This window comes from Bacillus sp. 2B09 (genome assembly GCF_003946835.1).
GTDB classification, from domain to species: Bacteria; Bacillota; Bacilli; order Bacillales; family Bacillaceae; genus Bacillus; species Bacillus altitudinis.
On record NZ_RPSG01000006.1, the window covers coordinates 115,012 to 172,682 of the forward strand.

The window sequence follows — 57,671 nt, forward strand, 5'->3', positions numbered from 1 at the left end:
TACTAAGAGCTTTATTTGTAGTAATTATTCCTTTAGTAGATTCTCTATGGTTAATTTATATTCTAGTTCTACTTATTAGCATGGCAAGTTCATTTTTTGAGCCAACATCTGCTACCTATATCACTAAATTTATTCCTCAAAATCAAAGAAAAAGGTTTAATTCGTTGAGAAGTCTAGTAAGTTCTGGAGCATTTGTTCTAGGGCCTGCACTGGCAGGTCTACTGTTTATCATTGGTAATCCAACATTTGCAATCTATACTAATTCCTTTACGTTTTTGTTCTCTGCTTTTATTATCTGTTTGCTTCCTAAACTTGAGAATGAAAAAGTTAAATCGGTAGAAGAAAAAATTTCATTTAAGATTCTTCAAAAAGATTGGAAATTAGTTATAGATTATGCTAGGAAAGAAAAATATGTCATGCTTGTTTATTTATTATTCCAAAGTGCTATGGTGGTGTGTATGGCTTTAGATTCTCAAGAGGTTGTATTTACTCGGGAAGTTCTACACTTATCTGAAAGCAGTTATGGTGTGTTAGTAAGTATTGCTGGGGTGGGCATTCTAGCTGGTTCATTAATTAATGCAGTTACAGTTAAATGGTTATCATCTCAATTTTTAATTGGAGCAGGAACGACGTTAGTAGCATGTGGTTATTTAATTTATTCTTTTTCAACAACATTTATAGGAGGAGCTGTAGGCTTCTTTGTATTAGCCTTTTTTTTAGGATTTGCAAATACCGGTTTTTGGACATTCTACCAAAACAATATTCCTGTAAATGTGATGGGAAGGGTAGGAAGTGTACTAGGCATGTTTCTAGCGATTTTACAAATTGGATTTACCTTCTTAATAGGATTTACAGGTGATTTTATATCTGTAAAGTATGTTGTTATATTTGGTTCTAGTACAATGCTAGTTATAGCGTTAGTTTTATTATTAATATCATTAATGCCGTCTAAAGTCAGCTACTATAATAGTGGAAATTCTGTTAAATCTGAGATAACATAATCAAACTAAATTTATAAATTTAGTTTGATTATGTGTGTTAACAAGATAGTTGATATTAAATTTAGTCAAGCGGAAAGGGTATTACTACATATGTTAAAAAAGTACACAAGCTGTTTTCTTTCGATATTGGTTAGCACCATACTTTTAGTAACACTTTCGAACTCTTATGGTACTTTACCAGCCCTAGGAAAGTTTCTGAATCCAGGATCTGGTGTTTGGATCAACGCAAGAGAAAATTCAACTTCTACGAAGAATCAAGATATTTCTAGTAAAATACTGAATGATGAAGTTAACGTTTTGTTTGACAAAAGTGATGTTCCCCAAATAGTAGCTAATAATGATGAGGATGGTTGGAAGACTATCGGCTATCTACATGCTAATAATCGATTATTTCAGATGGACCTTATGCGTAGACAAGGAAAAGGCTTACTTTCTGAAATTATGGGAGAATCTACTTTAGAAGTAGATAAATTTCAAAGACAATTAGATACCACACGTACGGCAGAAGCTGAATGGGCTGTATTGAAAAAAAACAAAGAAATTAAAAGGGTATTAGAGGCATATAGCGCGGGAGTTAATGAAGCGATAGAAGAAAAAGTAAGAAAAAATGACTTACCTTTATATTTTAAACTATTAGGCTATATTCCTTCAAAGTGGAGTCCTGTAGATACGTTAGTTGTTAAAATGATGTTAAATCAGATGATGTCCTTAAGCTCTACCTCTGTAGAACAGGAATTCTTAAAGGAACATTTGGGAGAAAAACTCTATTCTCAAATTTCACCTGTGAATCCAGTAATTAATTACAGGCCATATGACACGGGGGTATACAAAAGAAATAAATTAGAAAAGATGCCTATAAGTGCAGAAAGTCTTTTTAATAGCCCTAATGAATCTTTGAGAAATACAAATTCAAGTGTAAAAACTGAGCAATTAAATAATATTAAATACATAGAAAGCTCATATCAGGAAGGTCTTAAACAACTATTAGTCGGCTTTACCCATTTACCCACATTCTCTATAGATAATAATATGAATAGTAATGGTTGGGTAGTAGACGGTTCTAAAACATCTACGGGAAAGCCAATGATGGCTAATGATCCTCACCTTGGTTTAACTCTTCCTTCTACTTGGTACCAACTACAAGTGAAAACTCCAACTTCCAATATCTCGGGTGTAACTGTTCCAGGTATCCCCTTTATTCTAGTTGGTTTTAATGAAAATATTAGTTGGGGGTTAACAAATAGTCAAAGTTTACAAACTTTTTATTATAAAGAGACTACTGATAAAGAACATGATAATCAATATTATTGGAAAGGAAAGTGGTATCCATTCAATACTAGGACAGAACAAATACCTGTGAAAAATAAAAAAACAGTGCGATTTGAAATTAAATCGTCTGTTCATGGACCTATAGTTAATGAAGCAGGTTATAAATTATCAATGAATTGGATTGGTTCTATCCCAACAACTTCTCTAGAAGCATTATATAAAATAAATAAGGCAAGTAATCTTAACGAATTCTCAAATGCTTTGAAAACTTGGAAAACTCCCATAATGAATTTTTTATACTCTGATAAAGATGGAAATATAGCAATTTTCGGGGCAGGTAGCTACCCAGTTTTTAAAAAAAATTCAAAGCCATGGTTTGCCATGTCAGGTAATGGGGATAGCGATATTATTGGTTCTATACCGTTTGAAAACACTCCTAAGAGTATTAATCCAAAGAGTCATGTTTTAGTGACAGCTAATCAACGTCAAGTCAATAACAATTATCCTTATTTTATAGGGACAACCAATGATTTTGACCCTGGATATCGAGCGAATAGAATATATTCATTATTGTCGGAAAAAGAAAAATTGACAGTCGAGGATTTTAAAAAAATTCAGAGTGATTTTGAAGATAATATGGCTAGAATATTGGTGCCTGAATTAATAAAAAATCTTCAAGATAAAAAGCTCAATAAAAACGAAAAGAAAGCATATTTGATATTAAAATCTTGGAATTATCAAATGGATTCTAATTCAAAAGGTGCTACTTTATGGTGGATTCTTTTAGAAGAGTATATAAATGAAACGTTTGGATCTTTATGGAAGAAACATGGTATCACCAATTCAAAGAATGCCCTTGCAATTACGGATTTATTTGCAATTTATCCTAAGATTCAGTCATTAACTTTAGAAGATCCTAGTAATAGTATATTTGATAATGTATTAAATGGAAAAGAAAGAGAAGCTGAAGAGGTTATTTTAATTTCATTCAAGAAATCCATAAAAAAAATTGAGAATGAAATGGGAGATGATACAAATAATTGGAAATGGGGTAATATTCATAAGCGTTCTATACCCTCACTTTTACAGTTAAAAGCATTAAGTTATGATCCAATACCTTTTGGGGGAAATCTATTTAGTCCTAATGCTAGTGGATCAGAAATGGTTTCCAGTCATGGACCCTCTTGGAGAATGATTATTGATTGGGGAACCAACTCAAAGGTAGGCATTTATCCTGGCGGGCAGAGTGAAAATCCATTATCAAAATTTTATAATGATGGAATTAAATTATGGATAAATAATGAATATAAAGATATTAAAGATATAAATAAGAGTGAAAGTGGTATTGCATTATGGAAGATTAGACCTGATTGATAATTGGTAGGAGGTAAAAGAATGTTTAAAATTATATATCTCTTTCTAGTTATCTGTCTAGTAGCTTTAGTTAATATTATTGATTATTGGTTTTTAACGATTTTTGTTATAGGATTAATGTCTTTGAAATGGAAAAAGTATTCAGTGTTTCTTGGTGTAATATCTGGAATAACGGGATGGGCATTACCTATTCTTATAATTGGTATCAAAGGTAACATAATCAAATTAAGTGAACTATTAGCAGATATTCTTATAAATAATAAACAAGGAGCTTACCTTATTCTTGCAATTCCTCTTATAATAGGTGGTTTACAAGGAGGATGTGGAGTTTGGGTGTTCCACTCATTAAAAAATTTAGTAACTCATATTAATTATAATAAGAATAAAAATCCTAAAAAAAATATGAAGAAAATCATTTCAAAGGAAGTGTAGAAATGATAAACAAGTTCCATAAAAGTCAATGGTTTAATTTTAAAGAAAATACAGGTCATGAAAAAAAAATAAGATTATTCTGTTTTCCATACGCTGGGGGAGGTTCTTCTTTATATAAAAAATGGGAAAGTAGTGAAGTTGAAATAGTAAGTGTTCAATTACCTGGAAGAGAAAATAGATTTAAAGAATGTGCTTTCAGTGATTTAGAAACCCTTTTAGAATGTTTAATAGAAGAAATTTCTCCTTTTTTAGATAAGTCATTTGCTTTCTTTGGTCACAGTATGGGGGCTTTAGTGTCTTTTGAGTTAGCTAGAAAATTAAGAAAAAATAAAATGATGTTACCATCTTACTTATTTTTATCAGCTTTCAGTGCACCTAGTATTTATAAAGGCAAAGGCATCCATAATTTAGATGATGAAGCTTTAATAAATGAAATAATAAATTTAAATGGTACACCTAAAGAAATTGCGGCAAATACTGATTTGATGAGATTATTTTTACCGCTGTTAAGATCTGATTTTTCTATTATTGATAATTACAAATACGTTAGTGAACCAAAACTCTCGGTACCAATGATGATATTTGGAGGTTTAGAAGATAGTATTCCAAGATCTGATCTTATCCAATGGCAAGTTGAAACTAATGAATCCTTTAACCTAACTTTTTTACCAGGAGATCATTTCTATATCCACGATGAAAAAGATAATATTATCGACATCATAGATAAAGAACTTTCTATGAAGAATATGTTAAGTTAATCCAGTGGTTACTTTATATGCTGTAAAATTCTCCGATGAATGGCCAGATGAGTTTTTGAAGAGTCACATAATGAATCAACCACTAAGTGAAATTGAAATAATAAATTTAGAGACTATCTTTGAATAACAATACAAATTTTAAAATTTTGGAGGGAAAGATGAATAAGGAGTTTACAAATCTCATAGATTTAGTACGTGAAAGGGCTCATGCTCAACCAAATAAAACAATTTATACATTTTTATCTAAAGATGGGGAAGAAAATAATTCATTAACTTACGGTGAGTTGGATCAACAAGCAAAACTAGTAGCAGCATACTTACAGCAATTAAACTTAAAGGGAGAAAGAGCTCTTTTGCTTTATGATCCAGGGTTAGATTTTATTATATCATTCTTTGGGTGTATATATGCAGGAGTTATCGCGGTTCCTGCATATCCTCCGAAAAAAAATAGAAATACATTACGTATACAATCTATTGTAAAGGATTGTAATGCAAAAATTGCTATGACTACATCTTCTATCTATAACAGGCTTGATAAGTCACATGATTTAGCCTCAAACCTAAAGGTTCAATGGATTACAATGGATAACTTAAATTCTAAAAAATATTTAGGTTGGATAAATCCTAGAAAAGAACCGGATGATTTAGCATTTTTACAATATACGTCTGGCTCAACAGGTACGCCAAAAGGCGTAATGGTATCTCATGGGAATTTGATACACAATGAAAGAATGATTGCTAATGCATTCGAATTAAATCAAGATTCTATAATTTTTGGATGGTTGCCTTTATATCACGATATGGGGTTAATAGGTAATATTCTACAACCACTTTATTTGGGAGCAACATGTTATTTAATGTCACCAGTAGATTTTGTTCAGAATCCTTATAGATGGCTGAAAGGTATTGAGAAATATAAAGCAACTGTTAGTGGAGGGCCTAATTTTGCATATGATTTATGTGTGAAAATGATCACCCCTGAACAACGTGATAAATTAGATCTTAGTAATTGGAAGCTCGCCTTTAACGGAGCAGAGCCTATTCGTGAAAAAACTATTAAGAGATTTTCTAAATATTTTAAGTCTGCTGGTTTCGAAGAGAGTGTTTTTTATCCATGTTATGGTCTAGCCGAGTCTACTCTTCTTGTAACAGGAGGAGATAAGCTCAGTAATCCAACTTATTATAATCTAGATAAAGCCTTTTTAAAGGATAATATTGTAGAGGAAAGTGATAAAGACTTGGGCAAATCTATAGTAAGCAATGGACAAGTAAGACTTGGTCAAGATTTAAGAATCGTGGATCCGACTACGAAAATAGAACGTAAAGATGGAGAAGTCGGAGAAATATGGATTAGTGGTCCAAGTGTAGCCAAGGGCTATTGGAATAACCCAGAATTAAGTAAGGAAGTATTTGAGGCTAAAATATATAATAACAACAATCATACCTCTTTCCTTAGAACAGGTGATTTAGGATTTAAAAAAGAGAAAGAACTTTACGTGACGGGTCGGCTTAAGGATTTAATAATTATTCGTGGGAAAAACCATTATCCCCAAGATATTGAGATGACTGCAGAAAATAGTCACTATATGTTAAGTAAAGGTGCAAGTGCTGCTTTCACAGTAGAAGTAAACGGACGAGAAGAATTGATTATTGTTCAAGAGGTAGAAAGAGAGTATCGTAATAGCATTGATATTAATGAAGTATCTAAACTAATAAGAGCAGCGGTCTCTATGGAGCATAATCTTAAAGTTTATGAAGTAGTTATAATAAAGCCACTTAGTATACCTAAAACATCTAGTGGGAAAATTCAACGGTATATTTGTCGAGAATCTTACCTAAATGGAACCTTAAAAGCAATTGGTGTAGATGTATTAGGAAATCAGGATTTGGAAAAAGAATCAGTACAAGTTAATTTTAGTAAATCAGATATATTGTTAGAAAATGAAAGTAATCGCCAAAAGCTTATAGACTCATATTTGAAATTTCAAATCAAAAAAATATTAAGAATACCTTTACAAGATATCCAATTCAAAGAATCATTAAGCAGCTTAGGTGTGGACTCAATTCAGATAGTTGAAATTAAGCATAATATTGAAAAAGATTTTGGCGTTATTATTTCAGAAGTAGATTTACTAGAAGATATAACTTTAAACAATTTATCAAAAAAAATACTACAAAATATACATGAAGAAATACTTATATCGCAAATGGGAAAACTAAAGAAAGTAAGTTCAGTAGATGATGAACATCCCCTGTCGTATAATCAAAAAACAATGTGGTATTTACAGGAGTTATCACCTAATAATTCAGCTTATAATATATCTTTTGCATTAACCTTTAAATCATCAATAAATATAAATCGATTTAAGGAATCTATGCAAAGGTTATTAGAAAGACATGCTATTCTTAGAACCATATATCACCAGAGAGAAGATCGACCAGTCCAAAAAATTCTAAAATATTATGACTTTAGAGTTGAAACATTGAAATGTGCTAATTGGTCAGAAAGACAATTAAAAGAAGAGGTGAACAGAATTGCCCAATTACCGTTTGATATAAAAAAAGATATACCTATTAGGGTATTTTTGTTAGAGAAGAACAACAAAGAAACTGTTGCTTTGTTTACATTTCATCATATTGCTGTAGATTTGTGGTCAATAACCTTAATAATGAATGAGTTAGAAGAGCTTTATTTGACCGATACTAATGAAACAAGTTCAGGACAGAATTCTAATTTATATAATTATGTTGACTATGTCTATTTGCAAAAAGAAATGTTGGAAAATTCAAATGAAGAGAAATCAATTTCATATTGGGCAAAAAAGTTGGGCGGGGACTTACCAGTTCTAGAACTTCCAACTGATTACCATAGACCAAATATACAAACATATAATGGAAACAATTTTTCGTTTGAAATTAATCCTAATGTTACTGAAAAATTAAAGAAACTTGCAAAATTAAATGGGACTACACTTAATAATATACTAATGGCTGCCTATAAAGTTTGGTTACATCGATATACTGGGCAAGATGATTTGTTAGTTGGTATTCCTTCAGCTGGAAGAGGATTACAACAATTAAATAACATTGTTGGGTATTTTGTTAATCCTTTGGTTGTTAGAACGGATTTCTCTGGCAACCCGACATTCATAGAAGTCCTTAATAGAGTAAAACGAAATATGTTAGATGCCATTACTCATCAAGATTATCCATTTCCTTTATTAGTAGAGAAATTAAAAATTAGAAGGGATAACAGCCGCCATCCTATTTTTCAAACAATGTTTGTGATGCAGGCGCTGCATAAGAAAAGAGAATTATCGGATTTTATATTAGGAGAAAATAAACAACAGGAAAACTATCTTAATATTCCAGTAGAAAGTTTTCCAGTGGAAACTAATTCTTCACAGTTAGATTTAACTTTAAAGATGGTAGAGACACCTAAAGGTTTAAGAGCTTTATTTGAATATAATACGGATCTTTTTAAGCAATCTACTATTGAAAAAATGTCGAAATATTTAATTAATATATTAGAAAATGTATCCATTAAACCTGATGAAAAGATAGGGAATTACTCCTTGTTAACACAAGAAGAAGAAAAGACTATGTTAAAAAAATGCAATAACATAGCCGTTGATTATCCTAAAAATACTTCATTATCTAAGTTGTTTGAAGAGCAAGTCACTAAAACTCCAGATAACATTGCAGTTGTTTACAAGCAGCAAACTGTAACTTATCGTAAATTAAATAAACAAGCAAATCAACTTGCAAGGGTATTACGTGAAAAGGGGGTTCAGCCTGATGTTATTGTAGGAATTATGGCTGAACGCTCTGTTGAAATGATTATTGGAATACTCGCAGTTTTGAAAGCAGGGGGTACCTATCTTCCAATTGATCCAGAATACCCAGTTGAACGCATTGAATATATGATGGAGGATAGTCAGGCTTCTATTTTATTAACACAAGAACACTTGCTTGACCAAATTACGTTCAATCAAGAGGTATTGAATATAGAAGATGAAAGATTATACCAAGGAGATTGTTCGAACCTTGAACCTGTCAACTCTCCAAACGACTTGGCTTACATTATCTATACTTCTGGCACTACGGGAAATGCTAAGGGTGTTATGATTGAACATAAAAATGTTGTGCGTTTGCTGTTTAATGATCACGATTTATTTGATTTTAATGAAGGTGATGTATGGACTTTATTCCACTCTTTCTGCTTTGACTTCTCAGTATGGGAAATGTATGGAGCTCTTTTATACGGGGGAAGAGTTGTGGTAGTCCCAAAATCAATAACACAAGATCCGAAACAGTTTTTAGAACTCCTAAAAGCAGAAAAGGTAACAGTACTTAACCAAACACCTACAGCTTTCTATCATTTAATAGCTCAAGAAGCAAAGGTTCCGGATAGAGAACTTGACCTCCGATACGTTATTTTTGGAGGAGAGGCATTACAACCAATTCAATTGAGAGCGTGGTGGGGCAAGTATCCAAATACGAAATTAATCAATATGTACGGTATTACAGAGACAACTGTACACGTTACATTTAAAGAGCTAAAAAATGAGGACATTGAATCAAATATAAGTAATATTGGTAGGCCTCTTCCTACATTGTCAACCTATGTGATGGATAAAAACCTAAATCTTCTTCCATTAGGAGCTGCAGGGGAATTATGTATCGGGGGAGAAGGAGTAGCACGAGGTTATCTAAATCGTCCAAAGTTGACTAAAGAACGATTTGTAAAGAATCCATACAGAGAAGAAGAACGTCTCTATCGATCTGGTGATCTAGGAAGACTTCTACCTAACGGTGAAATTGAATACTTAGGACGAATTGATCACCAGGTTAAAATAAGAGGATACCGAATTGAATTAGGCGAGATTGAGTGTCACTTACTCAATCACGAAAAAATCAAAGAGGCTATAGTTATTGATCGCACTAATGAGGATGGAAGTAAATATCTTTGTGCGTACTTAGTACTGGAAAATGAAATGACTGTACCAGAATTACGAGAATATATAGCAACAAAGTTGCCAAATTATATGGTACCTTCTTACTTTGTTCAATTAGAAAAAATGCCCATTACGGTAAATGGCAAAATTAATCGAAATGCATTGCCTAAACCAAGTAATGTAGTTAACACAGGAGTAAAGTACGTCGCGCCACGGGATAAGGTTGAGAGAGTAATTTTGGATATTTGGAAAGAAGTTTTAAGTATCGAACAGATAGGGATGTATGATAACTTCTTTGAATTAGGTGGACATTCTTTACTGGCTGCTAATTGTATTTCTAGAATTAGGAATAAGTTTGAAATTGAGATTACATTAGAAGAATTTTTTAATTATCCAACTATAGCTCTTTTAAAATCACGTATTCAAAGTAAACAAAACATTGTCTTAAACCAAAGTAGGATTAAGAGACTAGATCGTGCTGTCCGTACTAGACGTTAATGAAGAGGGGAGATAGTAATAATGGATGAAACTTATACCCCTAAGCAGGAGGGTGAAAAATCTATCGAGGAGTATATCTTCTCGGCATCATATGCCCAAAAACGCTTATGGTTAACAGACCAACTGATAGAGAAGAATAAGGAAGTTTACAACATTGCTTCTGAGATTGATATAGACGGTATATTAAATATTGAATACCTTGAAAAAAGTTTAAATAAAATTATTGAAAGACATGAAACACTAAGAACTTTTTTTGAAATGAATAATGATGGACTTCAACAAATTGTTAGGAAAGAGTTTAGTATTGAATTAGATATTATAGACTTGCAAAATTTATCAGAAGAAGTAGTGAATAAGCAAATTTCCACAATATCAAAACGAGAAGCATCGTATCATTTTGAATTAGACAATCTCCCTTTATTAAAAGCGACTTTGATTAAGGTGAACGAAGAGAAATTTAAATTGTTTATTACGATGCACCATATTATTTCAGATGGTTGGTCCATAGGTGTATTTATTAAAGAATTATCTACGATTTACCAATCCTATTGTCTGAAAAAAGAATTAAATTTACCTGAAATTTCTATACAGTATGGGGATTATGCAGAATGGGAAAGGGATCAGCTTCAAGAAGAGAAAGTAAAGAAACAGGTTGACTATTGGAAGAATTATTTATCTGGTGATCTGCCAGTCTTAGAACTCCCGTCTGATTATCCAAGACCATCTAATCAGACGTTTGAGGGATCATTTTGTGAATTCAAAATTTCTCCACAGTTGACCAAATCTTTAAAAAAACTCAGCAATGAAGTAGGAGTTACATTATATGTAACTCTACTAGCTTCATTTAATGCATTATTAAATCGATTAACATCGAAAAAAGATATAGTTGTAGGCACACCAGTGGCAAATCGTAAACATCAAGAGCTCGAAAGCTTAATCGGATATTTTGTCAATACTTTACCTATCCGTGCAAATTTATCCGGTGATCTTACATTTAAACAACTTGTAGAACAAATTCATAACGGAGTGAAAAAGGCTTTTTCTAATCAAGATGTACCTTTTGAGAAGATAGTAGAGGATCTCAAAGTTGAGCGTAGTAAAAGCTTCTCTCCTTTATTTCAAGTAATGTTTGTTTTCCAAAATATGCCTATGCAAAAGTTAGAAATGCCTAATTTAAAATTAAACGTTAAAAGAAATCAAAATAATACTGCTAAATATGATTTAATTCTCGAAATGATGGAGAAAAATGAAGAAATAGTTGGTTCGTTTGAATATAATACTGATTTATTCAAACAAGAAACTATTCTAAGGATGATTGATCATATAAATAGGCTAATGGAAGAAGTGGTGAAAAATCCTGAAATAAGAATTAAAGATATTAATCTTATCACTGAAAAAGAAAAAAATCAGATTTTGTATGATTTTAATCAAACTAAAAAAGAGATGTCACAGTCTCAAACTCTTATTGACTTGTTTGAATTACAAGTTAAGAAGGAGCCCTATAAAATTGCTATTCAAACCGATGAGGATCATTTAACTTATCAAGAAGTTAATCAAAAAGCTAATCAGTTTGCAAATTTACTTCGGGAGAGAGGGATGAAGCCTAACCAAGTTGTAGGAATATTAATAGAGCGTTCTATGGATATGATCATAGGAATTTTAGGTATATTAAAAGCCGGCGGGGCTTACATGCCTATATCACCTGAATTTCCAGAAGATCGTATACAATATATGATTCAAAATAGTGATGCTCAAATATTATGTACAACTGTAAAATTTCAAGAAAAAATTAATCATTTAAATTCAAATATCTTATATCTTGATAATCCTGAATGGCATAGCAATAACTCAGAAAACTTATCTTCTGTTTGTACTGAAAATGATTTAGCTTATGTAATGTATACTTCAGGTTCTACAGGTAGACCTAAAGGTGTCATGGTTGAGCACCATAGTGTAATTAATCGAATTGACTGGATGATTAAAAAGTATAATTTTACGGAAAAAGACATTATGTTACAAAAAACGCCATTTATTTTTGATGTATCAGTACCAGAGATTTTTACATGGTTTTTTATTGGAGGGTGTGTCCATCTGTTATCTCACGATGGAGAAAAAGAGCCGGATAAAATAATAGAAAGTATTGAAAAACACAGAATTACAACTGTTCATTTCGTTCCTTCTATGTTTAATATTTTTCTCAAAAGCCTAGAGAACTCTAAGAATATTAATCGGTTATCTAGCTTAAAAAGAGTATTTACCAGTGGAGAAGCTCTCTTACCAAACCAAGTTGTTCAATTTAGAGATATAGTTTCTCGTACATGTGGTACAGAACTTTATAATTTATATGGTCCAACCGAAGCTACTGTGGAAGTTACATATTATGATTGTCCAATGAGTACTAATGACGTAAATATAGTTCCTATTGGCAAACCAATTCAGAATGTTCAATTACTAATCTTAGACCAGAATGGACAATTACAACCAATTGGCGTACCAGGAGAACTATGCATATCAGGAAGTTGTCTCGCTAGAGGTTATATTAACCAAAAAGTTTTAACCAATGAAAAATTTGTTCCTAATCCTTATTATAAAGACCAGCTGATGTATCGAACAGGAGACCTGGCTAGTTGGTTGCCGGATGGTAATATTAGGTACCTAGGGAGGCTCGACCAACAAGTTAAAATAAGGGGATACCGTATTGAATTGGGAGAAGTTGAGCAATTAATTGCAAAGCTTCCCCGAGTAAAAGAAGTTGCTATATCAGTACGAAAAGATAATTCCAGTACTGAAAGATTGGTAGCTTACGTAATCGGAGATTCGAAATTAGATTTAAAAGAATTACGAAGTGATTTAAAGAACAGTTTACCAGATTACATGGTTCCTTCTGCATTTATAATAATGGATGAGTTTCCTTTAACACCTACTGGAAAGTTAGATCGTAAAAAATTACCAGAGTTAAGTAGGGAACATTTCATTAAGGAAAGCTATATAGAACCTAAGACAAAAATGGAAAAAGATATATCTGATATTTGGAAAGAAACCTTAGGATTAAACAGTATCGGGGTTGCTGATAACTTTTTTGAACTTGGTGGAAACTCTTTGACAGCAACAAAACTAATGTGGCTATTAAATGAAAAATTAAAATTAAAAATATCTTTGCAAGATATTTTTAATTATCCAACAATTTCGAATTTTATAAAGCATATATCACAAAAGTCAAATTCTATAAATGAAAATCCTTTATTAGAATTACAACCACGAGAAAATAAATTTAGCTATCCAATGACTTATGCACAAAAGGGTATTTGGTTTCAAGACCAAATCAATCCACAGAATATTGCTTATAATATACCGGTTGTTTTAAAGCTAACAGGTAAATTAAATTTAGCTGTTTTGGAAGAAGGTTTTACTCAAGTAGTAAAAAGACATGAGACGCTGCGTTCTGCTTATATAAATAATCTAGGGCATCCGAAACAAGTTATTTGTGAACCATTTTCAATAAGCTTAAATAACGAAACAGTGGAAGCTGAGGAATTATTAGAACATATTAAAAATGAGGTGACTAAACCCTTTGTTCTTGAAGAAGGACCAATATTAAGAGTTAAAATTTTCGAATTAAACACTATAGAACATATCTTAACGTTAACTCTACATCATATTATTGGTGATGCAATATCTATTACAAACCTAATTCACGAGGTATTTACTATCTATACCAACATAATTAATTTGGAAGAAATAGAGTTACCAAAATTAGATATTCAATTTGCTGATTATGCTGCTTGGCAACAAAAGTGGATTGAGAGTGAAGAATGCTATAAACAATTGGATTATTGGAAAAAAAATCTAAAAAATGCACCGATAAAATTATCTTTACCATTGGATTATAGCAGGCCCAATATACAAGACTTTAGTGGTAAATCTATTGTTTTTGAAATCCCTGATGAAATTATAAAAGAGTTACACCAGTTATGTAAACAAGAGCGAGTTACTTTGTATATGTTATTCTTATCGGCTTGGAAGATATTACTTTATAGATATACGAAACAAACAGATATTATAGTTGGAACAAATGCTTCTGGACGAAACTCTCAAACAGAGCATTTAATAGGAGTATTTATTAACACGTTAGCAATTAGGACAAATTTAGATAGTAATCCTACTTTCCTTGAGTATGTGAACCAAGTCAAGGAAACTGTAATAAATGCTTTCAAACATCAAGAACTGCCATTTGAATATTTATTAAATGCCTTAAAAGTAGATAGAAATTCAAGTAATAGTCCATTAACTCAGGTGTTTCTTACGTATCATAAAATTCCAAAATTAAAACTACCTCTTGAACAGTTGGAAATAAATTATATGGAACTAGAATCGAAAACCGTTAAATCAGACATTATTTTAGAAATAATAGATAATGATGATACAGTTATGGGAAGATTTGAATATGCTACGTCTTTATTCACTAGTGAAACCATTAATAAATTTATCAATCATTATTTACAGTTGCTAAAAGATCTAATTAAAGATCCTGAAAAGCGCATTCTAGAAATCCCTTATTATAATGAAGAAATGAAGAGGGAGAGTTCGAGAGAATTAGATATTTTAAAAGAGAATAATAGAAAGAAATTTAAAGCAATTAAGCCTAAGTCAATTGCATTAAAGGAAAGAAGGTAAAGTAAATATGGAGAGTACAATTCAAGGATACAGATTATCTCACCAGCAAGAAAGGTTGTTAAATTTACACGGAAATAAAGAATCTTACATTTCACAATTTGCCGTTCATCTTGACGGTAATCTTAACGTAGGTGAAATTAAGAGCTTTATCGAAGCACTCATAAAAAAACATGAAATCTTTTCTACAACTTTTGAATATGTACCAGGAATGAAACTGCCTGTTCAAGTTATTGATAAACCTATTCCACTTAAGTGGAACAATATTGATTTAGATTCACAATTACAAGTAGGTAGTAATAAGAACAATAGAATTGATAAGATTCTAGAGCGTGAGAGAATTGCTTTAAAACAAAATTTGAATTTTCCCATTAGAGCTACTTTAGTCAAATTCTCTAATGAAGAGTATACACTTATAATTACTATGTCTTCCCTTTATTCAGATACCTGGACAATCAAGAATATGGTGTTGGATTTAACTTATATGTTAGAGAATAATGGTATTAAATACGTAGACAATAATGAAGAAGAACTTTTGCAATATCTTCAATTTTCTGAGTTTCAGCATTCCTTACTTGAAGAAAAAGAAAGTGAAGAAGGGTTAAATTTTTGGAAGGAAAATAAAGAGAAAAATAAATTAATAAGATTGCCTTTTCAAAGCAAGGTTAATGATCAGGAAACCTTTGAACCTAAAATAATAAGTGAAAAAGTAGATACTATATTATACAAACAACTAAAAGAAATTGCGTCCCTTTATTCTATGTCTATCTCAGACGTATTATATACGTGTTGTCAGTTATTAATAAGCAAATTAACAGGTGTAAATACTATTACGACCGGATATATTGATGACGGGAGACAATATGAGGAATTTCACAATATTTATGGCCCTTTTATTAAAACATTACCTATAGAAACGACAATTGGCTCAGGTGAATTAATTAGCACTGCGCTAAATAAAGTATCAGCATCGATACAACAAGCAAAGCAATGGCAAGAATATTTCTTTAATAATGAAAAAAACGAATGCTGCTCTGTTTTATATAAATTTGATGATTTTAGCCAACTCAATAGTCGAAAATTAAAGTTCTATAAACAGTACGTGTATCATGACAAATTTAATATCATGTTTAATTGTATTGAGTCTGCCCAAGGATTAGATGTTGAATTGTATTATGATCATAATAAGTTTGAAGAAAGTTCCATTTCAAGAATACTAGATCAATTTATAAATGTTGTAAATAATGTTGTAATGGATACTACTATAAAATTTAACAATCTCCAGCTCTTAAAAAGCAATGAGAAAAAGCAACTACTTTTTAACTGGAATAATACAGCGATGCCTTTATCCCAAAATAGTTGTATTCATCATATATTCGAACAAAAGGCTGAACTCTATCCTAATCAAATAGCTGTTTTTTATGAGGGGAAGAAATTAGATTATAAAGAACTTAATTATAAGGCAAACCAACTTGCCCATTATTTAATGAAACTAGGAGTTAATGAAGATACCAGAGTAGGAATATGTATCGATCGTTCTATTGATATGATTATTGGTATCTTAGGTATCATGAAAGCAGGAGGAGCTTATATTCCACTTGATCCAAAATTTCCTAATGAACGTCTGAAATTTATGATAGAGGATGCTAAAATCTCAGTTTTATTAACACAAGAAAAATATAATAACAAGTTTAGTTTTAGTAAAAACTCTGCTGTTCTACTTGATAAAGATTGGATAAGTATTCAGAAAGAAAGGTCAGAAAATCCGCAAGTAGTTAGAAATATTAATAGTCTTATATATGTAATTTATACTTCAGGTTCTACAGGTGTTCCAAAAGGTGTGGGCATAGAGCATAGACATCTACTAAATTATATTAATGATCGGATTAACAGATTTAATTTTAATGAAAGTCATAGCCACGCGACAGTTTCAACTTTGGCCGCTGATTTAGGCAATACACCAATATTCTTGTCCTTGTGTACTGGTGGTAAATTACACATCATTTCAGAGGAAAGGCTATTTAATCCTGCTCAGATGGTAGATTATTTTAAACATAATCAGATTGATTTGCTGAAAATCGTGCCCTCTCATTTAGAAGCATTGTTAAATATAGAAAATGCCGATTTGATTTTACCAAAAAAATGGTTAATAGTAGGGGGCGAAAGTTTCAGTTACGAGTTATTAAACAAAATTCAACAATTTACTCACGAATGTCTCATTGTGAATGAATATGGACCAACGGAAGCAACAATTGGAACAATTGATTATGTTGCTAAACAAGAGTGCAAAATTGATTATACAGGGTCAGTGTTAATAGGAAGACCAATTTCTAATACAAAAATTTATATACTTGATGAATATTTAAATCCTGTTCCAATTGGAGTTCCTGGAGAACTATATATTTCAGGAAAAAGTGTAGCTAGAGGATACTTAGGACGAAGTGAATTAACGTTTGAAAAATTCATTAAAAATCCATTTGAGGTAGATAATGAATATAAAGTGATGTATAAGACAGGGGACTATGCATTATACCTTCCTGATGGTAACGTTGAATTTTTAGGAAGAATGGATAATCAAGTTAAAATTCGAGGGTTTCGTGTTGAGTTAGGAGAAATAGAAAATTGTCTACGTCAACATGAAGATATAGATAATGTTTTTGTTAAGCTTTCTAAAGGAAGTAAAAATGATGATCAAATTGTTGCATATATACTTCTAAATAGTCCGAAAAAAGATTTTAATGAACAGTTATTGCGCCAATACGTAGAAAATAACTTACCAAGTCCGTTTGTTCCAAGGAGAATTATTAAACTTGATAAATTCCCTTTAAATCCAAATGGAAAAATTGATCATAAAGCACTCCCTTCACCAAACAGTGAATTTGCAGTTCATAAAGAAGCAGTATATGTATCTCCAAAGACAACAATGGAAAAAGAAATTTGTGGATTGTGGAGTGAAGTGTTGGGCATACACAAAGTAAGTATTAAGGATGTGTTCTTTGAAATTGGAGGAGATTCTTTAAAATGTGTCCAATTATTATATCTTTTGAATCAAAAATATGAAAAGCGTTTAGTTTTAGCTGATTTATTTAAATATAAGACAGTCGAATCTTTAAGTAGTTATATAGAAGAATTAACTAATAATAGTGACAGTAATAAAGGGGATATTGAAGGCTATACATTTTAGTCAATTGATAAAAGAAAAAGGAGTAATTATATGATGAATGAAGAGATCGCTATCATAGGTATGAGTGGCATATTTCCTGAAGCTGATAATATTGATCTATTTAAGGAAAATTTGGTGAATGGAAAAGATAGTGTTAGAGAACTTTCTGATTTTCGAAAGATGTTAGTTGGAATAAAACAAGGAGAAAATGTTAGAAAGTCTGGATATTTAGAGAAAATACACCAGTTTGACTATAAGTATTTTAATTTATCAAAAAAAGAAGCAGATTATTTAGATCCTCATCAACGTCTTTTATTGCAACTTATATGTAACGCCATAGAAAATTCAGGATACAGTATAGATGAACTTGAAGGTACCAATACTTCGGTTATTTTAGGCGGACCAGGTGGACCCAAACCTGAATATGTAAATCTTACTTCTCAATTCGATCCGACTATTTTAACAGGTAGTTTACATGCTATATATGCAGGAAGGGCTTCTCATTTTTTAGGTTTGACAGGCCCAGCTATGATGATTGATACAGCCTGCTCATCATCACTTGTAGCAGTTCATGAATCTTGCAATAAATTAATTACGGGGGAAGCGGATTTAGCTATTACCGGGGCAGTAAAAATAATTACAAACTTCGAACACCGGAATGAATTAAGATTTGGAATCGAATCTGATAGTAATAAGTGTAAAGCATTTGATAATTCAGCGGATGGAATTACCGATGGTGAAGGAGGAGGAATTTTAATTTTAAAGCGTCTTAATGATGCTCTTCGAGATGGTGATTTAGTCCATGCTGTGATAAAAGGGAGTGCTATAAATCAAGATGGAAATAGATCAAATGGTATTACGGCTCCATCTCCCGAAGCTCAAACTGAAGTTGTATTAAAAGCATGGGAAAAGGCTAATATTCATCCAGAGAAAATTAGCTATATTGAAGCGCACGGAACAGGTACGCGATTAGGAGATCCAATAGAAATTCAGGGATTAACAGATGCATTTAAACGCTATACAAATAAGAAAGGTTTTTGCTCAATTGGTTCTGTAAAAACAAACATAGGACATTTATCAGAAGCTTCAGGTATTGTGAGTATGATTAAGGTTATTCTTGGATTGAAAAATAAACAATTGTTTCCATCTTTGCATTTTAATGAGCCTAATGAATTTATAAATTTTGAAGATAGTGCTGTAAAGGTAAACACACATTTACATAATTGGGAAAAAATTGGCGATAAAAGGATAGCTGGTGTAAGTTCTTTTGGACTAAGTGGAACTAATGCACACTTTGTATTAGAAGAAGCCCCTAATCTCAATGATAGAGAGTTAAATTCTATGGAGGAAGATGTTAACGGTACAGATAAACATTATTTAGTTACTCTTTCTGCAAAAACTATTAATGCGTTATCTAATAGTAGAAAGAATTTAATTACTTATTTAAGAAAGAGTACAGATGATCTTCGGAATATTAGCTTTGTTCTAAACAGGGGGAGAAGCGATTTTTCATATCGTGAGGCTTTTGTTGTAAGGAATAGAAAAGATTTAATATGTCAACTAGAAAGTGAAAATCTTCCAGTTGATGAGATTGTGACTAATAGATCTATTGTTTGTTTGTTTTCGCATCATTTTAGTATTCCTGAATATCTCTATAAATATTTATCAGTAGATCATGCTACTTGTTCTAAGGTTTACGAAGATATCTTAAATATAGCCAAGAGTGTTGAAAGTATTAATGTGAAAAAATTTATCTTTCAATATCTGCTTTATCAGTATTGGCAATCCATTGGCATCAAGCCATCAAAAGTTATAGGAACAGGTATAGGCAATCTAGTGGTTCAAGTTGTAACAGGTCAAAAAGCTTTAGAAGTTGCTTTATCAGAAGTTATAGATATCAACGATTATAATTCATTAAATCATCAAAAGTTTAAAGAATTTATTTATAAATTAGTTGATGAAGAAAACCCTTTATTTCTTGCCTCAAGTCAAGACGGAGAGTTAGTTAGTGAAATGCAAAGTTTGAATAAGGAAAGAAAAATAATTCAATTTATGACAGCGTATGAAACGGATAATGCAAACAGTTTGTTACTTAGTCAAAGAAATCTTTATCAATTAGGGGCTAATTTTGATTGGCAATCTTATTATAAACATTCGAGTTACAGAAGGGTAGAGTTACCAACGTACCCATTTGAAGCATATGATTGTTGGATTAATGATATAAAACCACAAGAGGAATTAATTAATTCTCATGTGAAACAGAAAGAAAAAGAACAATTTTCTGTAGATATTGTTGGTGAAAATCTAACACCAATAGAAATAAATGTAGGGAATATTTGGGGGGAAGAACTCAAATTGGCTGAAGTTCATGTGAACGATAATTTTTTTGATATAGGTGGCACTTCATTAATTTCAATGACAATTATTGAAAAAATAGAACAGTATTTAAAAATTGAACTTGATTTTGACGTACTATTTGAATATGGAACGGTACGTGAATTAAGTGAATATATTAAAACTTTAATGAATGATGATGAACTTCAAGATAACATTAATTTAGAGCCTTCTAACAGTCTAAATATTAAAAATCACTTTAATAGAAATGTTCACCATGAGGAAACAGGTGTACCATTATCTTTTTCACAGGAGAGCATGTGGTACCTTGAACAATCAAATCCTGGAAGTTCCAATTATAATATTACTTTTGGTCTACGCCTTAAAGGACCGTTAAATGTCGAATGTTTGGAAGAAAGCATTAATACTATTATTGATCGGCATGAAAGTCTACGGACAACATTTTCATTCGAAGGTCGACAGCCTATTCAAGTTATTAATGAACGCTATCCTTTTAAATTACCACTAGAGGATTTACAGAATATTGTTGATGAGAATGAAAAAGAGAAGAAAATTTCGCGAATTAATGAGCAAGAGGCAGTGCGCCCATTTGATATTGAAACAGGGCCTTTGTTCATAGCAAAGTTACTTAAGTTATCCGATGATCATCATATTTTATTTGTCAACATGCATCATATTATTTCAGATAATTGGTCTGTTCAAATATTTTTAAATGAACTAGTTCTATTATATCAAGCTTATACTGAAAAAAAGCAGCCTATATTAAAACAGTTAACACAGCAATATAGTGATTTTGCAAAGTTGCAAAGAAATAATATTCAAAATCAAGAATTAGATAATCAATTAGAATATTGGGAGAAAAAACTAAAAGACGCTCCACAACAATTAAAAATTCCAACTTCTAAGGAAAGACCTGAAGAACAGAGTTTTAATGGTAAAGCATACTTCTTTAACATATCCCAAAAGTTAATTTCAGAATTAGAGCAACTAAGAAAAGACAAAAATGTTTCACTTTATATGACGTTCCTTTCAGCATGGAAGGCACTCCTCTATTGCTATACGGGCGAGAAGGATTTAGTAATAGGAATTCCTGTAGCTGGACGTAAAATAGATCAACATGAGATTATTGGAAACTTTGTAAATACCCTAGCCTTAAGAACAATTTTAAAAGAAAACCCAACATTTGAGGATGTATTAATTAAAGTAAAAAGTGAATTTTTAGAGTCATTTCAATATCAAGAAACACCATTTAATTTGGTAGTAAATAAACTAAAAGTTCCTCGAAATCTTAGTTTTACTCCATTATTTCAAGTAATGTTTGATTTTCATCATAATAGCTTGGTTAAAGGGCTAGAATTACCTGGATTTGATGTATCCTTTATTGATAATCATATTGAACAAGTAAAATGTGATTTAGAAATGGTTATTATGAATGGTGTTGAAGGAATGACAGGAGGGCTTACTTATAACACTGACATATTTGAGGAAACGGAAATGAAGAAAATAGTAGAAGATTATATTGCATTATTAAACATTGTGATAGAAAGGCCTAATATCAATCTAAAAGATATTTCTCTTTCATTCGGTTCAGAATTAAATGAAGATAGAATAATTGAACAATTTTCTGATCATAGTGCTAATTTTAGTTTCTAGATTACCTACCTATTAAGTCAAATATTTCATCCCCTAAAAGAAAGGAGAATTCTATTGTCTTTAATGATAAATGAGGAAAATAAAAATTATTGGATAAAAAGATTATCAAAGAGAAAACCTAGTCTACCAATAGACTTTGAGAGAAATGGTGAATTTAAACGTGACGAAGTTGTATTTTATATAAAGGACAATATGTTAGATTCAATGAATAAAGTTACAAATAACTTGCCTTTTCTAAATTATGTAACAGTGTTAACTGCTATAAAAATCTGTTTTCATCATTATTCTGAGAGCAAGTTAATTACAGTTGGAACACCTTTAAGACGAAAAGAAACAGAAAAGTCAAACGGTTCACAGATTATAGTTTTAGGCAATGAGTTGAATGATAAATTAACTAGTAAAGAGCTTATGATAAATATTCGACAGAATCTTTTAGATGCATACGGTGGAGATGACGCTCAATTAGACCAAATTTATAAAGTACTGGACCTTTGCGATCAAAAAGAATTTAAAGAACTATTTGATGCACTTGTGTCATACAAGACTATTCATGATGATATGCCTTCTACTAATATCGACTTGAACATTGTATTTGAAGATGAGATTAATCGTTTAAAAGGAACAATCTATTATAATTCCAAATTATATAAAGAAGATACTGTGACTATCTTTAAAAATGATGTTCTATATATACTTAATCAAATGTTAACTAATTTGGATTTACCATTAATAAATTTACAAATTAAAAGAGGGAATAAAATTGCTTTCTCCCAGGCTAATAGTAATCTAAAGTTTAGCGAAGATAATGAAAATTTAAGTAAGGTCGAAGAACTTTTAAAAGCACATCCAACAATACTTGATGCCGTGGTTATAAGACAGAATGATGATAATGAAAACAACAATGTTGTTGCATATGTTGCGGCAAAGCCAAATGTGCTACGTTCAAATAAACTAATACAAAAATTTCTATTAAATAAAATCGATGAAAATCTTATACCTGAGAAATTTATATGGCAGGATAATAAAAACGGAAAAGTAGATTTAAGTGAAATTCCTTTACACAAAATGACTCAGATAAGTAAACAAGAGCATATTGAACCTCGGAATAAACTTGAAGAAAGTATAGCAAAGATATGGAGCGAAATTCTTGGTATAGAAAAAATTAGTGTTTTTGATAATTTCTTTGAATGTGGTGGTGATTCTATGCTATCCATTCAAGTTTTTTACCGAATGAAACAAGAACGCCTAAACATTAGTCCAAAAGATTTAATCGCTTATCCTACTATCTCTGAATTAGCAGAAATAGTAGATAGTAATGTTAAAAGAAAAGTTGATCCAAGTATAACTACAGGTAAGTTTAGTTTAACTGCATCACAATTATCATTTTTTAATAAAAAGCTAAAAAATATTAATCATTATAATAACTCTTGGATTTTTGAAGTTAAAGCAGATTTAAAAGTCGATTTAATGAAAGAAGCGCTTGCTATTTTAGCGAATCATCATGATGCGATTCGACTTCGTTTTAAAAAAGAGAAAAATGAATGGATGCAATACTATGGAGAAGAAAATATCTGCATTCCAATGGATTATTATGACTTATCAAGCCAAGATGTAGATAATCAGCAAAAAGAGATTGAGAAGATATCTAGTGAGTATCAAGGAAAATTAAATATAGAAGATGGTCCTCTTATTAGAACTGTTTTCTTTGATTGTGGAAAGGCTTGTCCGGGTCGTCTATTGGTAATTAGTCATCGCTTATTAACAGATGCATTGACAATGAAAGTTATTTGGGAAGATTTTCAAAAAATATATCAACAACTTATTAGGGGAGAAAATCCACACTTAGCTGAAAAAACAACCTCATTTCAATATTGGGCAAAAAAATTAAACGAATTTGCGCAAGTAAGAGAGGTAGAGCAGGAGATGAATTACTGGGGATCAGAAATATTTTATAAAGACTATTCAGATTTGCCAGTTGATTTTGATAATGGTGGAAATACAGAAGAATTTACAGAATTATATTACGAAACGTTAACAAAAGATGAGACAACTAATTTATTAAGACATGCTGTTAATCATTATAAATGTAGTATAAACGATATCTTATTTACAGCTTTATCACACTCAATTAAAGAATGGACTGGAGAATACTCTCTTCTTATCGAAACTGGTGGTCATGGCCGGGAAATATTCTCTGATGAAATTGATTTATCTAGAACGGTTGGGTGGTTTACTACAACTTATCCAGTTTCATTGCAACTTAGTAAGAGCAACAATGTGAATTTACAAATAGGTTCAATTAAACAAATATTAGATAATATCCCTAATAATGGTTTTTGTTTTGGGTTATTGAAATATTTAAATCAAAATAACCAAATTCAATCAAAGCTTCATTCAATACCTCAGCCTAAAATAGCTTTTGAATATCAAGGTCAATTAGATTATGTAGATATTAGAGAAAATGAAAAGATATTTAAAGAAATTAATATACCTATTGGTGCATTAAGGGATAAGCAAAACGACAGAGATTATGAATTTGATATTAGTTGTTGGATAGTTGAAGGAAAGCTTGTTCTAAGATGGAAATATAACCACCAGCGATATAAGACCACTACTATTAAATTTTTAGTAGATTCATTTATGAATTATTTAAGAGAAGCAATAAGTTACTCAATAGATTAGTCTATTGGGTAACTTGATTAACCAATTATAATTTGGGAGGAATATTACTTTGAAAAATAACCTATTAAAAGATAAATTACTCAAAACTAAACCAAAGTCAATAAATTTGTCACAAGAGCAATTAATAACAACTGATTATCTTTCCAGTACAGGTAATTTACTTCTCAAGATTACACCTAATGTGGGAAAATTAGATCTTATTGATTGGGCAATTAATAATAAAGATTATATTAGCCAACAATTATTAAAGCATGGAGGAATTTTATTTAGAAACTTCAATGTGGGCTCTACTGAAAAATTCGAATCTTTTTCAAAAATTATTTCTAATGAATTAGAAGAATATACTGAACGCTCTACACCTCGTGAACAAGTCGAGGGAAAAGTGTATACCTCTACGGAGTATCCAAAAGAACAACATATATTAATGCATAATGAAAGTTCCTATGCTTCAAGTTGGCCAAGGAAAATTTGGTTCTACTGTGTTGAAGCAGCTGATCAAGGTGGAGAAACACCAATTGCGGATAGCAGAAAAGTGTACCAAATGTTGGACGATCATATTATTCAAAAGTTCACGGAAAAAAAAGTAATGTATGTAAGAAACTTTGGAACTGGTTTAGATTTATCTTGGCAAACAGCATTTCAGACTAATGATCACTTAAAAGTAGAAGAATATTGTAGAAAATCTGGAATAGAATTTGAATGGTTAGAATCTGATCGTTTAAGAACAAAAGTTGTACGGCCAGCAATTGCTAAACATCCTGAGACAAAAGAGTTGTTGTGGTTTAATCAAGCGCATCTATTTAATGTTAATAGCTTGCCACAAATGGTTAGGGATCAGTTGCTATCAATGGTTAAGTTGGAAGATTTGCCAAGGAACACCTTTTATGGGGATGGTACTCCAATTGAAGAAAGTACTATTCAAAAGATTAATCATGTTTTTAACAGAGCTTCACTATCATTCCCATGGCAGAAAGGCGATATTATGATGCTTGATAATATGCTAGTGGCTCATGGTAGAGCACCTTTTTCTGGAAGTAGAAAGGTAGTAGTAGCAATGGGGGATTTATGTAGTAGCTATGGACTTTAATTTCTAAGTTTAAAGAGAAGTTGAATGTTTTCAAAAAAAGGAGGAAGCAAATTGGATTTCAGTTTTACACAGCAACAAGAAAAATTTCGTCAGGAGATTAAAAATTTTTTTGAAAGTCAAGAAATACAAAAGATTTTAAGAGAGATTAAATCGCAAAATGTAGATTTTGATGCTCGGAGAATTTATCGATTATTAGGTGAACAAGGTTTATTAGCTCCTAATTGGTCAAAAGAATATGGAGGATTAGATAAATCTATTTATGAGGCAGCAATTGTTGGTGAAGAAATGTCTAATTATGGTGTGCCAGAAGCCCTTTATATCTTGTCTGTTTTTATTGTAGGCAATCTTTTAAATTTATCTGCAACTGACAAACAGAAACAAAGGTTTTTGAAAAAAATAGCAAAAGGAATAGAGTTTGTAACCATTCTTTATTCGGAACCTAAGTTTGGATCAGATTTAAGTTCAATAGAAACAAATGCAACTTTAAACAAAGATGGGCAATACTCTATTTCAGGGCGAAAAGTTTGGAGTATGAAAACTCATATAGCAGATTATGGCTTATGTGCAGCACGAACTTCAAACTTAAATTCAAAATACGATGGACTAACATTGTTTATGGTGCCCCTAAAAGATAAAGCAGTTAAACTTAATCGAATTGAAAGTTTAAGTGATGAAAGTTTATATGAAGTTATACTAAATGAAGTAATAGTTTCTGAGGAAGACATTATTGGAGAGTTAAACAAAGGCTGGTCAATTATGAATAAAGCCCTTTCCGTAGAGAGAACTGGACTTGACTATTATATAAGAGCCAAACGTTGGTTTAATTCTATACACCAACGAGAAATAGAATATGATTTAAATATAGATAATAATAAATTAATAGATTTAATGCGTTTAGATTGTAAGCTAGATGTCTCATCTTTATTAACTTATAAAGTTTTAGGTGAACTTCAAACAACCTCAGGAGTAGATGAATCATTAGCAGCAATCTCAAAATGGTATGCTAGTGAGTTGGCATGTGAAGTTGTCTGGAAAGGCCATGAGTTAGGAGGCATTATTTCATGCTTAAGAGAAGACCACGGATATAATCCATTATATGGTAGTTTGGAATCTGCGTATAGGGAAACACCGGGTTTAACGCTTTCAGCAGGTACATCAGAAATGCTACTTCAGTCTATATCTAAATTTAGATTGGAATTAGATAATAGGAGAGAGAAAATTGGAAATTAAATATTCACCTACTTTTAATATTTTACAAAAAACTATACTAGGAGCTATTTATAGGAGTAGTATTCCAAAATCAATAGGTGGGATGGAAACAATAAATAGTGTTAGTGATTTTAAAGAAGCGAAACCTGATTATCAGCAAATTTGGGATAATTTAAAGGAGTTAGGCGTTCCGGGTTTTTCAATTCCTTTAAATAAAGAAGGTTATGAATTAGGGGAAACTACAGTAATTATGATTGTAAAAGAGTTAGGCAAGATTCTTTTTGATAAACCCTATCTAGATACCTTAATTGCTAGTGATATTCTTTCTCTCGCCAATGATTCATTATCTGAGAATTCGCTATCCTCGATAATGAATGGTGAAAGTTTCATAGGGGTTTTAGGTCTAAGTAGTGAAATTTATTGCAATAATATTAGTAATCAACATAAAAATTTAAGTGTTAGTTCATATAATCAATATCTATCTAATGTTGAACAAATAAATCAATTCTTATTAGTAGTGAATAATAATGTTTACAGATTGCCAAAGAACGCAAGTGGTATTGAAATAAAAGAAGTAAAGAACATCTCTAATACTAGAATTAGTAAAGTTTCATTAAATAATGTTCAATTATTCTACGAAAATTTAGTTTCAATTGACGAAATAAACTTTAAGCAAATTCTTGGAAGAGCTAGATTAAGACAAGCAGCTTATTTAATTGGGCTTTCAGAAGGAGCATTAGTGGAAGGGATAAATTATACAAACAGAAGAAAACAATTTGATAAAAAATTAATTGAAAATCAAAGCATTAGTTCAGTATTTGCTTCATTATTGGCTCAACTAGAAGGGGCTCAATTAAAGTTAGAGCATACTGCCTGGTTAGATGAACAAAACAAGAATATTTTTGAAGAAGGAACAAAGATACTAGCGTTAGTAGCTGAGATTGCTTTAGATATCTCAAGAAAATCTCTTCATTTTCATGGTGCTTTTGGTATGACAAAACTATCTAAAATTGAAGAATATTATCGCTTTATTGCACTTGAAGCTGTTCGTTATGGAACACCAAAGGATCTTTGGTTAGAAGTTGGTAAATTCAAAATGAGTTCATTAAAAGAAAATTTTATTCATCAATGATTTAATTAGGAGGAAGCATTTCTATATGGATTTAAACATGCGATTAAAACGGTTACCAATCAATAAATGTTCTATGTTAGTAAATAAAATGCGTTCCAGTATGTTTGAAAAGGTAAACGTTAGCTCTAAGCAAAAATTCCTGACAACTAGTGATTCAGAAATTAATGTAGATTTAACTAAATCCTATATCTTAAAGAAAGAGGAATACAATCTACTAACTGAAACTTGGAGTAAAAGTACAAAAAATCAGATACCTAAACAACCCATACATAAATTTTTTGAGGGGGAGGTTGAGAAACACCCATCAAAGAAAGCAGTTATTATTAATGAGGAGAGTTATACTTATCGAGAGCTAAATGAAACAGCAAATCAACTTGCTGCATATTTGATTAAACAAGGTATAAAATTGGAAACGCCGGTTGCTATATATCTTGATAGATCTTTTGAAATGATTATTTCGATTTTAGCAGTTTTAAAAGCTGGTGGAGTGTATATTCCAATTGATCCATTGTATCCGCAACAACGTGTCAGTGAAATATTGGTAAATTCGCAATCCAAATTTGTAATAACTAATAAGGAAGTGGATTTAAATAATATAAATATAATTAACGTCAATATCAACTTGCAGAAAGAGTTATCAGCTTGTTCTATGAATAATTGTAATACTCTTGTGCCTTCTGATGCTTTAGCTTATATAATTTATACATCAGGAAGTACTGGGATTCCAAAAGGTGTAGAGATTGAACATCAATCATTAGTAAGCTTTATATTAGCAATAACTAAGAATTATGAAATTAGTGAAAAGGACATTATTATTCAGTTTGCCTCTATCGCTTTCGATGTTTCAGTCTTTGATATTTTTACGGCACTTTGTAACGGTGCAACCCTTTGTATTGCTAATGAAGAAGAAAGAAAATCACCTGTTTTACTAACAGAGTTAATGAAAAAAAATCAAGTTACAGTAGCAGAATTGCCACCAGCATTATTACCACTTTTAAGTCCAAAGGATTTCCCTATGCTAAGGCTAATATCCGTGGGGGGAGAAAAATTTTCTGGAGAGATTGTTAATCAGTGGGCTAATTCCAAACGTCGCTTTGTAAATGGTTATGGTCCTACTGAAACAACTGTTGCTGTAACGTTGTATGATTGTGTAGGGACTTGGGATAAAAATCCTCCTATAGGAAAGCCCATGGAAAATGTAGAAGCTTACGTACTGAATGAGCAACTGCAACCTGTACCAATTGGAATTCCAGGTGAACTATATATTGGTGGTTCTACTCTAGCTAGAGGTTATGTAAACAGACCGGACCTAACGGCAGAAAAATTTATCAAACACCCATTTAGTAATAATGAAAATGATAGATTGTATAAAACTGGAGACTTAGTAAAATGGTTGTCGGATGGGAATTTGGAAATTATAGGTAGAATAGATAGGCAAGTCAAAATCCGCGGTTTCAGAATTGAACTTAGTGAGATTGAATCTAAACTCGCTGAGCACACAGTTATTAAGCAGGTTACTGTTCAAACAATTGATTCAAATGAAAATGGAAAACAATTGGTAGCGTATTATGTGAGAGAAGAAAGTAATAGCCAAATTGACATTAATGATCTACAAGAAAGTTTAGCTACAAAATTACCTAACTATATGATTCCATCTTTATATGTTGAATTAGACAATTTACCATTAACATCAAATGGGAAAATTGATATTAAAGCTTTACCCGAACCAGGTAATTCTCGTGTTGAGGATGGTAATTATGTAGAACCAAGAGATGAAGTTGAGCAACAAATAGCTTATGAAATTTTTGCTCCAATACTTGGAATAAACAAAGTTAGTGCTTTTGATAATTTTTTCTATTTAGGCGGTAACTCTCTACAAGCAACACTTATTGTATCGCGTATTCGAAATATATTTGGAATTGAAGTTAATTTAATTGATTTCTTTCAATCCCCTACAGTGGAAAGCTTAGCACAGATAGTGAAAGAAAAAAAAGACTACAAAAAAAGCAAACAAAATACTTTACTTAAAGAGCTTAACCAAATTAGTGCATCGTGGCTCAAAATTTATGAAGCACCCGATGCTAAATTTAGGTTGGTTTGTTTTCCATATGCAGGTGCTAGTCCTTATTTATTTAAGGATTGGCCTGAAATGCTTGCTCCGGACTTTGAAGTAGTTACTATTGAACTGCCTGGTCATGGAATTAGAATAAAAGAAAAACCATTCGACGTGGCATTTGACGTAGCAAATCGTCTTGCTTCTGAACTAGAAAAGTTGTCTGATAAGCCTCTTATTTTTATGGGGCATAGTGGTGGTGCAATACTTGCCTTTGAAACCTCTAGGATTTTATTTAAAAAAGGTATATCTATTTATCATTTATTTGCTTTAGCAAGTAGAGCTCCACATCAGAAATTAATTGATCCACCTAGATATAATCTTCCTAAAGAGCAATTTTTATCAAGAGTTAACGAATTTGGAGGACTTTCAGATGAACTTTTAAATAATGAAGATGTTCTAGAAATGATGATTCCTGCTATGCGTGCAGATGAAAAACTAGCTGAAAATTATTTATATATTGATGAGTTAAATATATTTTCTTTTCCAATAACTGCTTATGGTGGAAAAGAGGATATCATTAAACAGAGTGAATTAGAAAAATGGAAAGAACTTTGTACAGTAAATTTTGAATGTGAGCTATTTGAAGGTGGTCACTTCTTTTTACAAGAACAAGAAGATGTTGTATTATCTCACCTCATTGAGAGTATTTCTAATTCAATGTTATCTGTTTAGATCATTTATATAATTTTTCAGTCTCAAGAAAAAAGGTAGTAGTTAGTAATAGTAAACTAAATTATATTATTAGGTAAACCCAGGGAGTTTAATGATTTCTTGGGTTTTTTATGTTTCTATAATTATGTCAATAGTACTATAATAAAGTGCCTTCTCAGTGTAAGCCAAATGAAGTAATAGGAAAATGCCCAGTTTGTGGCTATGCTGTAATTGAAGGCTAAAAAGGATATGGTTACGGAAATTAGAAAAACAACTGTGAATTTGTTCTTTGGAAAAAAGATGAATTTTTAGTAACTATGAAGAAAGAAATAACTAAAACGATGTTAAAAGCACTTTTAAAAAATAATATTGCGCGGGTTAAAGGTATGAACAGCAAAAAAGGAAATAAGTTGGATGTTAATCTACGATAAGAGAAAAACAGCTTAAGACTTAACTTTTTGTGTCCAAATTATTGACTCACATCTAATGATATGTAATAATCAAATATATTTTGATGAACCTATAAAAAGAGGTGGGAGATCAGTTGGACCAATATAATCAACATATTTTTGCTAGTGAAAATTTTCTAGGCGTGCCATTTAATATCGCTTCATATGCTCTTCTAACGATGATGATTGCTAAAGTCACAAATCTTGAGCCAGGCGAGTTTATTCATACACTTGGAGATGCTCATATTTACCAAAATCATCTTCCACAGGTGAAAATGCAGCTAGAGCGTGAGGAACGCACGCTTCCTAAGCTTCGCATCACAAGGGATGTAAAGAGCATTTTTGATTTTACGTTTGATGATTTTGTGCTTGAGAACTATGATCCACATCCGCATATTAAAGGAGAAGTCAGTGTATGATTTCCATGATTGTGGCGACAGGAGAAGACAGAGTCATTGGTCAAGATAATCAAATGCCTTGGCATTTACCAGCAGATTTAGCGTATTTTAAAAAAGTCACAGGCGGTCATACGATTGTCATGGGCAGAAAAACCTTTGAATCCATTGGACGAGCGCTGCCTAATCGCCGAAACATTGTGCTGACCACAAGTTCTTCTTTTAAAGCAGAAGGATGCGAGGTTGTTCATTCAATTGCTGACGTTTTGGCAATTGCGGAAAGCGAGACAGAGCTATTTATTCTTGGCGGGTCTAAGCTGTATGAAGAAATGATGCCATATGCGGATCGTCTCTATATCACGCACATTCACCATGCGTTTGAAGGAGACCGCTATTTCCCGTATTACAATGAAGACGAATGGACGATTGTATCACGCGAAAAAGGCCATCGTGACGAAAAGAACCCCTACAATTATGAATTTGTCGTCTATGACAAAAAAGGATAAGTGAGTAGGAGGAGTACGGTTGTTTCGTTATTGGTTTTTAACGATTTATGTTGTTGTATCCTTTTTAAAAAGTATGAGGCATTTGTACGATCATGAATTAACGGATCCACGCATTTCCTATACGAAACGAATGCATCTCATTCATGAGCATGCAAAAAGGTTTGCCCGGGGATGTATTGACCAATCAGGATCAGTCATGACCATTCATCAGCAAAAGAAACTGCCAGATGGGCCGGTTATTTATGTCACAAAAGAGCTGAATCCAGTCACGACGACATTATTGATCGGCCACCTTGAGCAGCCATTTGCTTTCATGGCAAAGCCGAAGCTCTTTCGGTGTCCGATTTTAAAACAATGGCTGAAAAAAATGGCGGTCATTCACCAGAATCAAACGGATGAGGTTTTATTAGAAGAAGCAAAGGAAAGAATCATGTCTGGGCAGAGTCTACTGCTTTCAGAAGAGTATCGTCATGTTGCAGAGGCGCTTGCTGAAGAATTCGATTGCCCGCTTGTACCGATTGAAACGAGCGGAACGGATCGTCTTTTAACGGGGAAGTTTGTGAAAAGAATGCGTCCTGTTAATGTCGATATTCATATTAAAGCTCCTGTCATGATCAGTGATTACGCACAAAAGCGCGCATAGAAAAAACCAGCATCCGAATAGTGGATGCTGGTTTTTTTATGCAGCAGGAATGTTTACGCAATAGAATAAAATACAGAAGAACATCGATGCACTGCCGCCGAGAACAAAGCTGTGCCAAATCGCATGATGATAGGGGATTTTCCGCCAAATATAAAAGATGGTTCCGACTGAATATAATATACCGCCTAACAGTAAGAGTCCAAATCCTGCACCTGTTAATTGGATATAAAGCGGTTTGATGGCAATGATAATCATCCAGCCCATTAATAAATAGACGAGGGTAGATACGATAATAAAGCGTTTGACGAAAAAGATTTTAAAGACAATCCCACCAGCAGCAAGCGCCCATACAATCGCAAGGAGAGTATAGCCGAGTGCACCTTTTAGTGGTCCAAGTAAAAAGGGTGTATATGTACCAGCAATCAATACATAAATAGCCGAGTGGTCGAGGATTTCAAAAATATCTTTTGTTTTTTTGTGCCGAATGCTATGAAGTAAGGTTGAACTTAAATAGAGCAGTAGCATGGATGCGCCAAATATCGAAAAGCTGATAATATCTGTGACTGTGCCGTATTGAACAGCGAATAAGACGAGAAACACAATAGCTGGTATGGATAAAATAACACCAATGCCATGTGTAATGGCGTTTGCAATTTCTTCTTTTACAGTAAACAATGGATGTCCTCCTTTTATTGAACCGGTATATAACCATCAAGCGACTTCAGGAATGAAAGACCTTCAAGTGTAATCTTCGTTCCGGCCCTGCCTTTTCCTTTCGTCACGTATGCTTTTTTCTCAAGATCATCTAAGCGGTTTCTCACCTGCTGAGGGGTGAGCGGAATGTCTCCTTGCTTGCTTAGTTCAGACAAGATGCGTCTACTGGCTGCTTCTCCTTTTTCATTGAGAGATTTAATGGCTTCCAGCAAGAAAACAAACTCTTGTTTTTCCATTAGTGTAAGCTGGTGTTCTTCCTTTTTACCTTTCACGGCTGATGGAAGAGGTGCTAACACAAAGGGAGGTAAATGATGTAAAAATACCGTTTGGCCCTCGAGTATGGATGCAGCGTAATGAACGATATTTTTGAGCTCTTGCACATTTCCTTCAAATGGATACTGCTGCAAGGCTTCCCAAACACTTGGATCAATGTCAGGAGCCATGTTCAGCTCTTGAAAGAAAGCATTTGTTAACACAGGAATGTCTATTTTTCGTTCAGCTAAAGCCGGAAGGGCCAAATGAAGAACATTCAAACGATAAAACAGCTCGGGTAAAAAGGTTGAAGAAACCCTGAGTGCCTCTATTGATAAAGACGAAGAAGCGATTACTTTTGTTGCAGGTGAGGTTTCTAGAAAGTGAATGACCTTGTGCTGCATAGGAATACTTAATGCGGCGACCTCATCTAAATAAAGAATTTGATTGTTTTTTTCTGTGAAGGCTTTCTGTAAGATTTCTTCATTCAAGATGGGGCAATACATGTGTGTCATTGCTGCGTTCGCCATTTCTTGGGCAAATAGTGTTTTGCCTGTGCCGGTGTCTCCTGTTATCAAGACTGGCTGTTCGTTTTTCGAAAATTGTTTTGCCAGATGAATTGCATGCTTGATGTCTTGATGATCTCCATATATAGACGTGATCGATTGTGTGGCCATGAGGTGGTTCCTTTCTTTGTGGTTCTAATTGGTTCAATTGTAACACCCAATTAAAACAAATGTACAGGAAAACGAAAAAGTTTATAAAATTTATGATGGATCCATGATCTATTGGTTTATTTTTTGAATATTCATGTTATAATGACAAATTAAATAAGGTTAAAGAGAAAGGATCTTGTACATGAAACCGTTGCTCAAAGAAAATACGCTAATTCAAGTGAAAGACATCTTAAAAGCCCATCAAAATTTGAAGGATGTAGTCATTCATACACCACTTCAAAAAAATGAGCGACTTTCTGAACGATATGAATGTAATGTCTACTTAAAAAGAGAGGATCTTCAAGTAGTTCGTTCCTTTAAATTAAGAGGCGCTTTTAATAAAATGAGCCAACTTCCAAAAGATAAACTAGAAAATGGCATTGTCTGTGCAAGTGCTGGAAATCACGCGCAGGGTGTTGCCTATTCTTGTAAATATTTAGGCATCCACGGGAAAATCTTTATGCCTGCTACGACGCCAAGGCAAAAAGTATCCCAAGTGGAGCTGTTCGGAAAAGAATATGTTGAAATTATTTTAACCGGAGATACGTTTGATGATTCATATCATGAAGCCGTAAAATGCGGAGATGAAGAAAAGCGCGAATTTATCCATCCGTTTGATGATTTGGATGTGATGGCAGGACAAGGAACGACTGCTGTCGAAATATTAAATGATATCGAAGTGGAGCCTCACTTTTTATTTGCAAGTGTCGGAGGTGGAGGTCTGTTATCTGGTGTTGGTACATATATCAAAAATATCTCACCAGAAACCGAAATCATTGCAGTCGAACCGCTTGGCGCAGCTTCACTGCATGCGTCACATGAGAAGGGCGAGGTTGTGACACTTGATTCGATTGATAAGTTTGTAGACGGAGCAGCGGTTCAGCGGATTGGCGAAAAGACGTTTACATCGCTTCAGTCTGTTGTCGATAAAATCAGTCTAGTACCAGAAGGGAAAGTATGTACAACAATTTTGGAGCTGTATAATCAATGTGCGATTGTAGCAGAACCGGCAGGCGCATTGCCGATCGCAGCATTAGATGCCCATCGCGAGGAGATTAAAGGCAAAAATGTTGTTTGTATTGTCAGTGGAGGAAATAATGACATCGGCAGAATGCAGGAAATCAAAGAACGCTCAATGATCTATGAAGGGCTTCAACATTACTTCATTGTCAATTTCCCGCAAAGAGCAGGAGCACTTCGAGAATTCTTAGATGAAGTGTTAGGACCAAATGACGATATCTCACGCTTTGAATATACGAAAAAGAATAACCGAAGCAAAGGCCCTGCGCTTGTCGGCATCGAATTGAAAGAAAGAGATGACTATGCCGCGCTGATTGAGCGGATGGATAAAAAAGGCTTCCACTATGTTGAAGTAAATAAAGATCAAGATTTATTCCACCTATTTATTTAGGCTTAACAGATAATTGGAAAAGAGGATTGATCGTTTGTGCTGCTCAAAACAATATGTTTTAGACGGATGGATGGAGCTCAGATCAAGGTAACAGAAGTCCCTGTTCTAAAGGGAGATGAGACGTATCGTTTTATGCTCACCTTTAGACTTGAAGCTTTCTTGAAAAAAGTCTATGTATCTAAAGGAAAGAGAGCTGTGTACTCTTTCAGAGAGGATGTGAAACGTAACGTCAAGTGGAGCACATATGAACAGATCTATCAGGAGCCTACACTGAAACACAATGCGTAAGCAGGAATCTTTGTCAAAAGGGGTAAGCAGCCATTTTGAAACGGCTGCTGCTCAGTTTGGCAAGGATTTTTTTCGTGACTAGAAGAAATTGTGACAATTTCAAAAACGTTAGGTCAGTTGTTTTCAAGTGTGCAGGAAATAAGGTAATATCATAAGTAAAGACTAAGACAGCAAGGATGAGACGATAGTGAAACAAATTAAAATTGTAACAGATTCAACTGTGGACCTTCCGCAAGACAAAATCAATGATCTTTCCATTCACGTGATTCCGCTCAATATCTCCATTTCTGGAGTTGATTATATTGACCGAGTGAATATACAGCCAGATGAATTTATTGAAAAAATGGAGGCCGCTGAGGAACTGCCGAAAACGTCTCAACCTGCGATCGGTCAATTCGTCGAATTATATGAAAAGCTGACGGCAGATGGAAGTGAAGTGATCAGTATCCATTTAACTGGCGGGATGAGTGGTACTGTTCAAACTGCTGAAAGCGCTTCGAAAATGGTAGATGGAAACATCACGGTGATTGATTCGAATTTTATTTCCTATGGATTAGGATTTCAAGTCATCAAAGCAGCAGAACTAGCCAAAAAGGGTGCAAGCCGTGAAGACATTATCACAGAATTAGATAAAATCCGTCTTCAAACAAAGCTATATGTCACAATCGATACATTAGAAAATCTCGTCAAAGGCGGCAGAATTGGAAGAGGAAAGGCGCTGATCGGCTCACTTCTTCACATCAAACCAATTGCCAGCTTAACAGACGGGGTATATACGCCAGAAGCGAATGTGAGAAGCTATTCTGCGCTTGTCCGGCATCTGACAAAACAGTATGTACAGGCGGTGAAGGGGAAAACAGTTCAAGCCATTGGGATTGCACATGCAGATGCATTAGAACTCGCTGAAAAGCTAAAACAAGCGCTGCTTGATCACACACCTGAAGCATTGATTGACATTGCCTACACAACACCGATTATTTCGTGTCATACCGGAAAGGGCGCAATAGGCTTTACTTTTTATACCGATTGATGGAAAAAGGGGATGGGCATATCATGGATAGAAAAAGGGGAGCCTTGCTTGGTGCGCTTATGATGATAAGCGTGCTTCTTTTAGTCTCATGTTCAAATGGACAAATCAAGGATGCGTTAAATTATCAAATAGAGCCGTTTGAGTTTGAAAACCAAGATAGTCAAAAGGTGTCATTGGATGATTTGAAGGGGAAAGTATGGGTAGCAGATTTTATTTTCACAAGCTGTGAAACGATCTGTCCGCCGATGACCGCTCATATGACAGAGCTGCAAAAACGGTTAAAAGAAGAAAAATTGGATGCGCATATCATTTCCTTTAGTGTGGACCCAGAGGTCGATTCACCGAAAAAGCTAAAAGAATTTGCAAAAGCCTATCCATTGTCCTTTAAAAATTGGGATTTTCTCACGGGATATTCACAGTCAGAAATCGAAAAATTCGCAATGAAAAGCTTTAAGACCATTGTCAAAAAACCTGAAGATGAAGACCAAGTGATTCATCAGTCCCTGTTTTTCCTTGTTAATCAAGAAGGGAAAGTGATGAAAAATTATGATGGCGTGCAAAACACACCTTATGATGACATCATCAAGGACATCAAAACGCTGAACCGAAGCTAGCATAAGGATGTTCAAATGGGCGAAAACATGATACACTTTTTTAATCAGAAAAAGGAGGGACATCATCGTTTGAAGGCTCGTTTGATTTTGATTGTGATGTCTCTAGCTTTTGTTCTTTCTGCATGTTCCGCGCAAGAGGCTGGCATAAAGGATAAACTAGAAGACACACAAAACGTAAAAGAACATATTACCATCGCAGCGGTTGGAGATTCCTTAACAGAAGGAATCGGAGATCAAGATAAAAAAGGCTATGCCGGCATCACCCGTGACAAGATAGAAGCGGTGGACGGCGTGCAATCTGTCACATTAAAAAACTATGCCATTAAAGGCAGTAGAACAGTAGATTTGTTAAAAAGATTAAAAGAAAAAAAGGTGCAGGACGGACTGAAAGACGCTGATTATATTTTCTTTACAATCGGCGGGAATGATCTCATGCATGTTGTCCGTCAAAATGTGCTTAATTTGACGTTTGCTCCTTTTCAAAAAGAGCAAGGTCCTTTTGAAGAGCGTTTTAAGACCATTCTTGCTCAATTAAGAGAGCATAATGACCATGCAAAGATCATGTATGTCAGTATGTACAATCCTTTTAAGTTCAGCTTGTCTGAGCTGAGAGACATTGATGAGGTCGTCAAAGACTGGAATGCTGCTGCCGAAAAAGAACTAAAAAAAGACGGCAATGCTGATATGATCGATGTAGCAGATTTATTTGAAGATGATCAAGATGAAAAATTACTGGCAGATGATGATTTCCACCCAAACCAAAAGGGGTACTCTCTTATGGCAAATCGTTTATTCTCAGAAGTGAAAAAAGAAGGACTGCCGAAGGAATAGGGTGAAAAGATGAAAAAATGGAAGAGTTTATTTTTTATTTTACTGTCAATTAATCTATTGATTGTTCTTGTATGCGGTATTTTTATGCTGCTGCCGAGCGATCAATCCGCTTCGAAAAAAGAAGTGAACAGCGAGTATGCTTTTAACATTTCTAGTTCAAAAGAATCACTCACCAGCTTTGTCAATGATTATTTGAAAAACCAAGGATCAAGCGATATGCCCGACTTTCATGTTGCGATTGACCAAGATGTGAAAGTAACAGGTGCAATCAAAGCTTTTTCTTCAACGATTAATGCAAATGTATCATTTACACCATCTGTTGAAGATAATGGGGATGTTCTGCTGAAAGTAGATGACTTTTCAATTGGACAATTAAGCATCCCAATCAGTTTTGTTTTAAGTTACATGGGTCAATTCTATGAACTGCCTGATTTCGTTCATGTGAAACCAGACCAAAAAACGGTGGAAGTGCGCCTTTCAGAAATGCCGCTGACGAATGATATGTATGTCAAAGCGAACAAAATTGATCTTGAGAATGATGAAATTGAATTCTCATATTATCATCCAAAGCAATAGAACGTGTAAGTCAGGAGTGAAACGATGAAGCGAGTCTATCAATATTTTAGTTTACTGTCGCTCTTATTTGCTGCATACTTTGGCATGACAGCTGCCTCTCATTTAAAAGCAGAAAATATCGACCAGTTTTACTTAAATATCGCCTATTGTGCATTATTTTTAGGTACCATGATTCTTGCTTTTGATTTTCAAAAACAAGAAAAAGCTGAAGATGTCTCGTAAATAGCCTTTTCCATTTGGAAAGGCTATTTGTCTTCTTTTCAGCGTGATTGAAAACCTTTGCATTCTAGGAAGCACGAGTACCGGCGCGGAGTGAATGTGACATTCGTGAGCACCGGCACGCAGGACTGACACCGAATGAGAGGGTTTGTCTACACACTGAGAGCCTTTTCCATTTGGAAAGGCTCTTTTTACATTTGGTGAGACAAGACGACTTTTGCCATTAGCTCTGGCTCTCCGTTTGCAAATCCATGAAGTAAAATAAGATAGGCCCGCTTTGTTTGCAGGTGAACTTTCGGAATATCTAGCAGTACACTTTGAGTACCGGCAGCTTTTAATTCAAAGTGATACTTATTCGGAGAGAAGTGGTGGGTTTGGGTGCCGTTTACATATCCGAGCTCCTTTGATAACATGCCTTGATCTCGTTCATATATATCAATGAAAGGGAGGTCTGGTGACAGCTGGATAAACGTGAGTGCTGATAGCTCATCTTGCTTAATCAGCGAGTCTTGCTTTTCTGTGAGCAGCGCAAAGCCGGTACGAGCTCCTGTGATACATAGCGTGTAAGTCTCGTTTCCATTAATCATCATACGAGAAGAAAGAATTCTTTCTTTTGTAGCCAGCTTGAATACTTCTATCTCATAAACACCCTCATCCCATTCCATATAAGCAGACAGCTGACCGTATGGTAGCTTTTTTTGGATTGGCTGCTGATTTACAAATACAGCAAGCTCACTTAAATCCGGTGCAGCGTGAAATAATCGAATAACAGCTTTGGAAATGGTGTGTCTCGGATGGTATGGGGGAAAGGTAGCTAATGGACGATATAGAAATTGATTCATCTCGTAGAGCTGCTGCACGTCTTTATCCCTTCTTTCTCTGCAATGTGTTTTTTGTAGCGTATGCAAGAAAGGGACGATCTGTATAGGCAAAAGAAACATAGAAAAAAGCCTGACACTTTTTGTCAGGCTCTCGTATTAAGAAGGAGATGAATATTGATGATATTCAGCCAACTTAATGAACGTTTTTTCATCCTCAATTAATCCGCAAACGCCGCACTGGACTTTGATTTTCGGTCCTTGATAGTTCATGTGAAAAGGAGAAAGCTGATCTCCTTCATATGTTTCGACAATCGCTCCAGTTGCTGGATCAAGTTTCACAGGTTCTGAATGCTGCTCGATGAGATTAAAACGCGTTCTGTTGGTTTTGCAGTTCGGACAAAGATATGGACTTGTCATGGTTCATTCCACCTTTTTATCCGTAGCATGTCCTCCACGCTAAAATCTATGCTTAATCCTTTTGACTTTTATCCAGCTTTTTAAATAATTTGATCATCGTTTTCAGTTCTTCATCATCAAATGATTCAAATCGTTCCATGAAGTATTCTGTTTTCTTTTTCTCAAAATGCTCAGTAATTTCCTTACCCTTATCGGTTAAGTGGATTTTGATGATGCGTCGATCCTCTTTTGAACGGATACGAGTGATCCAGCCTTTTTCTACAAGTGTGTCGGTTACAGCTGTAATATGGCTTGCTGATACACCGAGAATTGAGGCGAATTCCGTTACTTTTTTTGCGCCTTGTTCACGCAGCAGATTTAAAATGAGAAATTCATTCCGAGATAATTCGTTTTCAAGCAGGCTGTTAATTTCATAACGTATTTGCTTAAATACGGTTCTCAGTAAAGTATCCATTTCATACATCATTTGTTTTCTTTGTTCCAATCATTAAACCCCCATTATATTTTAAGATACGACAGAAAGCTTTCTTTTGTTTTTAGGTATACAAGTCGTATCATTTTCATTATTTTTTATCATGTTATAATATGATGATACCATTTTTTAAATGAAGGGGGCACTAATATGTCTGAAAAACAAGAATTAGCCACATTTGCTGGAGGCTGTTTCTGGTGTATGGTTAAACCTTTTGATGAACAGCCAGGCATTATCAAAGTTGAATCAGGGTATACTGGCGGACATACAGTGAATCCAACCTATGAAGAAGTATGTACAAATACGACAGGCCATAGAGAAGCCGTTCAAATTACCTTTGATCCAGACGTTTTTCCGTATGAGAAGCTATTAGAACTATATTGGCAGCAAATAGACCCAACAGATGATGGAGGACAATTTGGTGATAGAGGAGAGTCCTACCGTACAGGGATTTATGTCCACAATGAAAAACAAAGGCAACTTGCAGAAACATCAAAAGAGCAGCTGAGCCAAAGCGGAATTTTCCAAAAGCCAATCGTGACAGAAATTTTAGAGGCTGGTCCTTTTTATCCTGCTGAGGAATATCATCAGCATTATTATAAAAAGAACAAAATGCACTACGAACGATACCATGTCGGTTCGGGCAGAGCAGGTTTTATTCAATCTCATTGGAGTGATAAATAATGGCTAACGAAAAAGAGCAGCGCATCAAAGAATTAAACCGAATGCAGTACGAAGTGACGCAAAATAATGGCACTGAGCCGCCATTTCAAAATGAATTTTGGGATCATAAGGAAGAGGGCATTTATGTAGATATCATTTCAGGCAAGCCATTGTTTTCTTCTTTAGATAAATTTGATGCCCATTGCGGCTGGCCAAGTTTTACAAAGCCGATTGAAGATCAAGAGGTAGAAGAGAAAGTAGATACGAGCCATGGCATGGTGCGGACTGAAGTTCGCAGTAAGACGGCCGACTCTCACCTTGGTCATGTATTCCCTGACGGCCCAGGGCCAAACGGTCTTCGATATTGTATTAATTCTGCCGCTTTAAAGTTTATCCCGAAGGATGATCTTGAAAAAGAAGGCTATGGTCATTTGAAACACATCTTTCAATAATTGATTTTAAAAATCGTCACATGGAAGTCAGCTGCTTCCGTGTGACGATTTTTTTATTTTTTATGGTGGGTATGATGTAATTGTTCAATGATGTGAAACAGCTTCTCTTTTGTAATGAGCGGTGCTTCGTTTGATGTGTAATGGGTCAAATGAACTTTTTGAAAATGAGGGTGAAGATGTGGTCTTGGTAAAATGGCGTAAAATTGTTCATGTTCAAACAGTGCATCTGCCTCGTGAGGGAATGTGAGCTCCTCGTGAAGTTTTTCTCCAGGTCTTTTGCCGACAACGAGAATATCAGGAGAAGGAACGTTGATCTGACCGGCATATTCATGAAATGCTTTCAATAGATCAGCCAGCTGTAATGACTCCATCTTGAGAATAAACGTTTCGCCGCCTTTCATCATGATAGCTGCTTCAAGCGTGAGAGATACAGCTTCTTCGATAGACATAAAAAAGCGTGTCATCTTAGGATCAGTTACAGTTAGAGGTTGTTCATTTAACAACTGTTGAAGCATGATGGGGATGACGGAACCTCTTGATCCAAGCACATTGCCAAACCGGACAGAGCAAAACCTCGTTTTCTGATTTGAAATACTTTCATTCGCTTGAAAAAACAATTTTTCTGAAATTAATTTTGTAGCTCCCATGGCATTTGTCGGAGAAACCGCTTTGTCGGTTGAAATGTTGACAACATGACTGACTTCATGTTCAAGTGCTGCTTCGATGACATGCTGTCCGCCGATGATGTTGGTTTGGACAGCTTCAAACGGATTATCTTCGCAGGTGGGTACTTGTTTGAGTGCAGCTGCATGGAAGATGATATCTACCCCTTTGACAAGCTGCCTGACGCGGCTTGCATCCCTCACATCTCCAAGTGCAAATACAACCTCTGGATGCGCCGCATATTCATTTTTCATCATGTATTGTTTACTGTCATCTTTACTGAAGACAATGACCTTTTTAGGAGAGCAGGCTGTTAATTTTTTCACAATCTGCCGGCCGATCGAACCTGTACCGCCTGTGACCAAGATGATTTTGTCACGAAAAAAGGTCTTCAAACTCGTTTCTATTTGTTTGGACATATCTAATCCCCCAACTCTCATTTCTCTACTTTGCATCATATGTGAAAGAGAGGAAGACGTTTGAGGAAAAGAACCACTTCATGCATAAATTAGGTGAACCAATTATAACCATCTGCTTGACGACTTAATAGAATATGTAGAGATAGAAGATTAAGTAGAATAGCGAGGCACCTGAAGACTTCAGTACGGCGATCAGTTCAGCTCTCAGAATGTATTCACTGATACTGAGCTGCGCGAGGGGAGAAGATCATACATGTATAGGGGAAATCGTATTTTAGCCATGATCCCAGCTTTTAGCAGCAAGCAGGGGCATCATGCTGAACACATTCGCGTATTGGCGGAGCGGCCGCTAATCTATTGGACCATTCAGCCATTATTACAAATGATTGAATTAGATGAAGTCATCGTATCTTCAGAGGATGTGAATACTCAAATCATTTCGGCCCACTATGGAGCAAATGTGATTGAACTGCCAAGCACACATGTGACGGAACAAACACCTTCTTTAGTAGCTGTGAAGCATGCACTTGCTTATTTAGAACGAGAGGGAAAGACGTTTGATATTGTTTTGTATTTACATCCAGCATCACCACTAAGGCAGACGGCAGATATTGAGAACTGCTTGCAGCTTCTAGTAGAGGGGGGATATGATTGTGCGGCTTCTTTTACAGAGGCGTTAGAAAATCCAAATGAAACTTGGACACTTCATGACACCAATGAAGCCAGCCTGTATAAGGACAATCATTATTTTTTTGTACCAACTCAGGAGCACCCTTATACGTATGGACGTTTAAATGGAGCTGTCTATGCGTTTCATGTTCCATATGCAAAAGAATGCATTCATTCCTTTTTAGAAGGATCTGTTGGTGCATATATGATGGATCATGCGCAATCGCTTGTTGTGAAAAGTGAGGAAGATCGGAAAAAGGCAGAGAAGATTTTATTGGCTCGACAAGATGCAGAAGGAACGGCATAAGATGATGGCAATTAGAAAAAGCGCCCGGTCATAGGGCGCTTTTGACTATTTCATAAAGTCTGTAAGGCAGCGTATCAAATGTGTTCCAGCGAATGACTTGCTCGTAATTGTTCTCTGCAACCGATTGTCTTTGTTGAGGGTTTTTTACATAGTGCTCGACCTGCTTAATCAAATCGTTTTCATGTGTGTAAAAAGCGAAGCTTGAAAATGCCTGTGACGGTTGTAGATCTGTCAACTGAAAGCCTCCGCTTGCAGCGATATCAAATGCTCTGTTGTTAAGACTCATATTTTGAACATTGGCTTTGTTTTGATTATAGGCAAATTGCGCGGGCCTGTGCGGATTCAGAACAATGGCTGATGTTTGATAGATGTCTGCCATCTGCTCGGGACTCAGCCAGTGGGTCATCAGTGAGAGATCACGATATCGTCTGCGTGATTTATTCAACACGCGATGCCACTCTTTTCCTGCTACGAGAATGCGCCATTTGTTTTGATGTAAGAGTGTATTGATGGCTTTGATGCGGTTTGGATAAGGGTAGCCAATGAGTGCAATGTCATAAATGCACGACTCATGTGGTGATTCTTTTTTCTGAAATACGTGTGTATTGGTTGGAATGGGAAAGTAGTGCGTGTGATCAGCGCCCATTTGTTTGTAAAATGACAAAGCACCTTCGTCAATCGTTAAGATCAGCTGTGCATCACTTACGCATGCAGCTGACACATCTATATAAAAAGGGTCTTCTGTCATCCACAGTACAACGGGGATCTTTTCTTGTTTGAATTGATGAAGCAGTTCTGTTGGAATATGGTCACCGATCATCATGAAAACAAAATCCGGAGAAAATGTCCGGATTTTGTGCATATGAGCGGGTAGAGTTTCCCTTTCCACCTTGATGCATGAAAAGGGGGAATCAATGAAGCTATCTTCTATCCATTGATCGAACATCCGATAGATTCCACCGTAGCCAGAGCTGATATAAAGAAGCTTCATGATGGCCCTCTCACATTAAGATGTGAACGTAACACTTTCTACTTTATCTACATCTAATAGAGTCGTTGCAGAGCCTGTAGGTGTCACAGAGCTTTCTTGTGTGACGAAAACAACACCTGTTGAAGCATCGAATGATACGAATTGAACGGGTCCGATTAAGTCACCTGAGTCCATGACAATGCTAATGACTGTTCCAGGTGCAAGTCTTGCAAAAATCCATCTTGCTGGTTGAGATACGTCGAGTGTTGTAGCAGAATCTGAAGGTGATGCTTCAGCTGCTACCTCACTAAATAAATCGTTCAATTTTTCTTCCACTTGAACTCCTCCTTCTTCGAGATTAACTGTTAACGCATGACTAAGCGGTTTGAAAAACAGCTTTAACAGCTCTTTTTTTAATTCGGCACGCTTTTCGCTCATGTTTTCCCCATCCTTTCTTCATCCATTCAAACACACCACTATGTATATGCCGTTCTCTTTTTTTGGTATAAGCAGAATGCTCATTCCTTGTTCTTTTTTCATTTAATGACTTCACACATTTTTGAAAAATGTTTTCAAATGCTGATGCTAAATGAAGTGATCCTCATACTCTAGTAAAGATCAAACGAGAAGAAAGAGGGAATCTGAATGGAATTTGAACAACTATTAAATGGCTGGAACGAAGAATTACTAGAAACAGAAGGAATACTTGAAGTTGTGTTGATTATACTTCTTCTTCATCTTTTAGAAGAAAGTGAGGAAGGGAGTGCGTCAGAGATTAAAGAATTGCTACGCCCATGGCTTGAGCTCGGCATTCCGCTGCCGCGTGTTCATTTAGTCAATGGAGATGTGCTGCAAAACGTGGTTGTCGTACAATTGTTTGACTCAGTAGCAGTCTTTAAAAATGCGACAAATCAGCTAAGAGTAAGTGTTCCTTATGTGAACATTGTCAGCTGGGGGGCTTTTTAATCTATTTAAAAAAGGATAATGGTCATGAAAGTATCAGTGATATTAACAAGCTACAACAAACCTGATTTCATTGAACGTGTGCTAAAGAGTGTGGTAGAACAAACGTATCAGCATTGGGAGCTTTTGATCATGGATGATGGCTCTGAACAAGAAACGATCCAAAAGATGCAGCCTTATTTAGTGGATAAGCGCATTCAATTGTATTCTCATCAAATTCATCCTGCAAACCGGCTGAAGACTGTACGTTATGCAACGCTAATTAATGAAGCATTAACACGTATAACAGGTGAGCTGGTTTGTTATGTAACTGATGATACAGTCTACAGAAAAGATCGTTTAGAGAAAATGGTCGAGGTTTTTCAATCGAAGCCTCACATAGATATCGTCTATTCCTCGCAACGTGTCGTGCATGTGAATCAGCATTTGGTGGAAACGGCGAGCTTCGTTCGAGAAGCAGATCAAGTGTTGGAGCATGCATCCTTTCAAGTCGACCATTGCTCTGTTATGCATAGAAGCCGGCTGCTTTCGTTTATTCATGAAAAATACGGACAATACTGGGCCGACGAACCAAAACATTGGCATCATGCTGACTCTGTGTTTTGGATGAGACTGAATCATTTTGCTGCGTTCTTTCCATTACAAGAAGTACTAGATACCACATATAAAACGCCACAATCATTCCATCATATGTTTTCGAGTATGCCCTACGATTTAATTGACGGAACTGTGATTGAAAGAGATGGCGATTATTATCAAATCGCTCACGGATGTCTTCATCAAATTGACAAGCGCTGGGTGAATGAAAAGAACAGGCGTGCGATTCGTGTTCCTTCCTTATGTACGATGAAATATGAAATGAACGAGCCGCTGACAGTCCCAAATTATACAGTCGTCACCGCAGATAACGGCAGAACATTTTATTATATTGAACATCAAACAAAAAGACGGTTTGCTTCAAAACGTGATGTGCAATATTTTCAGTTTCACCAAAAGGAGATATACACGGTCACAAAACACCAGCTGGAGACGTTTAAGGATGGCAAGATCATTCAATTATCTCCTATATTCAGCCCGCCAAATAGACGGCTGTTTAAATGGAAACAAGATGTCTATTTATTTGTGCATGATACCTTTTGCCGAATTGTCCCTGAGGTAGTGAAAATATTTGCGTTTTACCATCAGCCAATCAAACTACAACCTTCTCAATTTGCATTTTTTCAAGAAGGAAAGCCAATTGTGCCGCTGTATATGGAGTCACTTCAGGAATTTGACTTGTCTCTTTATCAGATGTCAGGACGAAAGCACTCCTCCTAAGAGGGGTGCTTTTTTTCGAATTGACGAAAAAAGCAGGAGATCGACAGGAAAAAGCGAAACGTGAAAAGGATAGGGGAACACGTTGAACATCATCAAGCCGCTGAAAATTGGGCAATACGTGCCAGATTTTCGGCATAGAAAGTGAGGGGGAAATAGTGGGGAAGGTTGTCGAAAGAGCGGATTGGTTTGAATTAATTTTAGAAGCCATCGATGAAGCGATTCACGTTGTAGACGATCAAGGGGTTACCATCTTTTATAATCATAATGCAGCGAAGTTCGACTGTTTAGCGAAAGAAGAGGTGATTGGCAAGTACATACTGGATGTGTATCCTTCATTAACTGAAAAGACAAGTACACTCATGCATGTACTTAGAACAGGAAAACCCATTTATCATTCGTTGCAAACCTATTTGAATAAAAATGGAGAAAAAATTGAGACCGTCAACACCACACTGCCGATTATAGAAGGCAGCAAGTTAATTGGGGCGGTAGAAGTAGCGAAGGATGTGTCGAAGCTGTCGGCGCTTTCGAATCGTTTAGATCAAAAAAAACGAACGGATGGTGCCGCGGAGACCACTCAAATGCTCGATTTTTCTTCATTTTTAACAAATGACCCACAATTAAAAGAGATGCTGGAGAAAGCGAAAAAAGCTGCTGCATATCCTTCATCGGTTATGGTCTTCGGGGAAACTGGGACAGGAAAAGAGGTACTCGTACAAGCGATTGTTCATGCATCTGATCGGAAAGATCAAGTCTTTATCCCGCAAAACTGTGCTGCTCTTCCAGAATCGCTGCTTGAAAGTCTTTTATTCGGGTCTGTCAAAGGAAGTTATACGGGCGCAATAGATCGCAAGGGGCTGTTTGAATTAGCAGATGGTGGTACGCTTTTTCTTGATGAGCTGCAAGCGATGCCGCTTACGCTTCAAACAAAATTACTGCGTGTGTTAGAGGATGGTGTTGTCCGCCGGATAGGTGATGCAAAGGCGGTTCAAGTAAATGTCAGAGTGATTACTGCCCTCAATATCGACCCATTTGAAGCCGTTAAAAAACAAATGTTAAGAGAAGACTTATTTTATAGACTGCATGTGTCATCATTTCATATCCCGCCGCTTCGCACAAGGAAGCATGATATCCAGCTGTTATCCAGCCACTTTATTCAAACGTATCATCAGCAATTTTCAAAAAACGTCAACCGCCTTTCTGAAGAAACTGTCCAAGTATTTATGGCCCATCAGTGGCCAGGGAATGTGAGAGAATTAAAACATACGATCGAGCATGCCGTCTTGATGATGCCAAAGGAAGCAGAAGAAATCACCACAGCATATCTCCCTGTCCATTTGCGGACGCATCAGATAGAAAGTCATCCGCCAGAGTCCTCATTAAAAAGTCAAGTGACGTCATTTGAACAAACGCTGATTCAAGAAGCTTTAAGACAGCACGCAGGGAATATTAAGCAAACGGCAGCCGCTTTAAAAATTCCTCGACAAACATTGCAGTATAAGCTAAAAAAATATACAGATGCCGAAAAGTAGGCACTTCAAACAGGTGAATGTGACGGAAAAGCTCCTTTTCTAAAGAATAGGGGCATTTTCCCATGTTGGCACATAACTTGCATAGTATAAAGTGAATGCTGATAGGGGGAATGGATATGAATCAAAAACTGTATCAACCTGCGCGACATTGGAAGGACATTGAACTTTGGAAGGACGTACCCGAGGAAAAGTGGAACGACTGGATTTGGCAGCTGACGCATACGGTCAAAACGCTTGAAGATTTAGAAAAAGTCGTGAACTTAACAGAAGAGGAAAAAGAAGGGGTGAAGATTTCCACGAAAACCATTCCACTCAACATAACACCCTACTATGCCTCACTGATGAATCCAGACGATCCAAGATGCCCAATCCGTATGCAGTCTGTACCGATTGCAGAAGAGCTTCATAAAACAAAATATGACCTCGAAGATCCGCTCCATGAAGATGAGGATTCACCTGTTCCAGGTTTAACGCACCGTTACCCAGATCGTGTGCTGTTTCTTGTCACAAATCAGTGCTCCATGTACTGCCGCTATTGTACGAGAAGACGTTTTTCCGGTCAGATCGGGATGGGCGTGCCGAAAAAGCAATTAGATGCCGCCATTGGATATATTAGAGAAACCCCTGAAGTGCGGGATGTGTTAATTTCAGGCGGTGACGGGCTGTTAATTAATGATCAAGTGCTTGAATACATTTTGAAAAACTTACGAGACATTCCTCACGTTGAAATCATTCGAATTGGAACACGTGCACCGGTCGTGTTTCCGCAGCGAATTACAGATGAATTGTGTGAGATTTTAAAAAAATATCATCCAGTTTGGCTGAACACTCACTTTAATACAAGCATTGAAATCACAAAAGAAGCGAAAGAAGCGTGTGAGCGCCTTGTCAATGCTGGCGTCCCTGTTGGCAATCAGGCGGTGATCCTAGCAGGAATTAACGACAGTGTGCCAATTATGAAGAAGCTGATGCATGATCTCGTCATGATTCGCGTCAGACCTTATTATATTTATCAATGTGATTTATCTGAGGGGATCGGCCACTTTAGAACACCGGTTTCAAAAGGCCTTGAAATCATTGAAGGCTTAAGAGGACATACGAGTGGTTATGCCGTGCCAAGCTTTGTTGTAGATGCACCAGGCGGAGGGGGGAAGATCGCCTTACAGCCAAATTATTTATTATCTCAAAGCCCAGAGAAAGTGGTCCTGCGTAACTTTGAAGGTGTGATCACCTCTTATCCGGAGCCAGAACATTACGTCGCCGGCCAAGCGGATGCGTATTTTAATGAAATCTACGAAGAAAAGAAAGAACCGGCCATTGGCGTGACAGCTCTATTTGAGGATGAAGCAAAATCCTTTACGCCTGAAAATTTAAGCCGAATGAAACGAAGAGAGTCTTATGAAACGAATCCTGAACATGATACGCTCAAAAACAAACGTGAAAAACGAGATGAATTAAAAGAAAAGAAATATCAAGCCCAGCTCAAAAAAGAACAAACCGTAAAGGAGGAGAAATAACGTTGCTGACATGTGATTGGTGTGAGGAGAAGAAAGCGAACGCAGGACAGACCACAGTCTATTGGGAACTCATCACGGGCACACAATCGATTGAGATTTTGGAAACGCCTTCGATTTCTTGCACGCATTGCGGGATGACGTATCAGAAGGATGAGACAGTAAAAGAGATAGAAGATCAATTAATTTTAGTCGATCAAACAAAACTTCCAGAAAAAATCTTATATGAAGAATTAATGAGCATGGAGCGGTTATTAAAGCGTAATTACTTTGATTTTTCTTCATAAGTTGTACCTCCGCCTATACAAGTCATCAAATTCCTGTATAATATAACAACAAAATAGAGTGTCGCGGAGGGAAAAACAGGTGAAGTCGTTTTACCATTATTTAATGAAGTACAGACATCCAAAACCGAAGGATGAAATCAGTCATTTTGCAAATGCTGCTTATGAAGATCACAGCTTTCCTAAAGCATCCACTGATTATCATGAGCTATGTGCCTATTTAGAGTTAAATGGGGACTATTTAAGCTCCATGACGACATTTGACGAGGCTTTTGAGCAATACGAAGTAGAAGTCAAAAAAAAATAACACACACAACCGCTTGTTCCGTATGGAAGAAGCGGTTTTTTCATGAAGAAATAAAATGGCGTTTTGCATGGTGTGGTTGCCCATGCAGAATTCCTTGCGCCGGCATACGATACGTTAAGACCAAAAGTCGGGCAAGGGGGAGACAGAATGAAGGCGAAAGCACCAAAATATAAAGTAGGGGATATTGTCGTCGTTGTCATGTACGGCACAGTTGGAACGATAACAAAAGTCCATCAAATTGACCAACATTATCTATATGAGGTCAATCATAATGAGGTGCTTTATTTTGAAACATCACTCCAGCTTTACGATGAATACGACGGGGTGATTGTAGATACAGAAAAGCTGGACATTGAATATGAGTTCCTCATTGGCGATGTTGTATATGTAAAGGATTACGGGAAAGAGCTATTTAAAATCATTGGCCATCGGACTGAGATATGGCGCTACCTTGAAGATGGCTGGGAAGATGTCATTTATGAACTGACAAGGTTAAAAGACGGAGAATGGCTGGAAACAGAAGAAGAAGACTTGACGCTTGTCCTAAGAAAATATGAGATGGATCAGTTTGTTCATCAGCTTCTTTTTGTGCATTACGTTGGAGAAACCTCAAAAGAAATAGAGGAAGATATGGTGCAAACCGCTCTATTACAGTTAGAAGAGAAACAAGAAAGCGAAGCATCACTAGAATTTCTCGCTGTATCTATAGTGGATGAGCTTCTTGATATTTACAATGATTATAAAATTCTCTATGAATTTTTCAATGATCCAGAATATAAGGATATGATGGACTTTATTTTGGAAAGTTTAAACGAGCATTTTGGTTAAAAGAAGACTTGTCCTAACACGAATAAAAAGTAAGGAACACAGAAAAAAGCAATCACATAAAACCATCCCCTCAAGATACGGCCCATCACCTGATCAAAAGTATGACCATCTAATATGCTTAACCATTTCATTGCCTCATGCCCCTTTTCTTTTCGTTTACTGCATTTATATGTATGGAATGAGCCATTATGACAAATTGTAATAAAAATAAGGCGACGTTCATACATCATAAAAAAGGAGGCGGAAAGCAATGAAAGAAGCAGATTTGGTGATTGATACAGAGGAAATTGCAGAATTCTTCTACATGGAGCTGGTCAAAAGAGGGTACATACCATCTGAGCTGGAAACGTTTGAGCTTGCCGATATTACATTTGAATATATGCTGAGGAAAGCAATGATAGTTGAAGAAGAGGCACGGTAGGCACTATACTTTGAAGAGATTCTGAGTAGAAAGGGAGGGGAATTGTTTCGCGTGTATGTGATCATTTTTTTCCTTTTGTTTGGCGCCATCGCTGCGCTTATGGTATCTGGTAAGTTTCAGGAATTGGACAACCAGATCATCTTATCGTTTGAGAACATTAGACTTCCTTTTTTAAATGATGTCATGCTGACTTTGACTGACTTTGGTATCAGTGCGCTGCTTGTCCCAATCATGCTCATCTTTAGCGTGATGCTGTTTATGTATAAACGCTACCACTCTATTATGCTGCTTTTTCTACTATATATAGCAGAAAAAACGGTCAATCATGAACTGAAAGGACTGTTTGCTAGAGAGCGTCCGGCCTTTGATCATCTAGTGAATGAGACCTATTACAGCTTTCCGAGCGGACATTCTATGAATGCAGCAACGATCTATCCATTTATCGCCTATCTATTCATTGAAATGATTCCGTGGCTGAAAAAGAGACAAAAAGCAGTCTATATGGTGACAGGATGTTGTGTGCTGATGATCGGCATCAGCAGGATGTATATCGGTGTTCATTATGTCACTGATGTAGCAGGAGGCTTTGCGATAGGACTAGCTTTATTTCTCATATGTAAAAAGATTGACGAAAAATTGTCCGTCATTCGACAAAAATAGAAGAAGGAAATTCATAGATCCCAGCCAATTTTATATAAAAGGGGAGGGATTTGAATGCAATTGACGTTGAGATTTTTTCAAAAGAAACCTTCAGCTTATCACTTAACCATCTACCAAACACCTGAATATGGTGCTGCAAGCGGACATCAGCCTGTGTACCGGACAAAGATTGGCGGCAGGACACACCATGATGTACTGGAAAAAGCATTCTCGACATTTAATGTACAAGATACAGTCCCTAATGATTACAATGCACGGTTTATCACAACAGGGGATATCGTTGTGATCGATGACCAGAAAAAAGGGAAGTGCTACTACCAGCTCTTTCCGGCAGGATGGAAACGCAGTGAACGCCTAATGACGATGAGTTAAATATAAACGACGATGCCAGCTTTACTTTCAGCTGGTATTTTCTTTTTTGATCTCAATCGTTTATAATAAATGGGACTAAACACATGTTAAACGTAAGTGGAGGCTAAAAAATGAGTGTACATATTGGAGCAGAAAAAGGACAAATTGCAGAAACGGTATTGCTTCCAGGCGATCCGCTTCGTGCGAAATATATTGCAGATACATATTTAGAAGATGTAGTGTGCTATAACGAAGTGCGCGGCATGTATGGTTATACTGGAACATATAAAGGAAAACGCATTTCTGTACAAGGTACTGGAATGGGCGTACCGTCTATTTCGATCTATGTGAATGAGCTGATCCAAAGCTATGATGTTCAAAACTTAATCCGTGTTGGTTCTTGCGGAGCGATCAAAAAAGATGTCAATGTACGTGACGTCATCTTAGCTCAAACATCATCAACAGATTCTCAAATGAACCGTGTGGCATTTGGACCGATTGATTACGCACCATGTGCTGATTTTGGTTTACTGAAAAAAGCCTACGACACAGCAGAAGCGAAAAATGTAGCTGTGCGTGTTGGGAATGTATTTACAGCAGACCAGTTTTATAATGAAAAACCACTTGAGCTGATGGACCAATATGGAATTCTAGCGATCGAAATGGAGACAACGGCTCTTTATACGCTTGCTGCAAAATTTGGCAGAAAAGCGTTGTCGATTCTGACAGTGAGCGATCATGTGCTAACAGGAGAAGAAACAACTGCTGAAGAGCGTCAAACGACATTTGACGAAATGATCTTAATTGCACTAGATTCTGTTTTATAATAGTATAAAGGGTGTGCTACGATGTAGCGCATCTTTATTTTTTTAGTAGAGCAAAAGGAAGGTATGTCATGAAGAAAAGCTATAAAATACTCTCAATCGCATCGATTCTTGGTTTGACGGCCGCATTATCAGGCTGCCAGTTGCTGGATCAGAAAAGCGGTACCACTGAATCTAACAAAACAAACGAACAAAAGAACGCAGCAAGTTCATCACCCCAGCAAAACTCAAACGATACGGCAGATTCATCTAATCAAGAGCTGACGTTAAAGAGTGAATATTTCAATGACATCAAGGTAGTGAGCGGACTGAAGACCATTCAAAACCCTGAAAATGTGCTTGCTTTAGTGAACAAAGAATATGCACTGCCAGGAACCTATAAACCTTCTGATCTCGTTGTACCAAAAGTGGAATTCTCTTTTTCAGAGGATATTGAAAAACGATATATTCGAAAAGAAGCAGCGGAGGCACTTGCAAAGTTATTCAAAGGTGCTAAAAAGGAAAACTTTGAGCTTGCTGCAGTATCTGGCTATCGTTCCTATGATCGTCAAAAAGTCATTTTTGATAGTGAAGTGAAACTAAAAGGGAAAGAAAAAGCCCAAGAAGCCGTAGCCTTACCAGGCGAAAGTGAGCATCAAACAGGTCTTGCCATGGATATTTCCTCAAAAAGTGCCGGCTTTGAAATCTCTGAAAAATTTGGTGAAACACCTGATGGTAAATGGGTAGCCAAAAACGCTTATAAATATGGCTTTATCATCCGTTATCCAAAAGGGAAAGAAGACATCACGAAATATGAATATGAGCCGTGGCACTTGCGCTATGTAGGGAAAGAAGCTGCAAAAGCGATGCATGATCATGATTTAACTTTCGAAGAGTATATGAATAAAGTGAAGAAAATATAAACAAATAAAAGGCTTCCCGAAGCTGGGAGGCCTTCTTTTATACGCCGTTTTAAAAAAAGAACAAACCTGCTAAAGCGAAGCCGGTAATAAAACCGAGACCGATGCCATAAGCTGCACCCCAGCCATAATAACCTCCGTAATATCCATAACCAAAGCCCCCACGGGACCCGCCGACTGGCCGGATATAAACTTTGCGGTTTGACACCCGCTCAATACGTCCAACATGTACTCTGCCATTTCGATCAGTAATTCTAGCTACTTTCCCCATATGCTGCTGACAAAGTTTATAGTAGCGCTCCATGTTTTTCCTCCTTATGACAAACTCTTTTCACTCTTATCCTATGCGAAAGACTTCATAGAGTTTGGACAAAACATATAGGAGATTCGCTCATTTTATACTGTACATTCAAATACAAGGTGACTCAGATGTTCTCGGTGTGTTTGAATCAGGTCATAGTGTGTCTGTAATGTATCATAATGAGAAGATGGTATTTGATCTGATAATTCCATTTCGGTCGGCTCTTCCTGCACCATGTGTTCATCAAATGAGAGAATCTGAATGTCACGGAATCCTGCGGACGCTAACTGTTTTTTCCATTCAGGAAATGAAAAGAGGGAGTGAAACCCATAAAACTCCCGAATGGTTGCCTGTTCTTTTGAGGGGAGCGGCACTTTTAACACAGCCTCATTTGCGATCAATTGCTTTCCAGGAGCAAGCACCCGTTTGATCTCAGCAAGCGCAGCAGGTAAATGGGTGAAACTTAAAACAGATTCACTGATCAGTAGAGAGAACGAGTCATCTGAAAATGGCAGGTGTTCGATCGATGCTTGCTGTGCACGGAAAGGTAGTTGTTCCCGCTCGAATCGCAGATTGGCTTTTTCAATCATCAAAGGGTGTGTATCAATCGCCTCTACTTCATAACCTAAATGTCCTAGATAGGCGGCTGTTTGTCCTGTGCCGCATCCAACATCCAGTATACGATCGTCAGACGCCAAGTGAAGATGCTCAATCATCGTTTTTGTTAGCTCAATTCCGCCAGGATGGGCACCTGATACACCAAAATAGGCAAGCATTTCTACATAGTCACTCATGGAATCCCTTCTTTCTTTATCATGTTTCTCTCTAAAGATTATGCATTGCAAGGCTAAATGGCTTATCTTTTCAAATAGAAGTTTGATCCTTTGGTTGACGGATGAAGAATCGTCCTTGATAATAATGAAAGGAGATAAAGGTGGTGTTTTTTTGAAAAAACAATTCAAGTTCGTGATAGCCATTCTGGTGACAGCAGCGCTTTCCTCAGCGATTACATTTGTGATCACAAAACAAGGTGCTGTCAGCGTTTCAGGAGATGAGAAGTTTAGTAAACTCATGGCTGCATATACGAAGGTAAAAAACGAGTATTACGAAAAAACGGATGATCAAAAACTAGTAGACGGTGCGATTCAAGGAATGATTGCATCACTTGATGATCCATACTCTACATATATGGATCAGGAGGAAGCTGAAGGGTTTAACAACACCATTTCATCTTCATTTGAAGGAATTGGTGCACAAGTAGAAGAGAAGGATGGACAAATTTTAATTGTCGCACCGATTAAAGGCTCTCCTGCTGAAAAAGCTGGGTTGAAACCTCATGATCGTATTTTAAAAGTGGGTAGTAAAAGTACAAAAGGTATGTCAGTGAATAAAGCCGTTTCTCTTATCAGAGGGAAAAAAGGAACGGATGTCAAACTGCATTTGAACCGACAAGGTGTTGGAAATGTGGATGTCACGATCACAAGAGATACGATTCCACTTGAAACGGTGTATGCAAAACTAACAAAAGATAAAATAGGCGAAATCCAAATCACGTCTTTTGCTGAAACCACGTCTAAAGAGTTAGATAAAGCGATTGATGACCTCGAGAAAAAAGGGGCAAAAGGTTTTGTCATTGATCTGAGAGATAATCCAGGCGGCATTATGACAGAAGCAATTGAAATGAGCAATGACTTTATCGATAAAGGAAAAGTCATTATGCAGGTTGAGGAAAAAGGAAAGAAACAAGTGTACAAAGCGGAAAAAGAACGCAAAGTTCATCAGCCGACAGTTGTTCTTGTAAACGGTGGTTCAGCGAGTGCTGCTGAAATCATGGCGGCAGCTCTGCACCAATCCTCTAGCATTCAACTTGTTGGAGAAAAGACATTTGGTAAAGGGACTGTTCAAAATGCGCAAAGCTACAATGATGGTTCTAGTGTGAAATTAACCATTGCCAAGTGGTTGAC

The 57,671-nt window shown here is 35.5% G+C and carries 49 protein-coding genes and 1 pseudogene (2 of these 50 only partly in view); 39 read left to right on the top strand and 11 right to left on the bottom strand.

Features of this window, described 5'->3' with window-relative positions:
- From EBQ12_RS13395 to EBQ12_RS13475, 16 genes and pseudogenes are all read left to right on the top strand, one after another.
- Positions 1-1,001, top strand: the 3' portion of a protein-coding gene (locus EBQ12_RS13395) for an MFS transporter (RefSeq protein ID WP_125590325.1). It extends 256 nt beyond the left edge of the window; the window shows 1,001 of its 1,257 coding nt (coding positions 257-1,257); its start codon lies beyond the left edge, outside the window; it ends in the stop codon at positions 999-1,001.
- A gap of 90 nt (positions 1,002-1,091) precedes the next feature.
- A complete protein-coding gene (locus EBQ12_RS13400; protein ID WP_164511653.1) occupies positions 1,092-3,644 on the top strand; it encodes a penicillin acylase family protein in 2,553 nt (850 codons plus the stop codon).
- A gap of 21 nt (positions 3,645-3,665) precedes the next feature.
- Complete coding sequence (locus tag EBQ12_RS13405; protein ID WP_125590329.1) at positions 3,666-4,076, top strand: hypothetical protein; 411 nt, start codon at positions 3,666-3,668, stop codon at positions 4,074-4,076.
- 2 nt (positions 4,077-4,078) lie between these two features.
- Positions 4,079-4,834 (top strand): thioesterase II family protein, encoded by a 756-nt coding sequence (locus EBQ12_RS13410; protein ID WP_125590331.1) that lies wholly within the window; start codon positions 4,079-4,081, stop codon positions 4,832-4,834.
- Positions 4,835-4,992: 158 nt separating this feature from the next.
- Positions 4,993-10,290, top strand: a complete 5,298-nt coding sequence (locus tag EBQ12_RS13415; protein WP_125590333.1) for a non-ribosomal peptide synthetase — start codon at positions 4,993-4,995, stop codon at positions 10,288-10,290.
- Positions 10,291-10,311: 21 nt separating this feature from the next.
- Positions 10,312-14,964, top strand: a complete 4,653-nt coding sequence (locus EBQ12_RS13420; protein ID WP_125590335.1) for a non-ribosomal peptide synthetase — start codon at positions 10,312-10,314, stop codon at positions 14,962-14,964.
- Between the two features lie 7 nt (positions 14,965-14,971).
- The gene (locus EBQ12_RS13425) at positions 14,972-18,145 is read left to right on the top strand and encodes a non-ribosomal peptide synthetase (protein ID WP_125590337.1); all 3,174 of its coding nucleotides are present in this window, start codon (positions 14,972-14,974) and stop codon (positions 18,143-18,145) included.
- 33 nt (positions 18,146-18,178) lie between these two features.
- A complete protein-coding gene (locus EBQ12_RS13430) occupies positions 18,179-22,132 on the top strand; it encodes a condensation domain-containing protein (RefSeq protein WP_164511654.1) in 3,954 nt (1,317 codons plus the stop codon).
- Positions 22,133-22,195: 63 nt separating this feature from the next.
- Positions 22,196-24,814, top strand: a complete 2,619-nt coding sequence (locus EBQ12_RS13435; RefSeq protein WP_241215648.1) for a condensation domain-containing protein — start codon at positions 22,196-22,198, stop codon at positions 24,812-24,814.
- Positions 24,815-24,863: 49 nt separating this feature from the next.
- Positions 24,864-25,901: a TauD/TfdA family dioxygenase gene (locus EBQ12_RS13440; RefSeq protein ID WP_241215646.1), complete on the top strand. Its 1,038-nt coding sequence runs from the start codon at positions 24,864-24,866 to the stop codon at positions 25,899-25,901.
- Positions 25,902-25,952: 51 nt separating this feature from the next.
- A complete protein-coding gene (locus EBQ12_RS13445; RefSeq protein ID WP_164511655.1) occupies positions 25,953-27,131 on the top strand; it encodes an acyl-CoA dehydrogenase family protein in 1,179 nt (392 codons plus the stop codon).
- Entirely contained in the window at positions 27,121-28,242 is a 1,122-nt protein-coding gene (locus EBQ12_RS13450) for an acyl-CoA dehydrogenase family protein (RefSeq protein WP_125590346.1), read from the top strand. Before EBQ12_RS13445 ends, EBQ12_RS13450 begins: the two co-directional genes overlap by 11 nt.
- A gap of 25 nt (positions 28,243-28,267) precedes the next feature.
- Positions 28,268-31,030, top strand: coding sequence for an amino acid adenylation domain-containing protein (locus EBQ12_RS13455; protein ID WP_125590348.1), 2,763 nt, complete (start codon positions 28,268-28,270; stop codon positions 31,028-31,030).
- 550 nt (positions 31,031-31,580) lie between these two features.
- A pseudogene (thyA, locus tag EBQ12_RS13465) lies at positions 31,581-31,877 on the top strand (thymidylate synthase); the annotation flags it as partial.
- Positions 31,874-32,359 carry a dihydrofolate reductase gene (locus EBQ12_RS13470; RefSeq protein ID WP_125590350.1) on the top strand — a complete coding sequence of 162 codons (486 nt, stop codon included), beginning with the start codon at positions 31,874-31,876 and terminating at the stop codon, positions 32,357-32,359. The pseudogene thyA and the gene EBQ12_RS13470, both read left to right, overlap by 4 nt.
- A 19-nt stretch (positions 32,360-32,378) precedes the next feature.
- Complete coding sequence (locus EBQ12_RS13475; protein WP_107163447.1) at positions 32,379-33,002, top strand: lysophospholipid acyltransferase family protein; 624 nt, start codon at positions 32,379-32,381, stop codon at positions 33,000-33,002.
- 36 nt (positions 33,003-33,038) lie between these two features.
- Here EBQ12_RS13475 and trhA read toward each other — a convergent pair whose 3' ends face one another.
- The gene (trhA, locus tag EBQ12_RS13480; protein WP_024428144.1) at positions 33,039-33,677 is read right to left on the bottom strand and encodes a PAQR family membrane homeostasis protein TrhA; all 639 of its coding nucleotides are present in this window, start codon (positions 33,675-33,677) and stop codon (positions 33,039-33,041) included.
- A gap of 14 nt (positions 33,678-33,691) precedes the next feature.
- Positions 33,692-34,645: an AAA-type ATPase lid domain-containing protein gene (locus tag EBQ12_RS13485; RefSeq protein ID WP_125590352.1), complete on the bottom strand. Its 954-nt coding sequence runs from the start codon at positions 34,643-34,645 to the stop codon at positions 33,692-33,694.
- A 181-nt stretch (positions 34,646-34,826) separates the two neighbouring features.
- Between EBQ12_RS13485 and ilvA the strand changes: the two genes are divergently transcribed.
- The 7 genes from ilvA (at position 34,827) to ypmT (ending at position 39,656) form a co-directional block, all read left to right on the top strand.
- On the top strand, positions 34,827-36,095 hold the full coding sequence (gene ilvA, locus EBQ12_RS13490; RefSeq protein WP_025093104.1) for a threonine ammonia-lyase IlvA: 1,269 nt from the start codon (positions 34,827-34,829) through the stop codon (positions 36,093-36,095).
- Positions 36,096-36,131: 36 nt separating this feature from the next.
- Positions 36,132-36,383: a YpmP family protein gene (locus EBQ12_RS13495; protein ID WP_024422728.1), complete on the top strand. Its 252-nt coding sequence runs from the start codon at positions 36,132-36,134 to the stop codon at positions 36,381-36,383.
- A gap of 187 nt (positions 36,384-36,570) precedes the next feature.
- Positions 36,571-37,413, top strand: coding sequence for a DegV family protein (locus tag EBQ12_RS13500; protein ID WP_047203268.1), 843 nt, complete (start codon positions 36,571-36,573; stop codon positions 37,411-37,413).
- 23 nt (positions 37,414-37,436) lie between these two features.
- Positions 37,437-38,027: an SCO family protein gene (locus tag EBQ12_RS13505; protein WP_047203269.1), complete on the top strand. Its 591-nt coding sequence runs from the start codon at positions 37,437-37,439 to the stop codon at positions 38,025-38,027.
- 69 nt (positions 38,028-38,096) lie between these two features.
- Positions 38,097-38,858, top strand: coding sequence for an SGNH/GDSL hydrolase family protein (locus EBQ12_RS13510; RefSeq protein WP_241215647.1), 762 nt, complete (start codon positions 38,097-38,099; stop codon positions 38,856-38,858).
- A 9-nt stretch (positions 38,859-38,867) separates the two neighbouring features.
- Positions 38,868-39,434: a YpmS family protein gene (locus EBQ12_RS13515; RefSeq protein ID WP_024718556.1), complete on the top strand. Its 567-nt coding sequence runs from the start codon at positions 38,868-38,870 to the stop codon at positions 39,432-39,434.
- A 24-nt stretch (positions 39,435-39,458) separates the two neighbouring features.
- Entirely contained in the window at positions 39,459-39,656 is a 198-nt protein-coding gene (ypmT, locus tag EBQ12_RS13520) for a protein YpmT (RefSeq protein ID WP_008346409.1), read from the top strand.
- Between the two features lie 188 nt (positions 39,657-39,844).
- Here the strand turns inward: ypmT and EBQ12_RS13530 are convergent, their stop codons facing one another.
- The 3 genes from EBQ12_RS13530 to EBQ12_RS13540 all read right to left on the bottom strand — a co-directional run bounded on the left by EBQ12_RS13530 (position 39,845) and on the right by EBQ12_RS13540 (position 41,375).
- Positions 39,845-40,513: a DUF4397 domain-containing protein gene (locus EBQ12_RS13530; RefSeq protein WP_048002265.1), complete on the bottom strand. Its 669-nt coding sequence runs from the start codon at positions 40,511-40,513 to the stop codon at positions 39,845-39,847.
- 117 nt (positions 40,514-40,630) lie between these two features.
- On the bottom strand, positions 40,631-40,891 hold the full coding sequence (locus tag EBQ12_RS13535; protein ID WP_008346413.1) for a hypothetical protein: 261 nt from the start codon (positions 40,889-40,891) through the stop codon (positions 40,631-40,633).
- A 52-nt stretch (positions 40,892-40,943) separates the two neighbouring features.
- Positions 40,944-41,375, bottom strand: a complete 432-nt coding sequence (locus EBQ12_RS13540; protein ID WP_007500780.1) for a MarR family transcriptional regulator — start codon at positions 41,373-41,375, stop codon at positions 40,944-40,946.
- A 138-nt stretch (positions 41,376-41,513) separates the two neighbouring features.
- Between EBQ12_RS13540 and msrA the strand changes: the two genes are divergently transcribed.
- Together msrA and msrB are read left to right on the top strand one after the other, a co-directional pair.
- Positions 41,514-42,047, top strand: coding sequence for a peptide-methionine (S)-S-oxide reductase MsrA (msrA, locus tag EBQ12_RS13545; RefSeq protein ID WP_017367464.1), 534 nt, complete (start codon positions 41,514-41,516; stop codon positions 42,045-42,047).
- The gene (gene msrB / locus EBQ12_RS13550) at positions 42,047-42,478 is read left to right on the top strand and encodes a peptide-methionine (R)-S-oxide reductase MsrB (protein ID WP_007500777.1); all 432 of its coding nucleotides are present in this window, start codon (positions 42,047-42,049) and stop codon (positions 42,476-42,478) included. The genes msrA and msrB overlap by 1 nt, the downstream gene beginning before the upstream one ends.
- Before the next feature lie 53 nt (positions 42,479-42,531).
- Here msrB and EBQ12_RS13555 read toward each other — a convergent pair whose 3' ends face one another.
- On the bottom strand, positions 42,532-43,560 hold the full coding sequence (locus EBQ12_RS13555; protein WP_017359692.1) for an SDR family NAD(P)-dependent oxidoreductase: 1,029 nt from the start codon (positions 43,558-43,560) through the stop codon (positions 42,532-42,534).
- Positions 43,561-43,813: 253 nt separating this feature from the next.
- Between EBQ12_RS13555 and EBQ12_RS13560 the strand changes: the two genes are divergently transcribed.
- Positions 43,814-44,536 carry an acylneuraminate cytidylyltransferase family protein gene (locus EBQ12_RS13560; protein ID WP_008346422.1) on the top strand — a complete coding sequence of 241 codons (723 nt, stop codon included), beginning with the start codon at positions 43,814-43,816 and terminating at the stop codon, positions 44,534-44,536.
- Positions 44,537-44,564: 28 nt separating this feature from the next.
- Here EBQ12_RS13560 and EBQ12_RS13565 read toward each other — a convergent pair whose 3' ends face one another.
- Complete coding sequence (locus EBQ12_RS13565) at positions 44,565-45,359, bottom strand: CgeB family protein (protein ID WP_234915756.1); 795 nt, start codon at positions 45,357-45,359, stop codon at positions 44,565-44,567.
- A 183-nt stretch (positions 45,360-45,542) separates the two neighbouring features.
- On the bottom strand, positions 45,543-45,944 hold the full coding sequence (locus EBQ12_RS13570) for a hypothetical protein (protein ID WP_007500770.1): 402 nt from the start codon (positions 45,942-45,944) through the stop codon (positions 45,543-45,545).
- A 207-nt stretch (positions 45,945-46,151) separates the two neighbouring features.
- Here EBQ12_RS13570 and cgeC point away from each other — a divergent pair, with 207 nt between their 5' ends.
- From cgeC to EBQ12_RS13605, 7 genes are all read left to right on the top strand, one after another.
- Positions 46,152-46,472 carry a spore maturation protein CgeC gene (cgeC, locus tag EBQ12_RS13575; protein WP_007500768.1) on the top strand — a complete coding sequence of 107 codons (321 nt, stop codon included), beginning with the start codon at positions 46,152-46,154 and terminating at the stop codon, positions 46,470-46,472.
- An 18-nt stretch (positions 46,473-46,490) separates the two neighbouring features.
- A complete protein-coding gene (locus tag EBQ12_RS13580; RefSeq protein ID WP_017367460.1) occupies positions 46,491-47,786 on the top strand; it encodes a glycosyltransferase family 2 protein in 1,296 nt (431 codons plus the stop codon).
- 155 nt (positions 47,787-47,941) lie between these two features.
- A complete protein-coding gene (locus tag EBQ12_RS13585; protein WP_008346432.1) occupies positions 47,942-49,318 on the top strand; it encodes a sigma-54 interaction domain-containing protein in 1,377 nt (458 codons plus the stop codon).
- 116 nt (positions 49,319-49,434) lie between these two features.
- Positions 49,435-50,835 carry a lysine 2,3-aminomutase gene (gene kamA, locus EBQ12_RS13590; RefSeq protein WP_056704357.1) on the top strand — a complete coding sequence of 467 codons (1,401 nt, stop codon included), beginning with the start codon at positions 49,435-49,437 and terminating at the stop codon, positions 50,833-50,835.
- A gap of 2 nt (positions 50,836-50,837) precedes the next feature.
- Positions 50,838-51,119, top strand: a complete 282-nt coding sequence (locus EBQ12_RS13595; protein WP_008346437.1) for a YokU family protein — start codon at positions 50,838-50,840, stop codon at positions 51,117-51,119.
- Positions 51,120-51,198: 79 nt separating this feature from the next.
- Complete coding sequence (locus EBQ12_RS13600) at positions 51,199-51,423, top strand: YozE family protein (protein WP_003215834.1); 225 nt, start codon at positions 51,199-51,201, stop codon at positions 51,421-51,423.
- Positions 51,424-51,570: 147 nt separating this feature from the next.
- Positions 51,571-52,251, top strand: coding sequence for a hypothetical protein (locus EBQ12_RS13605; protein ID WP_125590358.1), 681 nt, complete (start codon positions 51,571-51,573; stop codon positions 52,249-52,251).
- On the opposite strand, the gene EBQ12_RS19630 is transcribed toward EBQ12_RS13605, so the two are convergent.
- Positions 52,248-52,382: a hypothetical protein gene (locus tag EBQ12_RS19630; protein ID WP_017359686.1), complete on the bottom strand. Its 135-nt coding sequence runs from the start codon at positions 52,380-52,382 to the stop codon at positions 52,248-52,250. The two genes, EBQ12_RS13605 and EBQ12_RS19630, sit on opposite strands and share 4 nt — an antisense overlap.
- Before the next feature lie 119 nt (positions 52,383-52,501).
- Here EBQ12_RS19630 and EBQ12_RS13610 point away from each other — a divergent pair, with 119 nt between their 5' ends.
- The 5 genes from EBQ12_RS13610 (at position 52,502) to EBQ12_RS13630 (ending at position 55,409) form a co-directional block, all read left to right on the top strand.
- On the top strand, positions 52,502-52,672 hold the full coding sequence (locus EBQ12_RS13610; protein WP_065460573.1) for a YozD family protein: 171 nt from the start codon (positions 52,502-52,504) through the stop codon (positions 52,670-52,672).
- 51 nt (positions 52,673-52,723) lie between these two features.
- A complete protein-coding gene (locus EBQ12_RS13615) occupies positions 52,724-53,332 on the top strand; it encodes a phosphatase PAP2 family protein (RefSeq protein ID WP_065460571.1) in 609 nt (202 codons plus the stop codon).
- Between the two features lie 54 nt (positions 53,333-53,386).
- The gene (locus EBQ12_RS13620) at positions 53,387-53,704 is read left to right on the top strand and encodes a YodL domain-containing protein (protein WP_050827305.1); all 318 of its coding nucleotides are present in this window, start codon (positions 53,387-53,389) and stop codon (positions 53,702-53,704) included.
- Positions 53,705-53,814: 110 nt separating this feature from the next.
- Entirely contained in the window at positions 53,815-54,510 is a 696-nt protein-coding gene (gene deoD, locus EBQ12_RS13625) for a purine-nucleoside phosphorylase (protein WP_007500754.1), read from the top strand.
- 68 nt (positions 54,511-54,578) lie between these two features.
- Positions 54,579-55,409, top strand: a complete 831-nt coding sequence (locus EBQ12_RS13630; protein WP_017367458.1) for a M15 family metallopeptidase — start codon at positions 54,579-54,581, stop codon at positions 55,407-55,409.
- A gap of 49 nt (positions 55,410-55,458) precedes the next feature.
- On the opposite strand, the gene EBQ12_RS13635 is transcribed toward EBQ12_RS13630, so the two are convergent.
- Positions 55,459-55,710 (bottom strand): hypothetical protein, encoded by a 252-nt coding sequence (locus EBQ12_RS13635; protein ID WP_008346452.1) that lies wholly within the window; start codon positions 55,708-55,710, stop codon positions 55,459-55,461.
- A 92-nt stretch (positions 55,711-55,802) separates the two neighbouring features.
- The gene (locus EBQ12_RS13640; protein WP_125590359.1) at positions 55,803-56,501 is read right to left on the bottom strand and encodes a class I SAM-dependent methyltransferase; all 699 of its coding nucleotides are present in this window, start codon (positions 56,499-56,501) and stop codon (positions 55,803-55,805) included.
- Between the two features lie 151 nt (positions 56,502-56,652).
- Between EBQ12_RS13640 and EBQ12_RS13645 the strand changes: the two genes are divergently transcribed.
- Positions 56,653-57,671 carry the 5' portion of a S41 family peptidase gene (locus EBQ12_RS13645; RefSeq protein ID WP_125590361.1) on the top strand. The gene runs 367 nt beyond the window's last position, so only the first 1,019 of its 1,386 coding nucleotides appear in the window; it begins with the start codon at positions 56,653-56,655; its stop codon lies off the right edge, out of view.

What these genes read in the sequence shown, in the direction of transcription:
- msrA (WP_017367464.1), top strand. Translation starts at nt 41,514, where the DNA reads ATGTCTGAAAAACAAGAATTAGCCACATTTGCTGGAGGCTGTTTCTGG.
- EBQ12_RS13410 (WP_125590331.1), top strand. Translation starts at nt 4,079, where the DNA reads ATGATAAACAAGTTCCATAAAAGTCAATGGTTTAATTTTAAAGAAAAT.
- EBQ12_RS13635 (WP_008346452.1), bottom strand. Translation starts at nt 55,710, where the DNA reads ATGGAGCGCTACTATAAACTTTGTCAGCAGCATATGGGGAAAGTAGCT.
- EBQ12_RS13505 (WP_047203269.1), top strand. Translation starts at nt 37,437, where the DNA reads ATGGATAGAAAAAGGGGAGCCTTGCTTGGTGCGCTTATGATGATAAGC.
- EBQ12_RS13400 (WP_164511653.1), top strand. Translation starts at nt 1,092, where the DNA reads ATGTTAAAAAAGTACACAAGCTGTTTTCTTTCGATATTGGTTAGCACC.
- cgeC (WP_007500768.1), top strand. Translation starts at nt 46,152, where the DNA reads ATGGAATTTGAACAACTATTAAATGGCTGGAACGAAGAATTACTAGAA.
- EBQ12_RS13470 (WP_125590350.1), top strand. Translation starts at nt 31,874, where the DNA reads ATGATTTCCATGATTGTGGCGACAGGAGAAGACAGAGTCATTGGTCAA.
- EBQ12_RS13630 (WP_017367458.1), top strand. Translation starts at nt 54,579, where the DNA reads ATGAAGAAAAGCTATAAAATACTCTCAATCGCATCGATTCTTGGTTTG.
- EBQ12_RS13560 (WP_008346422.1), top strand. Translation starts at nt 43,814, where the DNA reads ATGTATAGGGGAAATCGTATTTTAGCCATGATCCCAGCTTTTAGCAGC.
- EBQ12_RS13435 (WP_241215648.1), top strand. Translation starts at nt 22,196, where the DNA reads ATGATAAATGAGGAAAATAAAAATTATTGGATAAAAAGATTATCAAAG.
- EBQ12_RS13640 (WP_125590359.1), bottom strand. Translation starts at nt 56,501, where the DNA reads ATGAGTGACTATGTAGAAATGCTTGCCTATTTTGGTGTATCAGGTGCC.
- EBQ12_RS13515 (WP_024718556.1), top strand. Translation starts at nt 38,868, where the DNA reads ATGAAAAAATGGAAGAGTTTATTTTTTATTTTACTGTCAATTAATCTA.
- ypmT (WP_008346409.1), top strand. Translation starts at nt 39,459, where the DNA reads ATGAAGCGAGTCTATCAATATTTTAGTTTACTGTCGCTCTTATTTGCT.
- EBQ12_RS13605 (WP_125590358.1), top strand. Translation starts at nt 51,571, where the DNA reads ATGAAGGCGAAAGCACCAAAATATAAAGTAGGGGATATTGTCGTCGTT.
- EBQ12_RS13430 (WP_164511654.1), top strand. Translation starts at nt 18,179, where the DNA reads ATGAATGAAGAGATCGCTATCATAGGTATGAGTGGCATATTTCCTGAA.
- EBQ12_RS19630 (WP_017359686.1), bottom strand. Translation starts at nt 52,382, where the DNA reads ATGAAATGGTTAAGCATATTAGATGGTCATACTTTTGATCAGGTGATG.
- ilvA (WP_025093104.1), top strand. Translation starts at nt 34,827, where the DNA reads ATGAAACCGTTGCTCAAAGAAAATACGCTAATTCAAGTGAAAGACATC.
- deoD (WP_007500754.1), top strand. Translation starts at nt 53,815, where the DNA reads ATGAGTGTACATATTGGAGCAGAAAAAGGACAAATTGCAGAAACGGTA.
- kamA (WP_056704357.1), top strand. Translation starts at nt 49,435, where the DNA reads ATGAATCAAAAACTGTATCAACCTGCGCGACATTGGAAGGACATTGAA.
- EBQ12_RS13455 (WP_125590348.1), top strand. Translation starts at nt 28,268, where the DNA reads ATGGATTTAAACATGCGATTAAAACGGTTACCAATCAATAAATGTTCT.
- EBQ12_RS13610 (WP_065460573.1), top strand. Translation starts at nt 52,502, where the DNA reads ATGAAAGAAGCAGATTTGGTGATTGATACAGAGGAAATTGCAGAATTC.
- EBQ12_RS13485 (WP_125590352.1), bottom strand. Translation starts at nt 34,645, where the DNA reads ATGGCCACACAATCGATCACGTCTATATATGGAGATCATCAAGACATC.
- EBQ12_RS13405 (WP_125590329.1), top strand. Translation starts at nt 3,666, where the DNA reads ATGTTTAAAATTATATATCTCTTTCTAGTTATCTGTCTAGTAGCTTTA.
- EBQ12_RS13555 (WP_017359692.1), bottom strand. Translation starts at nt 43,560, where the DNA reads ATGTCCAAACAAATAGAAACGAGTTTGAAGACCTTTTTTCGTGACAAA.
- EBQ12_RS13535 (WP_008346413.1), bottom strand. Translation starts at nt 40,891, where the DNA reads ATGACAAGTCCATATCTTTGTCCGAACTGCAAAACCAACAGAACGCGT.
- EBQ12_RS13620 (WP_050827305.1), top strand. Translation starts at nt 53,387, where the DNA reads ATGCAATTGACGTTGAGATTTTTTCAAAAGAAACCTTCAGCTTATCAC.
- EBQ12_RS13415 (WP_125590333.1), top strand. Translation starts at nt 4,993, where the DNA reads ATGAATAAGGAGTTTACAAATCTCATAGATTTAGTACGTGAAAGGGCT.
- EBQ12_RS13425 (WP_125590337.1), top strand. Translation starts at nt 14,972, where the DNA reads ATGGAGAGTACAATTCAAGGATACAGATTATCTCACCAGCAAGAAAGG.
- EBQ12_RS13580 (WP_017367460.1), top strand. Translation starts at nt 46,491, where the DNA reads ATGGTCATGAAAGTATCAGTGATATTAACAAGCTACAACAAACCTGAT.
- EBQ12_RS13565 (WP_234915756.1), bottom strand. Translation starts at nt 45,359, where the DNA reads ATGATGATCGGTGACCATATTCCAACAGAACTGCTTCATCAATTCAAA.
- EBQ12_RS13570 (WP_007500770.1), bottom strand. Translation starts at nt 45,944, where the DNA reads ATGAGCGAAAAGCGTGCCGAATTAAAAAAAGAGCTGTTAAAGCTGTTT.
- msrB (WP_007500777.1), top strand. Translation starts at nt 42,047, where the DNA reads ATGGCTAACGAAAAAGAGCAGCGCATCAAAGAATTAAACCGAATGCAG.
- EBQ12_RS13420 (WP_125590335.1), top strand. Translation starts at nt 10,312, where the DNA reads ATGGATGAAACTTATACCCCTAAGCAGGAGGGTGAAAAATCTATCGAG.